This is a genomic window from Pseudomonas sp. Ost2, from assembly GCF_018326065.1.
In the GTDB taxonomy this organism is placed as follows: Bacteria; Pseudomonadota; Gammaproteobacteria; order Pseudomonadales; family Pseudomonadaceae; genus Aquipseudomonas; species Aquipseudomonas gingeri.
Map to the genome: position 1 here is coordinate 6132689 of NZ_AP021904.1, position 57461 is coordinate 6190149.

Sequence of the window (57461 nt, forward strand, 5' to 3'; positions counted from 1 at the left end):
GCGAGGAAATGGTCGGCAGTTGCAGGGTCGCGCCCATGGCGACCGGCAGGCACATCAGGACAAAGCCGGCGGCGCCGAGGAAGAACAGGGTCGGGGTCAGTTGCGGCGACAGCAGGATCAGGCCGGCGATCAGGCTGCCCATGTTCATGGCCACGCGGTTGTAGGCCGCGCCTTCCTTGGTCTGCGCCGCCTCGCTCTTGATCAGGTAACCGGCGATGGCGATCCCGTAGGCGAACAGCGCCGCGCCGAACATGACGATGCCCTGGTCCTTGGTCAGGGCCAGCAGGACCAGGCCGGTCGTGGCACACAGCAGCGTGACGCTGAGGGAGCGGCGTCCGAGGAACAGCAGCGTCAGGGGCAGCAGCAGCAGCAACGCGCGGTAGCCCAGGGCGAGAATACTGTTGGTGGCGGTGTCGAGCCAGACGTTGGCCTTGCCCAGGACCGCGAACAGCGACACGGCGGTAATGATCCGGATGACGAACAGCCGGACATTAACGGCCGGCTTGGCGATACCGGCAGTTGTTTCAACACTCATGGAGAACCTCTTCGATCAGAACGACATCTAGGACAATGAAGTCGATACTAGTGAGCGAAGTCCTTCTTGATCAGAGCAAGTTGGACTAGAATCCTCCGAACTTTATTGCTCGGATGACCAGTAAAATGCAGGCGCAAAGAGCCGTGATCGCCGCTATCGAGTTCGAGCCCGGCGCGCCACTGGTACAGCAGATCGTCGAGCGCTTCACCGCGGCCATCAGCCAGGGTGGCCTGCAGCACGGGGCCAAGCTGCCGCCGATCCGTGAACTGTCGGAGCTGATGGGGGTGGGCAAGTCGACCGTGGTCGAGGCCCTGGACCGTTTGCGGGCCAAGGGCCTGGTCGCCTCGCGCCAGGGCTCGGGGCACTATGTCACCCGCCTCAGCGCGGCGGCGCATGCCGGTGTCGGCCGCGATCTGCTGCCGCAGGACACCCTCAGCGTGGTGCGTCGCGCCCTGCTGCTGGACAACGGTGCCCTGCGGCCCGGCTGCGGTTTCCTGCCCTCTTCCTGGTTGCCCGGCGAAGAACTGCTCAAGGCCGCCCGCGGCACCCTGCGCTCCACCACCCTGCGCATGGGCGAGGCCGGTGTGCCCGCCGGCTATCTGCCGTTGCGCCAGGCCCTGCGGGTGAAACTGGCGACCTTCGGCATCGAGGTCCCGGTGGAGCAGATCGTGACCACCGCCAACACCGTGCAGGCCATCGACATGCTCATGCGCCTGCTGATCAAGCCCGGCGATACGGTGCTGCTCGACGATCCGTGCTATTTCAACCTGCGTTCGAACCTGTTGCTCCACGGCGCCAAGGTGATCAGCATCGCCCGCGATTGCGATGGCGTGGATTTCACCCGGCTCGAACAGTTGCTCGACAGCCACCGGCCGGTGCTCTACCTGACCAACACCACCTTGCATAACCCCACCGGGCATTCGTTCTCGCCGGCCCAGGTGTATCGCTTGCTGGAGTTGAGCCACCGCTACGGCTTCCATATCGTCGAAGACGACCTGTACTGCGATATCCAGCAGAAGCGCACGCCCCGGCTGGCGGCGGCCGGCGGGCTGGAGAACATCAGCTATGTCTCGGGTTTCACCAAGACCCTGAGCGCCAACAGCCGGGTCAGTTATGCCGTGCTGACGCCGGAACTGGCGGCGCGGATGATCGCCCTGAAGATGATGAGCGGCGGCGTGACTTCGGAGCTGGCCGAGCAGATGACCTACCGGATGCTCAGCGACGGCAGCTACACCAAGCATGCGCGGCGGCTGGTCGACCGTTTGTACGAGTCGAACGACCGGGTCGCGCAATGGCTGGCAGAAGCGGGCTGCGCGTTGTCATCCTGTCCGGGAGAGGGGCTGTTTCTCTGGACCCGCCTGCCCGCCGGGATGAACGCCGAGACGCTGGCGCGCAAGGGCCTGGAGAATGACATCGTGCTGGCCCCGGGAACCCTGTTGAGCACGGCCGACGACGCGGTGAGCTTCCTGCGCTTCAACGTCGCCCATAGCGATGACATGCGCGTACGGGAGCGGTTCATGCGCCTGCTGGACAGCTAGGCGAAAAAAAGCCCCGCGCTTCTTCCGAAGGCGGGGCTTTTTTCGTCATGCGGGTCACTCAGTGCGCGTAAGTCAGCAACAACTCGGTCGGCACCTTGAAGTCCAGGGACATCATCACGCTCAGGGCGGTAATGGTGAAGATCGAGAACACGAACAGCTTGCGTGCCCAGACCGTGTCATCCACCGCCTTGTAGCCGGTCCAGGCCATGTACAACCAGTACATGCCCATGGCCGCGGCCACCGCGAGGTAGCTCATGCCGGCATAACCGCTGAACGTCAGCATCAACGTCGCGCCGAGGAAGGCCAGGATGTAGAGCAGGATGTGCTTCTTGGCCACCAGGATCCCGCGCTTCACCGGCAACACCGGAATCGATGCGGCCAGGTAGTCGTTGAAGCGGAAGATCGCGATCGCGTAGGAATGCGGCATCTGCCACAGGCTGAACATCACCAGCAGCGTCAGCGCCGCCATGTCGAAGCTGTTGCTCACCGCCACGTAGCCGATCACCGGTGGCATCGCCCCCGACAGACTGCCGATCAGCGTGCCGTGAACCGACTTGCGCTTGAAGTACAGGCTGTAGAAGCCGACGTAGATGACGAAGCCGATCACCGCGAACAGCGCCGCCAACGGGTTGGCGACGCGGTACAGCAAGGCCACGCCGGCAACGCCGAGGACGGTCGCGTAGACCAGTGCCAGTTTCAGGGAGATAAGCCCCTGGACCAGCACCCGGTTCTTGGTGCGTTCCATCTTCAGGTCGATGTCGCGGTCGATGCAGTTGTTGAACACGCAACCGGACGCCACCACCAGCGAGGTGCCGATCATGGCCGCCAGGAAGATGGCCAGATCGACATGCCCCTTGGAGGCCAGGAAGAAGCCACCCGCCACAGAAAGCACGTTACCGAAAATGATCCCCGGTTTGGTGATTTGGATAAAGTGCTTGAGCGACATCGGGTCTACCTCACTTCGCCATCATGACGGCGTGGATGCTGAACATGATCCACAGTGACAGACCTACCAGCAGGACAATCACCAGCGCCGCGAAGATAAACGCAACCACGTTGTTGCGCTGCGCGGCGGAACGGTCCAGGTGCAGGAAGTACACCAGGTGCACCAGCACCTGGATCACGGCGAAGATCAACACGATCCACAGGGTCGCGGCCTTCGGCAGCGACGGGTACATCACCAGGCCGAACGGGATGGCAGTCAGGATGATCGACAGGACAAAGCCGATCATGTACGACTTCACGCTGCCGTGGTTGGCATCACTGGAATGGTGTGCATTAGCCATTTACAGAGTCCCCATCAGGTAAACAACGGTGAATACGCAGATCCACACGACGTCCAGGAAGTGCCAGAACAGGCTCAGGCAGCTCAGGCGAGTGATGTTGGTCGGCGTCAGGCCGTTTTTCCAGACCTGGTACATCATCACGGCCATCCAGATCAGGCCGCTGGTGACGTGTACACCGTGGGTCCCGACCAGGGTGAAGAACCCGGACAGGAAGCCGCTGCGGTTAGGACCGTAGCCTTCTTCGATCAGCTTGTGGAATTCGTTGATTTCCATGCCGATGAAGCCCAGGCCGAACAGGAAGGTGATCGCCAACCAGCCCAGTACCTGGCTTTTCTTGCCCTTGAACAACGCCAGCATGGCGAAGCCGTAGGTGATCGAGCTGAGCAACAGGCAGGCGGTTTCGCCCAGCACGTAAGGCAGTTCGAAGATGTCGTGGCCCGACGGGCCACCCGCTACGTTGTTAACCAGTACCGCGTACGCTGCGAAGATCGACGCAAAAAGGATGCAGTCGGTCATCAGGTAGAGCCAGAAACCGAATACGGTCATCTCGCCCGAGTCGTGGTGATGGTCATCGTGCCCATGGTCATGACCATGGGCGTGTCCAGCATGAGTCACTGCATTCGACATGGTTTAAGCCTTTTCCAACGAGGTTTCAACACGAGCATTGGCCGCAATCGCCTTGGCCTCTACCAGCACCTTGTGCTGCTCGGCTTCGATGCGTTCGATGGTCTCTACCGGCACCATGTAGCCCTGGTCGTCACGGGCGGCATGGATGATGAAATAGATCACGGTACCGGCCAGGCCGAAGATGGCCATCCACCAGATGTGCCAGATCATCGCGAAACCGAAGACGGTCAGCAGAGCACCCATGACCAGGCCGGTCGCGGTGTTGTTCGGCATGTGGATCGGCTGGTAGCGCTTTGGAACCGAGTACGCGGTACCGTTTTCCTTGGCTTCGGTGAATGCGTCGACCACATCGGCTTTCGGCAGTTCGGCGAAGTTGTAGAACGGTGGTGGCGAAGAGGTCGACCATTCCAGGGTATGGCCGTTCCATGGGTCGCCGGTCACGTCCAGGTTCTCCTTGCGATCACGCACGCTGACGTAGATCTGGATCAGTTGCGAAGCGATACCGAAGGCGATCAGGACCGCACCGAACAGAGCGACGTACAGGTACGGTACCCACTCAGGGTTGGTGCTGGCGTTCAGGCGACGGGTCATGCCCATGAAGCCCAGTGCATAGAGCGGCATGAACGCAACGAAGAAGCCCGAGATCCAGAACCAGAACGCTGCCTTGCCCCAGCCTTCGTGCAGCTTGAAGCCGAACGCTTTCGGGAACCAGAAGCTGAAGCCGGCGATGTAGCCGAATACCGCGCCGCCGATGATCACGTTGTGGAAGTGCGCGATCACGAACAGGCTGTTGTGCAGGACGAAGTCAGCACCCGGGATGGCCAGCAGTACGCCGGTCATGCCGCCGATGGCGAAGGTCACCATGAAGCCCAGGGTCCAGAGGACCTGGCTGGTGAAGCGAAGGCGACCGCGGTAGATGGTGAACAGCCAGTTGAACAGCTTCACCCCCGTCGGGATCGAGATCAGCATGGTCGCCAGGCCGAAGAAGGCGTTGACGTTGGCACCCGAGCCCATGGTGAAGAAGTGGTGCAGCCAGACCATGAAGCCCAGCACCGAGATCGCGCCACTGGCGTAGATCATCGAGTGGTGGCCGAACAGTTTCTTGCCGGAGAAGGTCGAGATGACTTCGGAGAAAACCCCGAACGCCGGCAGGATCAGGATGTACACCTCGGGGTGACCCCAGGCCCAGAACAGGTTGACGTACATCATCGGATTTCCACCCAGTTCATTGGTGAAAATGTGGAAATCCATGTAGCGGTCAAGCGTCAGCAAAGCGAGTGTGGCGGTGAGGATCGGGAACGAAGCAACGATCAGCACGTTGGCCCAGGTGCAGGTCCAGGTGAAGATCGGCATGTCCATCAGCTTCATGCCAGGGGTACGCATTTTCAGCACGGTGGCCAGGAAGTTCACCCCGGTCAGCGTCGTACCCAACCCTGATAGCTGTAGCGCCCAGATATAGTAGTCGACCCCCACGCCCGGACTGTATTGCAGTCCCGACAGCGGCGGATACGCAACCCAACCGGTCTTGGCGAATTCGCCGACACCCAGGGAAACGTTGATCAGCACCACGCCGGATACCAGCAGCCAGAAGCTCAGGGAGTTCAGGAACGGGTAGGCAACGTCACGCGCACCGATCTGCAGCGGCACGACGATGTTCATCAGGCCGGTGAAGAAAGGCATTGCCATGAAGATGATCATGATCACACCGTGTGCGGTGAAGATCTGGTCATAGTGATGGGGAGGCAGGTAGCCAGGCGAACCCTCGGTGGCCATGGCCAGCTGGGTACGCATCATGATGGCGTCGGAGAAGCCGCGCAGCAGCATGACCATGGCCACGACGATGTACATGACACCGATTTTCTTGTGGTCGACGGAAGTCAGCCACTCGGTCCACAGGTAGGTCCACTTCTTGAAGTAGGTGATCGCCGCGAACAACGCCAGACCACCGAGCGCGATCATGGCAAGGGTCACCATGACAATCGGTTCGTGGAACGGGACCGCTTCCCAACTTAATTTACCAAACATCGTTTACTCCTCTGCCCCGGCAGCTGAATGCGAACCTTCCGTTGCGGCGACTTCTTTCTTCTCGTGCTCGACCGGCTTGCCTGGTTTCATACCTTCGTACTTGTCGACGATGATCTGAAACAGGTTCGGCGTAACGCTGGAATAAAGCTCGACCGGGTTGTCCTGGCTCGGCTTGGAAAGGTCTGCGTATTCAGCTTGTTCAAGCTGTTTAGGTGCCTTCTTGACCTCAGCTACCCAGGCATCGAAATCCGCCTGGCTGGTTGCGGTCGCTTTGAATTTCATACCGGTGAAGCCGGCGCCGCTGTAGTTGGCGGAAATCCCTTCGTACTCATGATTCTCGTTGGAGATCAGGTGCAGCTTGGTCTGCATGCCGGCCATCGCGTAGATCTGACCGCCCAGGCCCGGGATGAAGAACGAGTTCATCACGCTGTCGGAGGTGATCTTGAAGTTCACCGGGGTCTTGGCCGGGAACACCAGCTTGTTGACGGTGGCGATGCCTTGTTCCGGATAGATGAACAGCCACTTCCAGTCCAGCGCGACGACTTGTACTTCAATCGGCTTGACGTCGGATTCCAGCGGACGATACGGGTCCAGGGCGTGGGTCGACTTGTAGGTCACGATGCCCAGGAACAGGATGATGATCGCCGGAACGGCCCAGACCACGATTTCGATCTTGGTCGAGTGATTCCACTTCGGCGCATAGGTGGCGTCCTTGTTCGACGCGCGGTATTTCCAGGCGAAGGCAAAGGTCATCAGGATGACCGGCACCACGACCAACAGCATCAGCAGCGTGGCAGTGATGATCAGGTTACGTTCGTCCAGTGCCACCTGACCCTTCGGGTCGAGCAAGGTCATGTTGCACCCTCCCAGCAACAACGTGCCGAGCAGCGGCAATAAGCCTAGGAATCTGGGGTACCTTGTTTTACTCATCTCACGACCTCTAAAGCAGCTTGCGCAATGCAGTTGGGTTTTGATCGCCAACACTTCACCCTGCCAAGGGTTGGCATTTTTTCTTCAATTGAATAAGGGCCTGCCCTTCGCGCTAATCGCTGATCGGCACATCTGGAGCTGGCAGTGAGTTCTTATTCGATTTTGTCGGTCAAAGGCCTTGTTACAGACCAATTCCATTTGGTGCGGATACTTGGAGGTTGCCAGCACCCGGGATCGCATGGCACCTTTCAGCCCCTCGATCGCCCTCGTGCGCTCAGGGATGAGCAGCGCCGGACATTCAGTGCGGGCGATTGTAGATATGTCGCGTTTTATAAACCATGTCTCATCCTGAAATATTTTTTATCCGTCCGCGCAACAATCATTCACCGATTTTGCAATGATCCTTAATCGTATCGCTTTTCATTCTCAACAAAAAGCTCTGATACGCGCTTCTACCGGACAACCTGATATGCCCCCCGCGCCGGCCGGACGGCCTCCCGAGGAACGTCTGCCCCCGGTAAAACGGGGTCCATAGCAGGTATTTGGTCCCTTGCAAGGTACTCCCTTCGTGGCCTCCGGCGAAAAAGCCGGCCAGGGAACTTTCCTGAGAATTGTTGTCGATTGGAGGGCTGCACCATCGTCGCAAACGCCCCCTGCGACACCTGCGACGTGACAATATGTCGCACTTTTTCCGGGCCTTTCGTTGCCCTCGATCACCGCCTCTTCACGAGCCCCACGGACACAAAAACGCCCCGGCCTCCCTCGGGAAGACCGGGGCGTCCCGGACTGGATCAGCGGTTTTGCCGACGGTTGCGATAAATGCCCAGCGGCACCAGCACGACAGTCAGGACAAAGGCTACCAGCGCCCATTGCGCCAGGGACAAGCCCAGGACCGGAGGGTACGGGGTCTCGCAGAAGCCGTCGACCTGGAACCCCAGCGGGAAGAGCTTCGCCAGTGGCAAGCCGTCGACAATCGGCTGCAACACATCGATCCCGCAACTGACCTGTGGAAAGGCCTGGATATAGACATGCCGGCCTGCCACGGCCACACCGGCGACGGCGCTCAACCACGCCAGCACTTCCAGCACAGTGAGACTGCGCGGGGTACGCATGCCGGCGCCGATGAAGGCGAAGATGGCGATGAACAGCAAGGCATAGCGCTGCAGGATACACAGCGGGCAAGGCGCCTCGCCCAGTACCACCTGCATATAGAGTGCACCGCCGATCAAGGCCAGGCAGATCACCCCGAGCAGGACGAGAAAGCGCCGCTCCCGTCCCAGCCGCATCATTTCGTCATTCATCCCGTTTTCCTTTGACTCGTTATTGGATCGGCCGGAAGGCAGCGCTGGCAGCGGCCGCATCAAGCCGAGGTTGTCTTCGACAGGCCGCTCTGGGCGCCATCCGAACGTGGTCGATCCGATCAATCTCCGTGGCCCGGAAGTCTACACGCAGGTCATGACCTTTGAATGTATTGAGCACGTGGAAAAGTGCTCCCGCAAGTGCGGGAAGCCACAGAACCTGTTGTTGGAATCAGCCCTGGGGAATTAACGACAGGCTGATTAAAGGCGGATTAACCGCTGAGGGATTTTTCGGATTGCGCAAACAATGCCGGTCGAGTGAGGGCTCCCACGCGCGGCAAAGAAATGCAGCCGTGACGCTCTGCGTTACAAGAACGGAGGCAGAGCGTCCCGAGAGGTATTCCCACGCTGGAGCGTGGGAATGATCATCATCGTTATTCCAGGGCCGCTGCCGGACCGAAGAACTCATACCGGCTCTGTGTTTCCGGTACGCCCAGCGCCTTCAGGTGGCGCTTGATCGCGCCCATGAAGCCCTTGGGCCCGAGGAAGTAGGCATCCAGGTCACGCTGCTCCGGCAGCCATTCGGCCAGCAACTCCTGGCTCAACAGGCCGACCTTGTGCGCAGCCGGGCTCACGCCGTCATCTTCGGCGTAGCAGTAGAAGCGCTTGAGCTGCGGATGCCGTTCGGCGAGGCCATCGACCCAGTCGCGGAACGCATGCACGCCACCGTTGCGCGCGCAGTGGATGAAGTGCACCGGCCGCTCGGTCGCCAGTGCCGCTTCGAGCATCGGCAAGGTCGGGGTGATGCCGACACCGCCGCTGATCAGAACCAGCGGCTTGTCGCTGGCGGTCAGGATGAACTCGCCCGAGGGCGGGAACAGGTCCAGGGTCTGGCCGACCGCCAGTTGATCGTGCAGGTAGTTCGAGGCCCGGCCGCCGGCCTCGCGCTTGACGCTGATGCGGTACTGCCCGGCCTTCGCCAGGGCCGACAGGGAGTAATTGCGGCGCAGCTCTTCGCCGTCGACGACCAGCTTCAGGCCAATGTACTGCCCCGGTTCGAAGGCGAGGATGGCCTGGCCATCCACCGGTTCGAAATAGAACGAGGTGATTTCCGCGCTCTCCTCGACCCTGGCCGCCACCTTGAAGGACCGGGCACCACGCCAGCCGCCTGGCGCCTGGGCCTTTTCGTCGTAGATCGCGGTCTCGGCACCGATGAGGATATCGGCCAACTGGTTGTAGGCTGCGCCCCAGGCACTCATCACCTCGGGGGTGGCGATCTCCTCGCCCAGCACTTCGTGGATGGCCCGCAGCAGGCAGGTGCCGACGATCGGGTAATGCTCCGGGAGAATCTGCAGCGCGACATGCTTGTTGATGATCTTCGCCACCAGGTCGCCCAACTGGTCGAGCTGGTCGATATGCCGGGCGTACATCAACACACCGTTGGCCAGTGCCCGCGGCTGGTCGCCACTGGACTGGTGGGCCTGGTTGAACAGCGGACGCACCTGCGGGTACTCGGACAGCATCATCCGGTAGAAGTGGGTGATCAGCGCTTCCCCGCCGCTTTCCAGCAGCGGGACAGTCGACTTGACGATGGCACGGTCTTGAACGCTCAGCATGGGATCAACTCCTGGAGTTTAGGCTTCGCCTGAATTGACCTTGACTATTCACACACCATGCCAGAATAAAAATCCTTTAAAATCAATTAATTAAAATAATATTAGTCACAAGGACTACAGCCACCTTATAGTCAGTCTGACACCACAGGAGTCAATATGACTGCAAAATCCCTGCTGACCACCCTGCTGCCGCTGGTATCGGATCTTTCCCGGGAACTGCCCGAAAGCGAACGTTACCGGCGCCTGCTCGAAGCCATGCGCGCCCTGCTGCCTTGTGACGCCGCGGCGCTGCTGCGCCTGGACGGCGAGTGGCTGGTGCCGCTGGCCGTCGACGGGCTGAGCACCGACACCCTCGGCCGGCGCTTCAAGGTCAGCGAGCATCCGCGCTTCCAGATCCTGCTCGGCAGCCATGGGCCAACCCGTTTCGACAGCGACAGTGAATTGCCCGACCCTTATGACGGCCTGGTGGATGGCCTGACCGAGCACCTGGAGGTCCATGACTGCCTGGGTTGCCCGCTGTTTATCGACGAACGCCCCTGGGGCCTGCTGACCCTCGATGCCCTCGACCCGGAACGCTTCGAGCGGATCGAACTGGATGCCCTGCAAGCCTTCGCCAGCCTGGCGGCGGCCACGGTCAGTGCCGCCGAACGCATCGAGCGCCTGGCCTTGCGCGCCGAGGACGAACATCAGCGCGCCGAACTCTATCGCCAGGCCAGTAACCCGCAGAATCGCGAAATGATCGGCCAGAGCAAAGCCCACAAGCGCCTGGTGGAAGAGATCAATCTGGTCGGTGGCAGCGACCTGACGGTGCTGATCACCGGTGAAACCGGGGTTGGCAAGGAACTGGTGGCCCAGGCGATCCATGCCGCCTCCCCGCGTTCGGAAAAACCCATTATCAGCCTCAACTGTGCCGCCCTGCCGGATACCCTGGTGGAGAGTGAGCTGTTCGGTCACGTACGCGGCGCCTTCACCGGGGCGGTCAACGATCGGCGCGGCAAGTTCGAGCTGGCCAATGGCGGCACCCTGTTTCTCGACGAGGTCGGCGAACTGTCGCTGAGCGTCCAGGCCAAGCTGCTGCGAGTGCTGCAAAGCGGCCAGTTGCAGCGACTGGGCTCGGACCGCGAGCATCAGGTGGACGTGCGGCTGATCGCCGCCACCAACCGCGACCTGGCCGAAGAAGTGCGCAGCGGACGCTATCGGGCCGACTTCTATCACCGCCTGAGCGTCTATCCGCTGCAAGTACCGGCCTTGCGTGAGCGCGGGCGCGACGTCCTGCTGCTGAGCGGCTTTTTCCTCGAACAGAACCGCTCGCGCATGGGCCTGGGCAGCTTGCGCCTGAGCCCCGACGCCCAGGCGGCGCTGCTGGCCTACAACTGGCCGGGCAATGTCCGCGAGCTGGAACACCTGATCGGCCGCAGTGCCCTGAAAGCCCTGGGCAATTGCCGCGAACGGCCGAAGATCCTCAGCCTGGGCGCCGCCGATCTCGATCTGCCGGCGGTGACAGCCGAAGCCCCGACGGCACCTGCCATCGCCCCGCCGGGCCTGGAAAGCGGAGTCGACCTGCGCCAGGCCACGGAGCACTACCAGCGGCAACTGATCGGCAACTGCCTGGAAAGACACCAGAACAACTGGGCCAGTGCCGCCCGGGAGCTGGGCCTGGACCGGGCGAACCTGGGACGGATGGCCAAGCGCCTGGGCTTGAAATGAACCACGGCAACCCGGCCCCCCCCGCGGGAGCCGGACTGGCCGGCGAAGAACGATAACGCGGCGGACCTGAAAAAACGCGCCGCCCTCTTCGCGAGCCAGCACCGCTCCCATGAGATATTCACCTAAAGCCCGCCCGGCTCAGGTCGATAACCCGTCATCGATACCTGTTCCGGGCTAACCTGCCCTGAAGCAGCTTTTCCCACAGAAGGTTTTTATGTCTTCCAACAAAGCCCGCGCAGACTCACTGTCACTTCTGCTCTTTACCTTGCGCAGCGGCAAGCTGATGGCGATCAACCTGCTGAAAGTCAGCGAAATCATTCCCTGCCCGCCGCTGACCAAGCTGCCGGAGTCCCACCCCCACGTCAAAGGCATCGCCACCCTGCGCGGCGCCTCGCTGTCGGTGATCGACCTGAGCCGGGCCATCGGTGAGCGTCCCCTGGTGGACCCCGACGGCGGCTGCCTGATCGTCACCGATGTCAGCCGGTCCAAGCAGGGCCTGCATGTCCAGGCCGTGAGCAAGATCGTCCATTGCCTGACCACCGACATCCGCCCACCGCCCTTCGGCTCCGGCGGGGTACGTTCCTTCATCACCGGGGTGACCCAGGTCGACGGCACGCTGGTGCAGGTGCTCGATATCGAAAAGGTCATCCATGTCATCGCCCCGGCGCAGATCGAAGTCGCCCCGACCGAATTGACCATGGAAGAAGCGGAAATCCTCGGTCACGCGCGCATCCTGGTGGTCGATGACAGCCAGGTGGCCCTGCAGCAATCGGTGCACACGCTGCGCAACCTCGGCCTGACCTGCCATACCGCGCGCAGCGCCAAGGACGCCATCGGCTGCCTGCTGGACCTGCAAGGCACCGCCGAACAGATCAACGTGGTGGTCTCGGATATCGAGATGTCGGAAATGGACGGCTACGCCTTCACCCGCACCGTTCGCGAGACCCCGGATTTCCAGGACCTCTACATTCTCCTGCACACCTCCCTGGACAGCGCCATGAACAGCGAGAAGGCGCGCCTGGCCGGGGCCAACGCGGTGCTGACCAAGTTCTCTTCGCCGGAACTGACCAAATGCCTGATCCAGGCGGCCAGGACCGTGGCCGCCCAAGGTATCTGAGATGCCCCACCGTCATTGCCTGTTGCTGCGCAAGGACCTCGACGACCTGCTGGAGGTGCCGCAATGGCCGTCCGGGATTCGCCTCGGCGTGCTGCGACCGGAACTGATGCAGGCCGTGCACGACCTGCTGGTGCTGGGCTACCGCGACGGCAGCGTGCCTGTCGCGGACTTCGCCAGCTGGCGCGAGCATTTCACCACGGATGCCGAGTACGATCCGACGCTGTGCCTGATCGCCATGGACGAGCAGGGTCTCGCCGGTGTCGCCCAATGCTGGACCAGCGCCTATATCAAGGACCTGGTCGTGCATCCACGCCGCCGTGGCCAGGGCCTGGGCCTGGCGTTGCTGCGCCATGCCTTCCAGGTCTTCGCTTCGCGGGGCGAAGCCTTCGTCGACCTCAAGGTGATGGAAAACAACCTGCCCGCCCGGCGCCTGTACGACAGCGCCGGCATGCGCTTTATCCAGCGCTATGAAGTCAGCCCGGCTCAGGCATAATCCGGTTTTTGCCGGATGCACCTTCAGGAGACCTGCCATGAAAGCCTCTACCCTGATCTTCATCAGCCTCGCCGCGTTGGCGACCCAGGCCCAGGCCTCCAGCCCCGACGCCTGGATTGCCTACAACAAGGCCGTGCTGGCCAGTTGCACCAAGGCCAGCAGCCTCAAGAACGTGAAGCCGGTGGGCAATCCGGCACAATTCGATGACAAGATCGGCTACACCGCTGTGCTGCTGCATGGCCGCTACCCGCAGGCCCACATGAAAAACCAGCCGGGCACCGAGCTGTGCCTGTACAACAAGAAGAGCAAGACCGCCGCCGTGACCGAGTGGGACTCGGTGATGCCGGCGCGCAGCAACTGAGGGACTGGCGCACAACTTGCTTCGACCCAGGTTCACGCGGTGACGGCGTGCCGGATTTGTGTCACCGCCCCAGCCTTTCCCTTGCCGTCGGTCGGTCCATGAACACCCATTTTTCCTGCGTAGGGTGCGGCAAATGCTGCACCGATCACCATGTCCCGCTGACCTTGGCCGAAGCCCGCCAGTGGGCGGCGGACGGCGGCCAGGTGATCGTCCTGGTGGAAGCCTTCCTGCCGAACGGCCTCGGCTTGCCGCAGGCCCAGCGCGAACACGCGCAACGCCGTTCCTGGGGCGTTCCCAGCGGCAGCACCGAGGCCCGCGTGGCGATCACCTTCGCCGCCTACAACGTCGGCCCCTGCCGGAATCTTGACGAAGAGCAGCGCTGCCGGATCTACGAGCGCCGACCGCTGGTGTGCCGCATCTACCCGATGGAAATCAATCCGCATATCCCGTTGCGCCCCGAGGCCAAGGACTGTCCGCCGGAATCATGGCAGGCGGCCCAGCCGCTGCTGATCAGCGGCGGGCAACTGGTGGACGCCGATCTGGCGCGGATGATCGAGGACTCGCGCCAGGCCGACCGTGAGGATATCCAGGCCAAGGAGCTGATCTGCGAACAGCTGGGCATCCGCACCACGGCGCTCAAGGGCGACGGCTTCACCGCCTACCTCCCGCACATGCCGGCATTCGCAGCCGCCATTGACCAGGTACGGCAACTGACGTCCTGGCCGGCGGCGAGCGAATGGAGCTTTCATGTCTCCGGCCCGGCCATCACCGAGCAGTTGCAGGCGGCCGGGGCGCGGGTGGTGACTGAAGCGGCAACCACCTACGCGTTCATCGCCTTGCAGGCGGCCTGAGCCGTCAGCAACGCTTGCGCCAGAACTCCTGGGCCAGCGAGCGCAAGTCGTTCGCCAGCCCCGCCACATCCCCCGAGTTGAGATGGCTCTGCTGGCCGACACTGACCAGCGCCTCGCAGGCATTGCGGATGCTGACGATATTGCGACTGATGTCCTCGCTGACGGAACTCTGTTCTTCCACCGCCGAAGCGATCTGCTGACTCATCGCGGTAATCCGGCTGACCCGCTGGCTGATCCCGGCCAGGGCATCGGCCGCCTGCTGGACCTGCTGCACACTGTCTTCGGCCTGCTGGCTGCTGTGTTGCATCACTTCCACCGCATTGCGCGCACCGTCCTGCAGATTGCTGATCATCCGCTGGATTTCGTTGGTCGACTGCTGCGTGCGCTGGGCCAGCCCGCGCACTTCGTCGGCCACCACCGCGAAGCCCCGGCCCTGTTCCCCGGCGCGAGCGGCTTCGATGGCGGCGTTGAGCGCCAGCAGGTTGGTCTGGTCGGCAATCCCGCGGATCACCTCCAGGACCGTGGAAATCTCGGTGCTATGGCTTTCCAGGTGCAGGATCACCTCGGTGGCGCGTGCCAGCTCGTTGGCCAGGCGCAGCACCGCGCTGCGGCTTTCGCCCACCAGTTGATGCCCCTCGCGGGTTTCGCTGCCGACCTGGTCGGCCGCCTCGGAGGCCTGCTGGGCATTGCTGGCGACCTGGGCGACGCTGGCGCTCATCTGCTGAATGGCGGCCGCCACCTGGTCGGTCTCGGCCTGCTGATCCAGGGTGCTGCCATGACTGCTCTGGATATGCCGGGCCAGCGCCTGGGCATGCCCGGACAGGCGCAGCGAGGCATCGTCGATGCGCCCCACCACGGCCCCGACCTGCGCCTCCAGCATGCTCAGGGCAAAACCGATCTGGCCGATCTCATCGCTGCGGCCGGTGTAGATCGCCTGGCTCAAGGGGTTGTCGGCGATCTCCCGGCCGCGTGCCGCCAGCCGGGAAAACGGGCGCAAGGACAGGTGGGTCAGCACCCCGACCAGCGCGCTCCCCAACACCCAGAGTCCCAGTTCAACCTCCAGCGACTGCCCACCGGCCCCGTGCCCCAGCGCCAGGACCAGCGCAAACGCGGCGCTGGCCTGCGCCCAGAGCCGGGTCTGCAGGCGCAGGCCGGGCAGGCGCTGGCGCCAGGGCAGACGCCCGCTACGCAACCAGCCGTACCAGCGCTCGGCGGCCTCGACCTGCGCGGCGTCGGGCCGGGTTCTCACCGACTGGTATTCGACGGTCTGACCATCGCGGGTCACCGGCGTGGCATAGGCACTGACCCAGTAGTGATCGCCATTCTTGCAGCGGTTCTTCACCAGGCCCATCCATGAGCGCCCACCCTTGAGGGTTTGCCACATGTGCGCGAAGGCCTCGCCAGGCATGTCCGGATGACGCAGCAGGTTATGCGGCGAGCCCAGCAGTTCCTCGCGGCTGTAGCCGCTGATCCTGATGAAATCGGCATTGGCGTAGGTAATCGTGCTGTCCAGATCGGTGGTCGAAAGAATGTTGGCATCAAAGGCGACGTCGACATTTCGCCCGGTAATCGGGAGATTGATCTTCATGGAAGCGCGCTCGGAGGGTTGAGAGGAGTCGGCAGCGCGTCGACTCTAAGCGCACGGAAAAGCAAAACACTGATCCAGCTCAGGTTCTTGGCATTTAGCCATGAACCTGATGAGGGGCCCTGTCAGCCGATGGACACGCTGACAGGGAGGACAGGCGGGGAACTCAGCGCTTGCCCATGGAGCGACGCGTGCCGTTGGGTGCGCGACCCGGTCTCTCGTGGTGGCCGTCCTTGCCGTTTTTCTGGTGCCAGGCCTGGCCGGTCTTTTTCGCCGCGGCGAACTCGGCGGGCTTGAACGGAAAACTGAAGGCCGGGATCACCGGCTTGTCGCTGACCGCCAGCTCAGCCTCGACCACAGGCTCTTCATCCGGGTGGGTGGAAACGGACGGTTGTTCAGGGGAAGTCATGGAAGCTCCGAAAAGGCGGGACGGATCAGGTCGAACCGAAAGACCGCAGTATACCTGCGAGCGCCCTGCCCGCGCCGCCGCCAGCGGTCATTTATAGAACAAATCGACCACCACCCCGGCCGAGAACGGCCCGGCCTTGGGCTGGGCGCTGTGCCACAACAGTTCGGCGTCGAACTGGGTCATGGCGGCCTGGGTGTCGCCCAACAGCTCGGCCAGGTGGAAGGAGCGGTTGTAAGGAATCACCCCGCCGCCCGCCCTGACGATGCGGATGCCGACACCGTCGTTGCCGCTGGGGATCAGCAACTCGCCGGCCAGGGTGCCCGACACCGGCTTCAGCCGTGCGTCCAGGCTGAAGGCGCTGTCGCAGGTGCGACTGGTATGCAGGGCGAACGGTCGCCGTTCGGCCACCTGCCCCACGACCACGTTCTGGATGGCGATCCGCCCGAAATCGACGGTGTCCGGGATCACCTGCAATTGCGCGTCACAGGCCACGAAGCGCAGGCCGCCGAGGTTGTTGATCACATAGTTGAGCGAGTCGCCAAGGGGACCCGGCCCGCTGCCGCCGTCGAGCTGGAACAGGCGGTAATCCTGCAAGCGGCTGGCCACTCCCGACGGCGGCGTCGGCCCGAACTTCTCGATAAACACCGAAAAGCCCAGGTTGAAACTCAAGGCGCCACAGGCCTGCGCGTCGACACAGGCCGGCACGCTGCGGCCGGTGGCGATACGCCCGTTGCTCTGGCGATGATCGACCCCTTCGTGGCTCAGGCCGACACGAATCCCCTGGCCGACCACCTGATGGGCCGGGTTCAGATGGATATAGATCTCCTCCTGGGGCCCCGGCTGGCCGCCCCTGGCACAGTCCACCGCCAGGTTGACCGGCTCGGAACGCCAGACCACCGTGCCGTTGGGCGCCGACGCGGGAATCGCCACAGTGCTGCCGAGATCGGCACTGGCCACCAGCGAACCGCTGCCTTGCAAGGTACAACTGAGGGCAAAACAGCTGGCCGGGCTCAGCAGCCCGAGCAGCAACAAGGCACGCGGCCAGGTGAGATGAAGCGTCTTGGTCATGGGGAGGTCCGTTCTGCAAGGGAGGAAGCGTCGCCCAGCAGCGACGCACTGAAAGGGATGCCGACATCGAAGCGGGCGCTGTAGGCGCGCTGGCCGCCGTAGTCGGTCAGGGCGTTGAACCGCAGCAGGCGCTGCTGGCTGGCCATGGCACGGGTTGCCAGCAGTACTTCCCGGTGTTCTCCCGGCGGCACCAGCAGGTCGTCGCCCAGCGGATGAGTGCCTTGCTCGCCGGCCAGTTCAAGGCTCAACAGCGCGGCATGAAAGGCCGTCGGGTTCTCCACTTTCAACCGAGGCACGCCGCTGGCATCCGGTTCCAGGACCCAGCGCAGCCGCTCCGGCGTGAGCGCCGGATCGCCGGCCAGCCCCGGCGGCCGGAACAGCACATTGATCCGCTGGCGGATGGCAATGCTCAACTGGCTGTCGCCGGGACGCACCCGGGGGATTTCCATCACATAGAGGTGCAGCAGCGACTCATGCTCCGTCGGCATCCCGCGCCCTTCATACATCAGTCGCAAGGCTTGCCGACCATCGGGCGCCAACCGCGAAATCGGCGGGGTCAGCACAAAGGGCAGGTCTTTCGCCCCACCGGCGTCTTCCCGCGACTCCAGCCAGGCTTGCAGCAGCACCTCCTGGCGCCCGCGGTTGCGGGCCTCGATGCTCACGTCGGTAAAGCGCCCGTCGAACACCAGCCGCGTACCGCTCAGGGACACCGTCGCCTGGGCCGGCGCCGCCGAAACCAGGCTCAACGCCAGGAGCAACGCCTGTACAGGTTTCATTGGCAGACCCCCTTGACCCGGTCATAGGCCAGTTGCGGATCCCGTGGCGGCAGGCGGAAATGGAACTGGCAGCCTTGCCCCGACCATTTCACCTGCAATGTCCCCTCCTCCCGGTCGCTGAGCACCAATGCGCGGCTGGTCGGGTCGACCACCGCCAGCGACTTGCCCTCGGCATCCTGGACGCTGGCCCCCAGCGGCAACGCGCTGCCATCGGCCAGGCTCAGCTCGAACTGCACCCGGCGACCGGCACTGGCGTTGAAACGCACCAGGGTCGACGAACCCCGACGCGGCACCACCTGGGCGATGGCGTTCTCGACCTCGACGTCCGCGCCCAGGTCACGGGTATCCAGGCTGATCCAGTTGGCGCGGTAAGGCTGGGCATACGGCAGCACCGCATAACCATTGCCTGCGGTCTCGACGCCGCTGAAGTTGTTGAACCGCGCGCCGCGCACACCCGGCACCTCGACCAGCGCGAAGGTGTCGCCCAGCGATTGCCCGAGGTTCACGCCACCGCCATGGGCGACCAGCGAGCCACGGGCGCCGATGTTCCAGCTGTTGAAATCCTGGCCGTGGCTGTAGCCGGCCTCGAAGCGCCCAACCGAGGTCGTCGCGTTGACACTGGCGGAGCCGGCGCGGGCCCCGGAACCGTCATTGCCGGCCAGCACCGAGTAGAATGCATTCTGCTCCAGCACGCGCCCGGTCAGGCCGGCCATGACGCTGGAATCGCCCTGGTTGTCGCGTACCGCCGTCAGCGAGGCACGGGTCGAGCTTTCATGACGTCCCAGCGGCAGCGACAGCGTCAGGGTGAACTGATGATCGGTGTCGACCTTGCCATTGATATCCATCGCCTGGGTCCGATCCACGGAGAGGCTGTAGCTGAGGTCGCGCCAGTAGCCGCCATAGGTCGCGTTGAACTGGCGGGACTTGCCCGGCAGGTTCCAGAAGCGCTGTTCAAGGGCGGTGAAGCTGAAGGTACCGTTCGCCACGGGCTGGCTGAGGGTGATATCGAAACGGTCGCGGGCCCGGCCGATCTGGTTCTGCGCCAGATGGCTGCGCTCGTCCACATGCTGGTCGAAACTGCGGTAGTGCTCGCTGGAGTAGCGATAGCCGGCCAGGGCAAAGGTCGTCCGCGTGGCATTCAGGGTATTGGCATAACGCAGGCGCACGCTCTGCCCGCCGATATCGGTAGTGGCCTGGCGGCTGACCGAGTGGGTCAGGTCCGCCGACACCGCGCCCAGTCCCGTGTTGACCCCCAGGCCCAGGTTGCTGGCCTGGAAATCCTCGGCCAGTTGCACGCCGCCGAAGCCGGTGATCAGCTCGCTCAGCCCGTAGATCAGCGTGGTGCTGGCAAACCCCGGGTTCTCGTCCCGATCGTCGTTGCTGTCATATTGCCCGGCCTCGACGCTGTAGCTGAAGGTGCCCTTGGGCAGCATCAGGGGCAGCGACGCGAACGCCTGGATAAAGGTGCGACGGCGACCGTCCGCCTCGATCACCGTCACCAGCAGGTCGCCATTGGAACCGCTGGGGTAGAAGTCACTGATCTCGAACGGTCCGGGTGGCACGTTCGAGCTGTACAGCAGGTAGCCGTTCTGGCGAATCTCCACCGTCGCATTGCTTTCCGCCACGCCACGGATGGTCGGCGCATAGACCCGCTCGCTGTCGGGCAGCATGCCGTCGTCCGAGGCCACCTGGGCACCGCGAAACCGTATGCTGTCGAAGACCCGCGAGTCGCTGTAGGTCTCGCCGAGGGTCAGTTGGCCTTTCCAGGCGGTCAGGTCGCGCTGGGCATAGGTCTGGTTGCTGGTGAAATGCGAGGATTGCCGGTCCGAGTGCACCAGCGAGGACTCGTTGCGCAAACGCCAGGCGCCGAGGTTCAGGCCATTGCGCAGGCCCAGGTAATAGCTGTCGCTTTTCTGTCGATCGAGTTCGCGGCGATTGCCGCTGAAGCTGTAGCTGATGAAACCGCTGTTGACCCCCTCGTCCCACAGCTCCGGCGACAGGTAACCACGGGCGCTGCGACGCAGTGCGATCTGCGGGACGCTGAGGTTGAGCGCCAGGGTATTGGGTTGGTAGTCGACACTGGCCTGGTCCAGTTTGCCGAGGTCGAAACAGTGCTCGGGGCAGCCTGGGAGGGCAGTTCGACCAAGGCCTTGAGGCGCTCGGCGTCGAGCCCCAGATCCTCCAGCAGGGCCAGGGTCAGGCAGGGTTCCACGCGCCCGCTGAGCGTATCGCGGCTGAAGCGCACATCCCGGCGGTTCAGGTAGATGTCCACCCGGTAGAGGCCGGGCAAGACGCTGTTGCCCTCCAGGAACGCCTTGATATCCGCCGACTGCTCGCCGCCATGGATAAAGGCGGTATTGAACCTGACAGATTCGCCGGCCGACTCCACAACGGCCGGATCCGCAAAAGCCAGGTCCGGCACCAGCAGGCACAAGCCCAGAGGTATGACGGCCTGGCGATTCACGCTCTGCAACAGGGGGCGTGTCGCGGCCTCCCTTTTCCCACGACACGATGACACCAGAACTTCCTTTGTTCTTCGATAAAGCCAGTCCATTTGCAACCTTCACTCAATGTCTCGAGATGTTTGTTAAAGGCGAACGCCTGCGCGCACGGGCTCTTGCGAGGGTGCGACGCACTTGAAATTGAAAGAGATGCCCGGTGCGAGTGCGCTAATTCTCGACCCACAGGGCCTGGCCGCTTTTCCAGTCGCGACTGGAAAGCTGATAAGGCACGACGGCCCCATGGTCATTGATGCTCTTGAAGCTCAGTCGCGCCTGCTGCTCCGTCACGGGAGCGGGTAGTTCGAACACCTGCGCCTGTCCGGGAGCCAGCATCGCGTTCTTGCGGTGCAGCAGGCGGGCCGTGGCGCCGAACAGTTCGATATCCACCAGGCTGACATGGAACGGTCCGGGATTGCTCACCGCCAGCGTGCCGTCGGGCTTCAGGCGCCAGCGCAATTGCCGGGGCGCCTGCTCCGGATCGGCCATCAGCTGGCGGGGGCGATAGAGCACCTTGATCCGCTGGCGAATGCCGATCTGCAGCACATTCTCCTGCTCGCTTGCCTGCGGTATTTCCTGGACATTCAACCAGAACAGCGATTCACGGTCGGTGGGCATCTCGACGCCCGAATGGATGACCCGCACCGTTTGCCGCCCGCCTCCGGACAGCGGCACCAGGGGGGGGACAACGGCAAAGGGCAACTCTCCCGCCGCGGGATCCTCGGCCTCCAGCCAGGACTGCAACAGGATCGTCGAGCGGTTCTTGTTCAAGACACTGAGCACGGCTTCCTTGTGCTGCGCCGGGTACACCAGCCGCGTGGCATTAAGCACGATCCCGGCCTGCGCATGGACTCCTGTCCACACGACCAGGGCCATGCCGATCATCGACGTCATCAACTTGCACATGTTGCGACCCATCTATAGCCAATAAAAAAACGGAGCTTTGCAGCTCCGTTCGAGACAACCACTCAGTTGTAGGTCAGTACGAAGGGCACTGTACCGGTGGCCGCACCTGGCACCGTCGCCACGCCGTTCTTCACGAACACCGCCCGCAGGGACAGGGTGCCGCTGGAACCGCTGCCGCTGGGCTGGAGAATGCCGTCGATGGTGTCGGTGGGGTCCTGGATATTCAGGAAGTTATCGTTGTCCCGGCGTATCAGGCCGATGCCCACGCCCTTGGCCGCACCGGCCGTGGTCAGCAGGTAAGGATCGTTCTGATCGACCTGGGCCGGACGGAATGACATGTGCACGCTGTTTTCCGCCGCCGGTTGCAGGCAGGTCACCAACAGATCGATGTCCTTGGCCGTGCCCAGGCGGGATTCGGTACGGTTGCCGATATCGGCGAAGGAAACACGCCCGAGGTCGACCGGAATGTTGTCAGCGGACCCGCCGCCGGACGACACATCGCAACTGGTATTGGTCAGTGCACCGGTAAAGTTCAGCGTGCCACCGTTGGCGGCGAGGGCGGAGCCAGTCACGCCCAGGGCGGCACCCAATAAAGCCAACGTCAGGGAAATCTTTTTCATGCGAACACAATCCTTCGAGTTAATCGTTTGTACCCATCACTTGGGTGGCGGCCAATATAGTCGTCGATCGTGAATCGAACTATCAGACCCAGCCTGATTCAGGGTGCCGATTTAACGCGAAAACAGGACATCTGCCTCTGTCAGAGAAACATGTCATTCGACGGACACAGAAAAATGACCCGGAGAGTGTTTAAGATTAAAAACAGAAAGATGAAAATCGTCGAGTTTAAACACTCGCAAGCCAAATCCCTGAAACTTTCCAGGGAAATTTTAATTATATCGATCAAACAGTTGCTTGTACTGATCGCCAGCACCGGGGCGCAGAGTCAACTTGACGCCGGATATTTCAGGGGACGCCGCCCGACTCTATACAGTCCAGGCAGCGCTTATGCTTCGCCACACGTACAGTTCTACAGGTACGTGATCACCACAATTCCCTTGGGCGAGACTGTGGTGATGCTGGAAGCCCCGTTCGACAAGGGTTGGTAACTTGCATTGAAGGGCCGGGCGCCACCGCTGCAGGCATTGTCAGCGGTGTCGACCGACACCACGACACCCGGCGCTACCTGGATATGTTGTGAAGCACCACGGGCATTTGCCGAACCCGCGGACGACACTTCGCATGCGGCCTCGACGATCTGCCCGGTAAAACGAATCTGCCCGCTGTTGGGCGTGGCCGCCTGTACAGTGGAACAAACTCCCATCAACAACAAGACACCCAACACCGATAGTGTGTATTTCATATCAAGTACTCCCAAACCAGGGGAACCCCTTATCAAGTAAAGCCCACTTACAAGCATTCCACTGAAAAACGGGGAATATCCGTAGGAATTTTTATATTCGATTAAACACGCCACTACCCTGATAGCACTTCTGCGCAAAGCACATATCTTTGAAAAACAAGCCATTGAACAAACAGTGGTACTTAACCGGGTTATCGTCCCTTATGGCGGTTCCTTTAATGGCCGCCCCGCCCTTTCGTTTCTGGCCTCGCCCCGGCCCTGGCTGACAGCCCTGTCAGTTAGCTGTCACCGTGCTGACCGGGTCGCGGGGTTATAAAGAGGCTACTGTTCTGCCAGCATTCACCTTCCCATTCCTTGTCCCGGCGTTTTGACAGCATGCACATCCAGAAAAAAACCGTGTTGGGCCTTGTCGTGATCCTGGTGGTGGCCGCCGGGGCGACCTGGGCGCTGACCCGTCCCGCCCATACCAAGCAGGCCGGCAACGTGGCGATACCGGTCAAGGTGGTCAACGTCGCGCAACGGGATGTGCCGCGCTACGCCAGCGGTATCGGTACGGTGCTGTCGCTGCACAGCGTGGTGATCCGGCCACAGATCGACGGCATCCTGACCCGGCTGCTGGTCAAGGAAGGCCAACTGGTCAAGGAAGGTGACCTGCTGGCGACCCTCGACGATCGTTCGATCCAGGCCAGCCTGTCCCAGGCCAGGGCCCAACTGGCGCAGAGCCAGGCGCAGTTGCAGGTGGCGGAAATCGACCTCAAGCGCTATAAGCTGCTGACCGTCGACAACGGTATTTCAAAACAGACCTACGATCAGCAACAGGCGCTGGTCAATCAGCTCAGGGCCACCGCCCAGGGCAACCAGGCGGCGATTGCCGCCGCCCAGGTGCAACTCTCGTACACCCAGATCCATTCGCCGGTCACCGGCCGGGTCGGTATCCGTGCCGTGGACGAAGGCAACTTCCTGCGCATGAGCGATGCCCAGGGCCTGTTCTCCGTGACCCAGATCGACCCGATCGCCGTGGAGTTCTCCCTCCCCCAGCAGATGCTGCCGACCCTGCAAGGGCTGCTCGGTGCCGCCAAACCGGCCACGGTGGATGCCTACCTGGGTGACGACGGACATACCGGCACCCTGCTCGGCGCCGGTCACCTGACGCTGATCGACAACCAGGTCGCGGCCACCACCGGCACGATCAAGGCCAAGGCCGAATTCAGCAACCCGACCCAGAAGCTCTGGCCGGGCCAACTGGTGAATATCAAGATCCAGACCGCCCTCGACCAGGACGCCCTGGTCGTGCCGCCGTCGGTGGTGCAACGCGGGCTGGACGGTTACTTCGTCTATCGGGTCAAGGACAAGGGCGTGGAAATCGTCCCGGTGCAAATGCCCTACCAGGACAGCGACCTGAACATCATCACGGGCGTGCGGGCCGGCGATGTATTGGTCAGCGATGGCCAGTCGCGACTCAAGCCCAGCTCGCAGGTCGAAATACTCGGCGAACCCAAGCTGGCTGAACAGGCCGTGGCGGTGGAGCCCAAGCCATGATCAAGGAAAGTCGTGGTGTCTCCGCCTGGTGCATCGATCACCCGGTGGCGACCATCCTGCTCACCTTCGCCCTGGTCCTGCTCGGGCTGATCGCCTTCCCGCGCCTGCCCCTGGCGCCCTTGCCGGAAGCTGAATTCCCGACCATCCAGGTCTCCGCCCAACTGCCCGGTGCCAGCCCGCAAACCATGGCGTCCTCGGTGGCGACACCGCTGGAAGTGCAGTTCAGTGCCATCCCCGGCATGACCCAGATGACCTCCAGCAGTGCCCTGGGCTCGACCACGCTGACGCTGCAGTTCACCCTCAGCAAGAGCATCGATACCGCCGCCCAGGAAGTCCAGGCGGCGATCAACACCGCCTCGGGCAAGCTGCCCAAGGACATGCCGACGCTGCCGACCTGGCGCAAGGTCAACCCGGCCGACAGCCCGGTGCTGATCCTCAGCATCAGCTCGAGCCGGATGCCCGGCACCGAACTGAGCGACTACGCCGAAACCCTGCTGGCACGCCAGCTCAGCCAGATCGACGGCGTCGGCCAGATCAACATCACCGGCCAGCAGCGCCCGGCGATTCGCGTCCAGGCCTCGGCCGACAAGCTGGCGGCCATCGGCCTGACCCTGGCGGACATCCGCCTGGCGATCCAGCAGACCAGCCTCAACCTGGCCAAGGGCGCGCTCTACGGCAAATCGAGCATTTCCACCCTGTCGACCAACGACCAGCTGTTCCAGCCGGAGGAGTACGGCCAGCTGATCGTCTCCTACAAGAACGGCGCGCCCGTCCAGCTCAAGGACGTCGCCCGGGTGATCCGAGGTTCCGAGGACGCCTATGTGCAAGCCTGGTCCGGCGACGAGCCGGGCGTGAACCTGGTGATTTCCCGTCAGCCGGGGGCCAACATCGTCGAGACCGTAGACCGCATCCAGGCCGCCCTGCCGGGCCTGGAAGCCATGCTCCCGGCCTCGGTGCAGGTCAAGGTGCTGATCGACCGCACCCAGACCATCCGCGCCTCGCTGCATGAAGTGGAAATGACCCTTCTGATCGCCATCCTGCTGGTGGTGGCGGTGATGGCGCTGTTCCTGCGCCAGCTGTCGGCGACCCTGATCGTCTCCGCCGTGCTCGGCGTCTCGCTGGTGGCCAGCTTCGCCCTGATGTACGTGATGGGCTTCAGCCTGAACAACCTGACCCTGGTGGCGATCGTCATCGCCGTGGGCTTCGTGGTGGACGACGCCATCGTCGTCGTGGAAAACATCCACCGGCACCTCGAGGCCGGCGACGGCATGCGCGAGGCGGCGATCAAGGGCGCCGGCGAGATCGGCTTTACCGTGGTGTCCATCAGCTTCTCGCTGATCGCCGCGTTCATTCCGCTGCTGTTCATGGGCGGCGTGGTCGGCCGGCTGTTCAAGGAATTCGCCCTGACCGCCACCTCGACCATCCTGATTTCGGTGGTGGTTTCGCTGACCCTGGCCCCCACCCTAGCCGCGCTGTTCATGCGTGCCCCGGTGCATCACGAACATTCGAAAGCGACCTTCGGCGAACGCCTGCTGGCCGTCTACGAGCGCAACCTGCGCCGCGCCCTGGCACGCCAGAAAACCATGTTCGGGCTGTTCTGCGTGACCCTGTGCCTGGCCATCGCCGGTTATGTGTTCATTCCCAAGGGCTTCTTCCCGGTCCAGGACACCGGCTTCGTCCTCGGCACCACCGAGGCCGCCGCCGATGTGTCCTTCACCGATATGGTCGCCAAGCACAAGGCGCTCGCCGAGATCGTCGCGGCCGACCCGGCGGTGCAGGCGTTCTCCCATTCGGTGGGCGTCTCGGGCAGCAACCAGACCATCGCCAACGGCCGTTTCTGGATCGCCCTCAAGCCACAGGACCAGCGGGACGTGTCCGCCAGTGCCTTTATCGATCGCATCCGTCCGCAACTGATGAAGATCCCCGGCATCGTCCTCTACCTGCGGGCGGGCCAGGACATCAACCTCAGTTCCGGGCCGAGCCGGGCCCAGTACCAGTACGTGCTCAAGAGCAACGACGGTGACACGCTCAACACCTGGACCCAGCGCCTGACCGAGAAACTGCGGGCCAATCCGGCGTTTCGCGACCTGTCCAACGACCTGCAGCTGGGCGGCAGCATCACCCACATCAACATCGACCGCAGCGCCGCCGCGCGTTTCGGCCTGACCGCCAGCGATGTCGACGAAGCCCTCTACGACGCCTTCGGCCAGCGCCAGATCAACGAGTACCAGACCGAGACCAACCAGTACAACGTGATCCTCGAACTGGACGCCGCCCAGCGCGGCAAGGCCGAAAGCCTGAACTACTTCTACCTGCGCTCGCCCCTGACCGGCGAAATGGTCCCGCTGTCGGCCCTGGCGCGCTTCGACGTCCCCACCAGCGGCCCGCTGTCCATCGCCCATGACGGTATGTTCCCGGCCGCCAACCTGTCGTTCAACCTGTCACCCGGCGTGGCCCTGGGCGACGCGGTGCTGATGCTCAACCAGGCGAAGAACGAAATCGGCATGCCGGCGTCCATCAGCGGCAGTTTCCAGGGCGCGGCCCAGGCCTTCCAGAGTTCCCTGGCCAGCCAGCCGTGGCTGATCCTCGCCGCGCTGGTGGCGGTCTACATCATCCTCGGGGTGCTCTACGAGAGCTTCGTGCACCCGCTGACGATCATCTCCACCCTGCCGTCCGCCGGCCTCGGTGCACTGATCATGCTGTGGCTGCTGGGCCAGGACTTCTCGATCATGGCGCTGATCGGCCTGGTGCTGCTGATCGGTATCGTGAAGAAGAACGGCATCCTGATGATCGACTTCGCCCTGGAAGCCCAGCGTGGCGGGCTCACACCGGAGGAAGCGATCTACAAGGCCTGTATCACCCGGTTCCGCCCGATCATCATGACCACCCTGGCCGCCCTGCTCGGCGCCCTGCCGCTGATGCTCGGCCACGGCACCGGCGCCGAGTTGCGCCAGCCCCTGGGTATCGCCGTGGTCGGCGGCCTGCTGGTGAGCCAGGCGCTGACGCTGTTCACCACACCCGTCATATACTTGTGGCTCGAGCGGCTATTCCATCGGCCCCAACCGGCAAGCGTGCCGGCGATCACTCATTGAGGCTGGTTCATGCGTGTCCTGATTATCGAAGATGAAGAGAAGACCGCCGACTACCTGCATCGTGGCCTGACGGAACAGGGTTACACCGTCGACCTCGCGCGCGACGGTGTCGGTGGGCTGCACCTGGCGCTGGAAAGCGACTACGCGGTGATTATCCTCGACGTGATGTTGCCGGAGCTGGACGGCTTCGGTGTGCTCAAGGCGCTGCGGGCGCGCAAGCAGACGCCGGTGATCATGCTCACCGCCCGCGAGCGCGTCGAGGATCGCATCCGCGGCCTGCGCGACGGCGCCGACGACTACCTGGGCAAGCCCTTTTCCTTTCTCGAACTGGTAGCGCGCCTGCAGGCGCTGACCCGACGCAGCGGCGGCGGCCACGAGCCGGTACAGATCAGCGTCGCCGACCTGTGGGTCGACCTGATCAGCCGCAAGGCCAGCCGTGCCGGCACCCGCCTGGACCTGACCGCCAAGGAGTTCTCGCTGCTCAGCGTGCTGGCCCGGCGCCAGGGCGAAATCCTGTCGAAGACGGCGATTGCCGAGATGGTCTGGGACATCAACTTCGACAGCGACGCGAATGTCGTCGAGGTGGCGATCAAGCGCCTGCGCGCCAAGCTCGATGGGCCGTTCGAACAGAAACTGCTGCACACCATCCGCGGCATGGGCTATGTGCTGGAGAGCCGTGGTGTCGAGTAACTCCATCGCCCTGCGCCTGAGCGGGATGTTCAGCCTGGTGGCGATGCTGGTGTTCCTGCTGATCGGCGGGGCCCTGTACCAGCAGGTCGACAAGGGCCTCGGCCTGCTGCCCGAGGCCGAACTGGATGCGCGCTACAGCGTGCTCGAGTCCTCGCTCAATCGCTTCGGCACCCCGGACCACTGGGTGAAGATCAACGCCAAGCTCAAGCAACTGGGCGAGGAAGACAAGCGCATCCGCTTCTGGGTGGTCAGCAGCGATCCCAACTATGAGTACGGCAACCCCGACGCGCAGATCCGCGCCTTCGCCGCCGGCCCCAAGGGCATGCGCGACCTGCGCCTGCCGGGACACGCCTATCCGTTCAAGGTCCTGCTCAACACCATGCCGGCCAAGGACCAGCGGCCGCCGCTGCAGTTCCTGATCGCCATCGATACCGAGACGTTCTGGCAGACCCAGCATCAGTTGCTGATCGCCCTGATCAGCCTGGCCATCGTCGGCGTGCTGCTGGCTTCGGCCCTGGGCTACTGGGTCGCACGAATCGGCCTCAAGCCGCTGATCAAGCTGTCCCAGGAAGCCCGCAAACTGGCGCCGCCGCGGCTGACCGGACGCCTGCAACTGTCGCCGCTGCCGCCGGAACTGAGCCAGTTCGTCAACTCCTTCAACTCGACCCTGGAACGGGTGGAGCAGGCCTATTCGCGGCTGGAGTCGTTCAATGCCGATGTGGCCCACGAACTGCGCTCGCCACTGACCAACCTGATCGGCCAGACCCAGGTGGCCCTGACCCGCGGGCGTTCCGCCGAGCATTATTTCGAGGTGCTGCAATCGAACCTCGAAGAGCTGGAGCGCCTGCGTTCGATCATCAACGACATGCTCTTCCTCGCCAGCGCCGACCAGGGCAGCAAGGCCACCAAGCTGATCAGCACCTCGCTGGCGGCGGAGGTCGCAACGACCCTGGACTACCTGGATTTCATTCTCGAGGACGCTCAGGTACGGGTCGAAGTCAGCGGCGATGCCCAGGTGCGGATCGAGATCGCCCACCTGCGCCGGGCCCTGATCAACCTGCTGAGCAACGCAGTGCAACACACCGCGCCCGGCCAGGCGATCACCGTGCGCATCGAGCAGGAGGGCGGACGGGTGGCGATCGCCGTATCCAACCCCGGGGAAACCATCGCCAGCGAACACCTCTCGCGCCTCTTCGAACGCTTCTATCGCGTCGACGCCTCGCGCAGCAACAGCGGCGCCAACCACGGCCTGGGCCTGGCCATCGTCAAGGCAATCGCACTGATGCATGGCGGCGACGTGTTCGTGCGCAGCGGCGACGGCAGCAATACCTTCGGTATCTACCTGCCGGCCTGAGCGATGCTCCCCGAAAATCCCGAGGGCCGGCCCCCAGCCCCCTGAAACTGGCCTTTTTCTTGCCTGGGATCTGTATATGCGTCAATAAACCTCGCAATCGAGAACGCCACCATCAATCACCGCCCGGCAAAACCCTCCAACCCGCAGATGTTGCTGATACTGGGTAGCACGCTGACGGTCATTGCCATGACGGCTATCGTCACCTACCTGCTGGTACGGGAACGCGCCGATGCCGCTCAGGCCGCCGCCCGGGCGGCGAGCAATATCGTGCAACTGATCGATGCCGATGTGCTGCGCAACGTGGAACTCTACGACCAGGCGGTCCAGGGCCTGATCGCGGCTTCGCAACGCCCGGACCTGGTGGGGATCCCCCCCGAGGTCCGCCATCTCGCGCTTTTCGACCGGGCCTCGAGCGCCTCCCACAGAGGAGATGTCCTGCTGCTCGATCGCCAGGGCGATGTCATTGCCGACTCGCTATCGGTCACGCCGAGGGTCGCCAATTTCTCCGACCGTGAGTACTTCCAGATTCACAAGGACAATCCGGACCCGAAACTGACGATCACCGGCCCCTTCAAGGCCCGTCGAGCACCGCATTTCTGGCTCCTGGGTTTCAGCCGCCGGCTCTCCACGCCAGACGGGGAATTTCTCGGCGTTGCCACTGCCGCGTTGCGCCTCAGTTATTTCGACGAGTTGTTCAAGTCGCTGGACATCGACAAGGGTAGTTCAGTCAACCTGATCAGCGCGCAAGGTATTCTCCTCGCCCAGCAGCCACACATGGGCGAAGATCTGATCGGCAAGGACTTCAGCAAACGCCCCAACTTTCTCCGTATCATGAAAGAGGGCGAAGGCAGTTTTACCGGCATATCCAGCCTTGATGGTACCGAGCGGCTCTATACCTTTGCCAAAGTGGGCAAGTTGCCGCTGATCGTGGTCGTCGCGCTTTCCACCGATGGTGTCTACGCTGCCTGGAGACACACCGCCTCCCTGACCGGCCTCGCCACAGGCACTCTCTGTTTCATCCTGCTCTGGCTGACATGGCTGCTGTCACGGGAGTTGCGCCTGCGCCGACGCGCCGAAAAGGCACTCGCCAAACTGGCGACGACCGACCCGTTGACCGGCCTGGCCAATCGTCGGGCGCTGGATGATGCGCTGCTACGTGAATGGGCCAGGGCGCGACGCTCGGGTAAACCGTTGTCGCTGCTGATGATCGATGCCGACCATTTCAAGGCCTTCAACGATCGCCACGGTCATCCGGTCGGTGATGAAGCGCTGAAACGCCTGGCGAGGGTGATCAGCGACAGCATTCGCCGTCCTGGCGACATCGCGGCACGTTATGGCGGCGAAGAGTTTTCCGTGATCCTGCCTGAAACCGACGCGCAAGGTGCCTTGAGCCAGGCGCAAAAGATCAGGACAGCCATGGCCGCGCTCCCCCCCTTCGGGGACGACAGCCAGACAATCACCGTCAGCATTGGCGTCAGCACCACTTCCCAGCCTTGCGAAGGCAGCGTGGAACAGCTGCTGCACACAGCCGATCGGGCGTTGTACCAGGCCAAGCACGATGGGCGCGACCGGGCGTTGCATATCCCTGTCGGCGGCTAAAAAAAAACCGCCCGAAGGCGGCTTTTAAAAACAACAAAAGGAGAGAGTCGTTACACGGCCGCAACAGGACGCATGTAAGAGATCGGCGCGGTGCTGGCGTCTTCGAAGGTCACGACTTCCCAGGCATCGGTCTGCTCAATCAACTTGCGCAGGAGCTGGTTGTTCAGTGCATGGCCCGACTTGAAGCCCTTGAACTCACCAATCAGGCTATTGCCCAGCAGGTAGAGGTCACCAATGGCGTCCAGGATCTTGTGCTTCACGAATTCGTCTTCATAACGAAGGCCGTCTTCGTTCAGAACACCGTCTGCATCGACCACGATGGCGTTTTCCACGCTACCGCCGAGTGCGAGGTTGTGCTTGCGCAGGTACTCGATATCACTCATGAAACCAAAGGTCCGGGCGCGGCTGACTTCTTTTACGAACGAAGTGCTGGAAAAATCCACGCTGGCACTCTGGGTGCGGTCACGGAACACCGGGTGATCGAAATCGATCTCGAAGCTCACCTTGAAACCTTCGAAAGGCACGAAAGTGGCGCGCTTGTCGCCGTCTTCCACTGTGACTTCACGCAGGATGCGGATGAACTTCTTGGCTGCGTCCTGTTCTTCCAGGCCGGCAGATTGAATCAGGAATACGAAGGGTCCGGCGCTACCATCCATGATCGGGACTTCGGACGCGGAGAGCTCGACGTAGGCGTTATCGATGCCCAGGCCGGCCATGGCCGAGAGCAGGTGCTCCACCGTGTCCACCTTGACGTCACCATTGACCAACGTGGTCGACATGGTGGTTTCGCCAACGTTTTCCGCGCGCGCAGGAATCTGTACCACAGGGTCGAGGTCGGCGCGGCAAAACACGATGCCGGTGTCCACAGGCGCTGGCTTGAGGGTCAGGTAGACCTTCTCGCCGGAGTGCAGGCCGACACCTGTAGCACGGATAATATTTTTCAGGGTGCGTTGTTTAATCATGGCATGGGCCGCTTCAGCGCAAATTGCGAACAGGTATCAACAAAGGCTGGCGATGATAGCAGACCAGGCCTTTGCTGAACACCAATCACCCTAATACTCCTGATACATTCCATCAATCGGCCTGGCGACGCAGGAAAGCCGGGATATCCAGATAGTCCAGGTCGTCTTGCGGGTTCATCTTCGCGGCAGTCGCAGCACCGGCCTGGGCCTGGTTGCGCATGACGGTCGGACGGTCCAGGTCACGGTAGTTCACCGACGGCAGTTCCTGACGGGCAGGTGCTGGTGCGGCGGCGGACTGGGTGGTCTGCAGGGTATTGTCGATCACCTTGACCGGCTTCTCGATTTTCGCGCCCAGGCCGGTGGCGACCACGGTCACGTGCAGCTCGTCGCGCATGTCCGGATCGATAACGGTACCGACCTTGACCATCGCATGCTCGGAAGCGAAGGCTTCGATGATGCTACCCACGTCGGAGTACTCACCCAGGGACAGGTCAGGACCGGCGGTGATATTCACCAGGATGCCACGTGCGCCTTGCAGGTTCACGTCTTCGAGCAACGGGTTGCGGATCGCCGCCTCGGTGGCTTCGCGAGCACGGTTCGGACCGCTGGCGCAGCCGGTGCCCATCATCGCCATGCCCATTTCGCTCATCACGGTACGGACGTCGGCGAAGTCGACGTTGATCATGCCCGGACGCTTGATGATGTCGGAGATACCGCGAACGGCACCGGCCAGTACATCGTCGGCCTTGGCGAATGCCGACAGCAGGCTCGCGTCCTTGCCCAGGATGGTCAGCAGCTTCTCGTTGGGAATGGTGATCAACGAGTCGACGCTTTCACTCAGCGCGCGGATGCCTTCATCGGCGATCTGCATGCGCTTGCGGCCTTCGAACGGGAACGGACGGGTCACCACCGCAACGGTGAGGATGCCCATTTCCTTGGCCACTTCGGCGATGATCGGGGCTGCACCGGTACCGGTACCGCCACCCATGCCGGTGGTGATGAAGACCATGTTGGTGCCTTGCAGCACTTCAGCGATACGCTCGCGGTCTTCCAGGGCGGCCTGACGACCGACTTCCGGGTTGGCGCCAGCGCCAAGGCCCTTGGTCACGCCGGTGCCCAGTTGCAGGATGGTCCGCGCGCCGATGTTCTTCAGCGCCTGGGCATCGGTGTTGGCGCAGATGAACTCGACGCCTTCAATGTTGCTCTTGACCATATGGTTGACAGCGTTGCCGCCGCCACCGCCGACGCCGATAACCTTGATTACCGGACTTTGTGGGACGTTGTCTACGAGTTCGAACATGTTCCCTCTCCTTTCATTCTCTAGTTTTTTCGCCTACTTCTACTGCTTTGAAACTTTAAAAGTTGCCCTGGACCCAGCGCTTCAAACGCTCCAGCACAGGTGCTTTCTGTTCTTCATCGCGATAGTCGTTTCTGTTGCCGCCGTTGTAGCCGGACAGGGAAATGCCGTCCGACTGCTTTTGCAGCCCGTACAGCAACAGCCCCACCCCAGTTGAATAGATCGGGTTGCGGACCACGTCCGACAGCCCCTTGACCGTGTGCGGCACGCCCAGGCGCACCGGCATGTGGAAGATTTCCTCGGCCAGCTCGACCGCGCCTTCCATCTTCGAGGTGCCACCGGTCAGCACGATGCCGGCCGGGATCAGGTCTTCGTAGCCGCTGCGGCGCAGCTCGGCCTGGATCAGCGTGAACAGTTCGTCGTAGCGCGGCTCGACCACCTCGGCCAAGGCCTGGCGGGACAACTCGCGCGGTGGACGATCGCCGACGCTCGGGACCTTGATGGTTTCACCGGCACCGGCCAGCTTGGCCAGGGCGCAGGCGTAGCGGATCTTGATCTCTTCGGCGTACTGGGTCGGGGTACGCAGCGCCATGGCGATGTCGTTGGTCACCTGGTCGCCGGCAATCGGGATCACCGCGGTGTGGCGGATCGCGCCTTCGGTGAAGATCGCGATGTCGGTGGTACCGCCGCCGATGTCCACCAGGCAGACGCCCAGCTCTTTCTCGTCGTCGGTCAGCACCGAGTAGGCGGAGGCCAGTTGCTCGAGGATGATGTCGTCGATTTCGAGGCCGCAGCGGCGCACGCACTTCTCGATGTTCTGGGCCGCGTTCACCGCGCAGGTGACCACGTGGACCTTGGCTTCGAGGCGCACGCCGGACATGCCCAGGGGCTCGCGCACGCCTTCCTGGTTGTCGATCACGTAGTCCTGCGGCAGGGTGTGCAGGACCCGCTGGTCAGCCGGGATCGCCACGGCCTGGGCCGCGTCGAGGACGCGCTCGAGATCCGCCGAACTGACTTCGCGATCACGGATCGCGACGATGCCGTGGGAATTCAGGCTGCGGATGTGATTGCCCGCCACGCCGACGAATGCCGAGTGGATCCGGCAACCGGCCATCAGTTGCGCTTCTTCTACCGCGCGCTGGATCGACTGCACGGTGGACTCGATATTCACCACCACGCCCTTCTTCAGGCCACGCGAAGGATGAGTACCGATACCGACGATTTCCAGCGTGCCATCGGCCGCGACCTCGCCCACCAGCGCCACCACCTTGGAGGTGCCGATATCCAGTCCGACGATCATTTTGCCGCTTTGCACGTTTGCCATGGTCCTGCCTCTTCTTAATTCTTCGCAACGGCGGGTTTGGCCGTCACGGGCGCCACAGGTTCCCGCCATCCGACGGCCAGGCCGTTGGAGTAACGCAGATCGATGCTGGCAATGTTCGTAATCTGTTCTTTCAACGTTTTTTCATAAATGGCAATGAAACGGCGCATCTTCTCGACCAGATGGTCGCGGCCCAACAACAACTGGATACCCGGCCCCGCGCTTCCTGCACCGGTGGTCAGGAACCAGCTGCCCCGCTCACGCAGTTCCAGCCGGGCGATGGAGAAGCCCAGCGGGCGCAACATCTGACTCAGGACCTGGTACTGCTGCATCACCTGCTGCTGAGCCCGCTGCGGGCCGAACAGCTGCGGCAGATGTTCGTAGTTCGCCAGTTCTCGTGGCGCGAACGCCTGGCCCTGGTTGTTCAACAACGCCTCGTCGCCCCAGCGGGCGACCGGCAATTGCTCTTCCAGGCGGATCACCACCTGGTCCGGCCACACACGCCGGACCTCGGCGTGGGCGATCCACGGCATGGTTTCCAGCTCGGCGCGCATGCTCGCCAGGTCGATGGTGAAGAAGCTCGCCGCGACGTACGGAGCGATCCGCTGCTGTACCGCCTGCTGGCTGATGTAGCTGAGGTCGCCCTGGACGTTGATCTTGCTGATCGGCCGATCCGCATAGGGCAACAGGCGCTGGGCGCCTTCGTAGGTGCCGAAGCCCAGGGCCACCAGCAACACCGGCCACATCAGGCGCTTCAGGAAGCCGAAATTGGCTTTTGGCAGGCGCACTGACATCGGCTCTTTAGCCACCATTCGGCTGGCACCCCGCGGCACCGGCTTGTTACGGCCGGAAGCGGGTGGCTGATGACGAATCTGCGCGCCGTGCATGGTTTAACCTCGCGGCTCTGATTGGCTGGCGGCATGAGCGGCAACGCTCTCGGCCAGGATCGCCAGCACCAGTTGCTGGAAATCCAGACCGGCCGCCCGTGCCGCCATCGGCACCAGACTGTGGTCAGTCATGCCCGGGGCGGTGTTGACTTCCAGGAACCAGAACTGCCCGTCGGCGTCCTGCATCACATCGGCACGCGCCCAACCGGCGATACCGAGCGCCTCACAGGCTTTCGCCGTGAGGTCCATCAGTTCTTTTTCCTTGTGACTGTCGAGGCCGCACGGGATCCGGTACTGGGTATCGGAAGCCAGGTACTTGGCGTCGTAGTCGTAGAACGAATGCGGGGTGCCGAGGGCGATCGGTGGCAGGATCTGCCCACGCAGGGTGGCGATGGTGAACTCCGGACCCTGGATCCATTGTTCGACCAACACTTGCGAATCGTAGGCGGCGGCGGCTTTCCAGGCGACGATCAACTCATCGACGCCGGTCACCTTGGCCATCCCAATACTGGAGCCTTCATGGGCAGGTTTGACGATCAAAGGGAAACCCAGTTCCGCGCCGGCGCGAATACAGTCGGCCTCCGAGCTCAACACGGCATGACGGGGCGTCGGAATCCCCAGGCTGTGCCAGACCTGCTTGGTACGCAATTTGTCCATGGCCAGGGCCGAAGCGAGAATGCCACTGCCGGTGTAGGGAATGCCCAGGCACTCCAGCAGCCCCTGCATGCTGCCGTCTTCACCGCCGCGGCCGTGAAGAATGATGAAGGCACGGTCGATCTTCTCGTGCAGCAGGCGCTGCAGGAAGTCGTCACCCACGTCGATGCCGAACGCATCGACACCAGCGCTCTGCAGGGCCTCGAGCACCGCATTGCCGGACTTCAGCGAGACTTCGCGCTCGGCGCTCTTGCCACCGAACAGCACGGCGACACGGCCGAAGGTCTTCGGCTCGAGGGTCGAGAACAGGTTGGCGTAGGCAGCGGTCATTTCGATTTCCCCGGGCTGACTGCGGCAACGGCGCCGGCGAACAACGAACTCTTGAGCAACTGCGGGGCGAGACCGCCGATATCACCGGCGCCCTGGCACAGCAGGATGTCGCCCGGCAGCAGCAACGGCTTGACCAGCGGGGCCAGTTCCACGCCACGCTCGATATAGATCGGGTCGAGCTGGCCGCGCTGACGGATGCTGCGGCACAGCTGGCGGCTGTCCGCCCCCGGGATCGGCTCTTCACCGGCCGGGTAGACTTCCATCAGCAACAGCACATTGGCGTCGGCCAGCACCTGGACGAAATCGTCGTACAGGTCGCGGGTACGGGTATAGCGGTGTGGCTGGTAGACCATCACCAGGCGGCGTTCCGGCCAGCCACCGCGTACAGCCTTGATCACCGCCGCGACTTCGGTCGGGTGGTGGCCGTAGTCGTCGACCAGCATCACGCTGCCGCCGTCCACCGGCAATTCGCCGTAGACCTGGAAGCGCCGACCCACGCCCTGGAAGCCCGACAGACCCTGGACGATGGCCTCGTCGCTGATGCCCTCGTCGGTGGCGATGGCGATGGTCGCCAGGGAGTTCAGGACGTTGTGGTTGCCCGGCATGTTCACCGAGACGTTCAGCGGTTCGCGGTCACGGCGCAGCACGGTGAAGTGGGTCTGCATGCCGGCCTGGCGGATATTGATAGCGCGCACGTCGGCGTCTTCGTGAACCCCGTAGGTCACGGTCGGACGGGCGATCTGCGGCAGAATCTCGCGCACCACCGGGTCGTCCAGGCAGACCACGGCCAGACCGTAGAACGGCAGGTTGTGGAGGAACTCGACGAAGGTCTTCTTCAGTTTGTTGAAGTCACCTTCGTAGGTGTCCATGTGGTCGGCGTCGATGTTGGTGACCACCGCGACCAGCGGCTGCAGGTGCAGGAAGCTGGCATCGCTCTCATCGGCTTCGGCGATCAGGTAGCGGCTGGTGCCGAGCTGGGCATTGGTGCCCGCGGCATTCAGGCGGCCACCGATGACGAAGGTCGGGTCCAGGCCGCCGGCGGCGAACACCGAGGCGATCAGGCTGGTGGTGGTGGTCTTGCCGTGGGTACCGGCAACGGCAATCCCGTGGCGATAGCGCATCAGTTCGGCGAGCATCTCGGCCCGTGGCACCACCGGGATACGCCGCTCCAGGGCGGTCGCGACTTCCGGGTTGGATTTGTTCACGGCACTGGAAACCACCAGCACATCGGCGCTGGCGGCGTTCTCGGAACGGTGACCGATAAAGATCTGCGCGCCGAACGACTCGAGCCGGTCAGTGACCGGCGAGGTTTTCAGGTCGGAACCGGAGACTTCATAGCCCAGGTTCAACAGCACTTCGGCGATCCCGCACATCCCCACGCCGCCGATACCGACGAAGTGGATACGGCGGATACGGCGCATTTCCGGTTGCGGCATGGCTTTCTGATTCTCAACCATGGGCCACCTCCAGGCAGATCTCGACGACGGTGCGGGTAGCATCGGGCTTGGCCAGGCGGCGTGCGGTGCTCGCCATGGTGTTCAGTCGTTCCGGTTGCATCAAAACCTCTGTCAGGCGTGCCGCCAGGTCGGCGGCGCCAGTCGTTCTTTGCGGCAGCAGGAAGGCAGCGCCCTCCCCGGCCAAATATTCGGCATTGCGGGTCTGGTGGTCGTCGATCGCATGGGGCAAGGGCACCAGCAACGAGGGCAGACCGGCCGCAGCCAGTTCACTGACGGTCAAGGCGCCTGCGCGACAGACCACCAGGTCGGCCCAGCCATAGGCTTGGGCCATGTCTTTGATAAACGGCGCCACCTGCGCCTCGACGCCGACCGCCTTGTAGCGTTCGGCGGTGACTTCGTCATGATTGCGGCCGGCCTGGTGGAAAACTTCCGGGCGGTATTCGGCCGGCACCTGGGCCAGGGCCTCCGGCAGCAACTTGTTCAACGGCTCGGCACCGAGGCTGCCGCCGAGGATCAGCAGGCGCGCGCGACGACCGGCGAGGGTCTGGCGCGGGGTTTCCAGGAACAGTTCGGTGCGTACCGGATTACCGGTGGTCCGACGTTTTCCAGAGGCGCCGAAGGTGTTCGGGAAAGCTTCGCAGACCCGGGCCGCCAAGGGCACCAGCAGCCGATTGGCGGTACCCGCCACGGCATTCTGCTCATGCACGATCACCGGTACGCCGGCCATGCGCGCGGCAACTCCACCCGGGCCGGTGACATAACCACCGAAGCCCAGCACGCAGACCGGCTGCAACTGGCGGATCACCTTGCGCGCCTGCCAGACGGCTTTGAGCAGGACGAACGGCGCCTTGAGCAGCGACAGCTTGCCTTTGCCCCGCAGCCCCGTGACGTTGATCAGGTGCAGCGGCAATCCGGCAGCCGGTACCAACTCGTTTTCGATGCCCCGTGGCGTGCCCAGCCAATGCACGGTGTAGCCCCGCGCCTGGAATTCGCGGGCACAGGCCAGCGCCGGGAACACGTGGCCACCGGTACCGCCGGCCATGATCAATACGTTAGCGCCCATGGGGAGTGTCCTCCGCAAAGTCGCTTTCATCGAATTCCATCTCTTCGCTGCCCAGGTGGGTTCGACTCTCCCACTCGATACGCAGCAACAGGCCGAGACAGGCACAGCAGATCACCAGCGAGCTGCCGCCATAACTGAGGAACGGCAAGGTCAGGCCCTTGGTCGGCAGCAGACCGACGTTCACGCCGATATTGATCAGGAACTGACCAATCCACAGGAACGCCAGGCCGTAAGCCATATAGGCGGCGAAGAACTGCTTGGCCTTCTCGGCCCACAGACCGATGTACATCGCCCGCACGCTGACGAACACGAACAGCGCGACGGTGCACAGGGAGCCGACGGCACCCAGCTCTTCCGCCAGCACGGAGAACACGAAGTCGGTGTGGGCTTCCGGCAGGTAGAACTGCTTCTGCACGCTGTTGCCCAGGCCGACCCCCAGCCACTCGCCGCGACCGAAGGCGATCAGCGCCTGGGTCAACTGATAGCCGGAACCGAACTGGTCGGCCCAGGGATCGGTAAAGGTGGTCAGGCGCGCCATCCGGTAGGGTTGCGCCTTGATCAGCACCACCACCGCGACCACTGCCAGCAAGACCATCAGGCCGAAGCGCAACAAGCCGACGCCGCCGAGGAACAGCATTGCCGCCGCCGCGCCCATCATGACCACGGTGGCGCCGAAGTCCGGCTCCATCAACAACAGGCCGGCCATCGGCAGCAGCACGATGAACGGCTTGAAGAAGCCCATCCAGCTTTCCCGTACTTCCTTCTGCCGGCGTACCAGGTAGCCGGCGAGATAGATCACCACGAAGACCTTGGCGATTTCCGAAGGCTGCACGTTGAAGAAACTGAAGCCGATCCAGCGCATCGAGCCGTTCACCTCACGACCGATGCCCGGCAGCAGCACCATCACCAACAGGCCGAAGGCGCCCACCAGCATCATGAAGCCCATGCGCTGCCAGGTGGCGATCGGCACCATCATCGTGGCGATACAGGCGCCCAGGCCGATGACCAGGTAGATGAGGTGGCGAATCATGTGATACAGCGCGTTGCCCGACTGCACGGCGGCCACTTCGGACGAAGCCGAGGTGATCATCACCAGCCCGAGGCCGAGCAACGCCAGGCAACCGGCGAGCATCGGGAAATCGACGTCGACGCCACGCCCGGTAATGATCGGCGATGGATAAGGCTTGATGATATTGAAGTTCATACCAACCCCTCCACGGCCTGGGCGAACAGGCGTCCGCGTTCTTCATAGTTCTTGAACATGTCGAAGCTCGCGCAGGCCGGCGACAGCAATACCGCGTCACCCGGCTCGGCCAGTTCGGCACAGCGTTGCACGGCATCGTCCAGGCTCTGCACACGGACCAGCGGCACGTCATCGCCAAGGGCCTTGGCCAGCAGCTCGCTATCCCGGCCAAGCAGGACCACCGCCCGGCAGTTGGCCGCGACCGGGCCGCGCAGGCCGCTGAAATCGGCGCCCTTGCCATCGCCACCGGCGATCAGTACCAGCTTGCCGGCAATGTCGCCGCCCAGGCCTTCGATCGCGGCCAGGGCCGCACCGACGTTGGTGGCCTTGGAGTCGTTGTAGTAATTCACGCCCTTCAGTTCGCGCACCCATTGGCAGCGGTGCTCAAGACCGGCGAATGTCCGCAGGCTCGACAGCATGGCGTCGAACGGCAATCCCACGGCATGCCCGAGTGCCAGCGCCGCGAGGGCATTGGACTGGTTGTGGGCGCCACGGATCTTCAGTTCGCTCACCGGCATCAGATTCTGGAATTCGAAAGCCAGGTATTTCTCGCCATTTTCCTCACGCAGGCCGAAGGCCTTGAAGTCCGGCTTGCCGAGGCCGAAGGTCCAGCACGGCAGGCCTTCGCTCATCAGCGGACGGGACAGCGCATCCTGGCGGTTGACCACCACCTGTTTCGCCCCTCGGAAAATCCGGTGCTTGGCCAGGTGATAAGCCGGCAGGCCGCTGTAGCGGTCCATGTGGTCTTCGCTGACATTGAGCACGGTCGCCACTTCGGCGCCCAACTGATCGGTGGTTTCCAGCTGGAAGCTCGACAGTTCCAGCACGTACAGCTCGACATCGTCGCTGAGCAGGTCCAGCGCCGGGGTCCCGAGATTGCCGCCGACCGCCACGCGCTTGCCGGCCGCCGCGGCCATTTCGCCGACCAGGGTGGTCACGGTGCTCTTGGCGTTGGAACCGCTGATGGCGACGATCGGCGCCTTCGCGTTACGCGCGAACAGCTCGATATCGCCGGACAGCTTCACGCCACGGGCCGCGGCCGCCTGCAGGGCCGGGGTCGCCAGGGCCAGGCCGGGGCTCACGTAGAGCTCGTCGGCGCGGCAGAGGAATTCCACGTCCAGCTCGCCACAACGCACTTCCACCTGCGGATAGTCACGACGCAGCGTGGCCAGTTCCGGTGGATTGTCCCGCGTGTCGGCCACCGCAAAGGCAACGCCCCGGTTCGCCAGGAAGCGAACCAGGGACATGCCGCTCTTGCCGAGGCCGACAATGATGCGGAAGTGGTCAGAAGCGATCAGCGACACGTGTTCTACCTCAGCTTCAGGGTGGCAAGGCCGATCAACACGAGAATCACGGTGATGATCCAGAAACGGACAATCACGCGCGGCTCGGGCCAGCCCTTGAGTTCAAAGTGGTGGTGAATCGGCGCCATACGGAAAACCCGGCGGCCGGTCAGTTTGAAAGAGGCGACCTGGATCACCACCGACAGGGTTTCCATCACGAACACGCCGCCCATGATGAACAGGACGATTTCCTGGCGGACGATCACCGCGATGGTACCCAGCGCGGCACCCAGCGCCAGGGCGCCGACGTCGCCCATGAAAACCTGGGCCGGATAGGTGTTGAACCAGAGGAAACCGAGGCCGGCACCGATCAGCGCGCCACAGAACACGATCAGTTCGCCCGCGCCCGGTACATAGGGAATCAGCAGGTATTCGGCGAACTTCACGTTACCCGACAGGTAGCAGAAGATCCCCAGCGCGCCGCCGACCATCACCGTCGGCATGATCGCTAGGCCATCGAGGCCATCGGTGAGGTTGACCGCGTTGCTCGAACCGACGATCACGAAGTAGGTCAGGATCACGAAGCCCACGCCCAGCGGGATGCTGACGTCCTTGAGCATGGGCACGATCAGGGTGGTTTCCACCGGAGTCTGTGCGGTCATGAACAGGAAAATCGCCGCGCCCAGGCCGAACACCGACTGCCAGAAATACTTCCAGCGGCTGGGCAGGCCACGGGAGTTCTTTTCGATCACCTTGCGATAGTCGTCGACCCAGCCGACAGCCCCGAACAGCAGGGTGACCAGCAGCACCACCCAGACATAGCGGTTGTGCAGGTCGGCCCACAGCAGGGTGCTGATACCGATGGACGACAGGATCAGCGCGCCCCCCATGGTCGGCGTGCCGGACTTGGAGAGGTGCGATTGCGGGCCGTCATTGCGAACCGATTGGCCGATCTGCAGGCTCTGGAGGGTACGAATCATCCACGGGCCGAGAAACAGCGACAGAGACAACGCGGTCAGCACCCCGAGAATCCCGCGCAGGGTCAGGTACTGAAAGACCGCGAAGCCTTTGTAGAACTGTTGCAGATACTCCGCTAGCAGCAGCAGCATTAATGCGTCTCTCCCTTATGCACATGAGGCGCAGGCCCGCACAAAGCCGCGACGATGTTTTCCATCGCAGCGCTGCGCGAACCCTTGATCAAAATGGTGGTATTGGTGTCTTGTTCGGCGCCCAGCGCCTCGATCAGATCGGCCTGGGTGGCGAAATGACGAGCCTGCTGGCCGAATGCGTTGACGGCGTGGACCATCATCGGCCCCACCGCATACAGCGCTGAAACCTTGCCGGCGGCATAGGCCCCTACTTCACGATGTCCCTGCTCCGCCCACTCGCCCAACTCGCCGATATCCCCGAGCACCAGAACGGTGCGGCCGGAAAAGCCGGCGAGTATATCAACGGCCGCGCACATCGAGGTGGGGTTCGCGTTGTAAGTGTCATCGATGACCCGCACGCCGTTGCTGGCCAGTTGCGCGACTGCCCGGCCCTTGACCGGCTGGACAGCTTCCAGCCCGGCAACGATGCCCGGCAGGGAAATACCCAGCGCATGGGCCGCCGCCGCCGCCGCCAGGGCGTTGGCGACGTTGTGGCTGCCCAACAGATTCAGTTGCACGGGCGCGCTGCCGTCGGGGCCGTGCAGTACGAACTGCGGGCAACCGCGCGGATCGCGGGAAATATCGCTGCCATGGAAGTCGGCGGCGCTGTTGCCCAGGGCAAAGCTCAGCACCTTGCGCGCACCGGCACGGGCTTTCCAGATGGCGAAGGCCTTGTCGTCCAGATTGAGTACGGCAACACCATCGGCCTGCAGGCCCTCGATGATCTCGCCCTTGGCCTCGACGATCTTGTCGGGGCCGCCGAACTCGCCGACATGGGCGGTTCCGGCATTGTTCAAGATGGCCACATGAGGCTTGGTCATGGCGACGGTGTAGGCGATTTCGCCGATGCGCGAAGCGCCCAGTTCAATCACTGCAGCGCTGTGTTCCGGCGCCAGTTCGAGCAGGGTCAACGGCACACCCAGTTCGTTGTTCAGGTTGCCGCGGGTCGCCAGCACCAGCCCTCGGGTACGCAGGATGCTCGCGAGCATCTCCTTGACCGTGGTCTTGCCGCTGGAGCCGGTGATCGCCGCCACCGGCCGGGTAAACCGGGCACGGTTCAGGGCACCCAGTTGGCCGAGCGCCAGGCGGGTATCGCGCACCAGCAACTGGGGCAGTTCGGTTCCCGGGACTTCACGTTCGACCAACGCCGCGACGGCGCCCTTGGCCGCCACATCGTTCAGGTAATCGTGCCCGTCGAAACGCGGACCGGTCAGGGCGACAAACAACTGGCCCGGCTGGATGGCCCGGCTGTCGATGCTCACTCCGGAGAAACTCGCGTCCGCCGAGACAAGACGCCCCGACAGGTCATTGGCGACGGCACTCAACTGCATGGCTTCAAGCATGTGCGGCCTCCCAGGCTTGCAGTGCCTTCGATGCCTCGACCAGATCGGAGAAGGCATGGCGTTCGCCATTGATTTCCTGGTAATCCTCATGGCCCTTGCCAGCCAGGACGATCACATCGTCGGCCTTGGCCGCGGCGATCAGTTCGGCAATGGCCAGGCCACGACCGGCCACGAAGCGGACGGCATCGGCGGCGACAAAACCCGCGCGGATATCGTCGAAAATCCGCAGGGGATCTTCGGTCCGGGGGTTGTCGTCGGTGACCAGCACGCTGTCGGCCAGGCGCTCGACCACTTCCGCCATCAACGGACGCTTGCCGCGATCACGGTCGCCGCCACAGCCGAACAGGCAGCGCAACTGCCCCTTGGCATGTGGGCGCAGGGCCAGCAGGACTTTTTCCAGGGCGTCCGGGGTGTGGGCGTAATCCACCACCACCAGGGGACAGGCGCCGCCGCCCAGGCGCTGCATGCGACCGGCCGGGCCTTCGAGCTGTGGCAGCACCCGGAGAATCTCATCCAGCGCGTAATCCAGCCCCAGCAATGCGCCCACTGCGGCCAGGACGTTGCTCAGGTTGAAACGCCCCAGCAGCGTGCTGCGCAGGTGGTGTTCACCTTGCGGGGTCACCAGGGTGGCGCGCACACCTTCGTCGCCGAACTGCGCATCGCGGCAATACAGATAGGCGCCGCTGTCTTCCAGGCTGTAGGTGATCAGCCGGGATTCGTGTTCCTGCGCTGCCAGCTGACGACCGAAATCGTCATCGATATTGATCACCCGGCAGCTCAGGTCGGTCCAGCCGAACAACTTGGCCTTCTCGGCCCCATAGGCTTCCATGGTGCCGTGGTAATCGAGGTGATCGCGGGAGAGGTTGGTCAGCACCGCCACGTCGAACGCCAGCGCGCTGACGCGGCCCTGGTGCAGGCCGTGGGAAGACACTTCCATGGCAATCGCCTTGGCACCGGCTTTCTTCAGGTCAGCCAGGGTCGCCTGGACGGCAATCGGGTCCGGCGTCGTATGCAGGCCGCTGTGCAGGGCACCATAAAAACCGGTACCCAGGGTGCCGACGATCCCACAGTGCTGGCCGAGCAGGTCCAGGGCCTGGGCAACCAGTTGGGTGACGCTGGTCTTGCCGTTGGTCCCGGTGACACCCAACAGGTTCAATTGACGACTCGGGTCGCCATAGAAGCGCCCGGCGATATCCGACAACTGTGCCGCCAGGCCCTTGACCGGGATCAGCGGGATATCAGTGATCGGCAGGACAGTGGCGCCTTCCACTTCATAGGCAACCGCCGCCGCGCCGCGCTGCAGGGCGTCGGCAATATGGCTGCGGCCATCGACCTTGCCGCCCGGCACCGCCAGGAACAGGTCGCCGGCACGCACTTTGCGGCTGTCGAGCGCCAACTCGCGAATCAGCAGATCGCGGCCGGCGTGAGGAAAGATCTTGTTCAGGCTCAGGGACATTAACCACGCCCTCCTTTTACAGGTACGGGTGCGGCAATGGCTTGCTGCTGCGGAATGCTCGACAGGTCATCCGGGCTGACGTTCATCAGCCGCAGGGTGCCGGACATCACCTTGCTGAAGACCGGAGCCGAGACCAGGCCGCCGAAGTAACCGGCCTTGCTCGGTTCGTCGATCACTACCACGATGGCGTAGCGCGGATCGCTCATCGGACCGAAACCGGCGAACAGCGAGCGGTAGGAGTTCTCGGCATAGCCCTTGGTGCCGACCGATGTCTTGCGCGCGGTACCGGACTTGCCGGCGACATGGTAGGCCGGGACTTTGGCACGCCAGACACCCCGCGGAGCCTCGATCACCTGCTGCAGCATGCCTTGCATGGTCTTGGCGACATTTTCCGGGATGACCTGGGTGCCCTCGGGCATCTTGTCGGTCTTGATCAGGGTCAGCGGGACGATCTTGCCGTTGTTGGCCAGCGCCGAGAACGCGTGCACCAGCTGGATGGCGGTCACCGACAGGCCGTAGCCATAGGACAGGGTCGCCGTCTCGGCCTTGCGCCACTCACGGTAGTTCGGCAGGTTGCCGACACGCTCGCCGGGGAAACCGAGGCCGGTGTCCTGGCCCAGGCCGACTTTCTGCATCACGCGGAAAATCGCCTCGCCACCGATATCGAAGGCGACCTTGCTCATCCCCACGTTACTGGAGTTGATCAGGATGCCGGTCAGGTCGAGCACCGGGCCTTCGGTCTTGGATACGTCACGAATGGTGTACTTGCCCAACTGCAGGGTGCCCGGATAGACCTCGACCGTGTCGGAAGGCTTCCAGCGCCCGGTTTCCAGGGCGGCACTCATGGAGATCGGCTTCATGGTCGAACCCGGCTCGAACACGTCGATCATCGCGCGGTTGCGCATCATCGCCGGCTGCAGGTTGCGACGGTTGTTGGGGTTGTAGGTCGGCTGGTTGACCATGGCGAGGATCTCGCCGGTCTTCACGTCCATGATCACCAGGCTGCCGGCCTTGGCGCCGTTTTCCACCAGGGCGTTGCGCAGTTCGCGGTTGGCCAGGTATTGCAGGCGCAGGTCAATGGACAACGCCAAGGGCTTGCCGGCCTTGGCGTTCTTGGTGACCTGGACATCCTTGATCAGCCGGCCGCGCCGGTCCTTGATCACCTGTCGCTTGCCCGGCACCCCGGCCAGCCACTCGTCGTAGGCCAGCTCCACCCCTTCGCGACCATGGTCGTCGATATCGGTAAAGCCGACCATGTGGGCCGCCACTTCGCCGGCCGGATAAAAACGCCGGAATTCCTCGATGCCATAGACACCGGGAACCTTAAGATCGAGCACGGCCTGGCCCTGCTCCGGGGTCAGGCCGCGAACCAGGTAGATGAATTCCTTGTTGGCCTGTTGTTCCAGGCGTTCGGTCAGCAGCTTCGGGTCCTGCCCGAGCGCCATGGCCAGTGCCGGCCAGCGGTCCTTGGCCAGTTGCATTTCCTTGGCGTTGGCCCACAGCGTGGTCACCGGCGTACTGACCGCCAGGGGCTCGCCGTTACGGTCGGTGATCAGACCACGGTGCGCGGGAATCGGGATATGCCGCATGCTGCGCGCATCGCCCTGGCCGATCAGGAACGCGCGGTCGATGACCTGCAGGTCGACGATCTTCCAGCCGATATAGCCGACCATGATCGCCAGCGCGCCGAGGACCACGCGGAAGCGCCACGGATAGAGTGCGCCCTCGAGTTTCATCATGGCGCCACCATCCTGACTTCGGATGGGCTGGGGATGCGCATCTTCAGTTGTTCGGTGGCCAGGGTCTCGATCCGGCTATGGGCCGTCCAGGTGCTCTGCTCGAGGATCAGGCGGCCCCATTCGGCCTGGGCCTTGTCACGCACACTCAGTTCGCCATACAACGAATTGAGCAATTGACGATTCCAGTGCGCGCTGTAGGCCACGCCGATGGCGGAGACCAGCACGGCGATAAACAGCAGGAACATGAAAAAGCTTCCGCCGGGAAGTGGCTTGGCGTAGAGCTTGCTCACCGCAACTTCTCCGCGACCCGCATCACGGCGCTGCGCGCGCGTGGATTGGCCTTGAGTTCGGCTTCGGAGGCGAACTGCGCCTTGCCGTGTACCTTGATACGCGGCTCGAACGCCTGATGACGTACCGGCAGGTTACGCGGCAGATTGTCACCCTCGCCCTTGACCAGGCGTCGCATGAACAGCTTGACGATACGGTCTTCCAGCGAGTGGAAACTGATCACCACCAGGCGGCCACCGACTTCCAGGGCATCGAGCGCCGCTTCGAGGCCGGTTTCAAGATCGCCCAGTTCATTGTTGACGTGGATGCGCAGCCCCTGGAAAGCCCGGGTAGCCGGGTTCTTGCCCTTTTCCCAGGCAGGATTGGCGACCTTGAGCACTTCGGCCAGGTCGGCGGTACGTTCGAAAGGCTTGATTGCACGGCGCTCGACCACGGCCCGGGCCATGCGGCCGGAGAATCGCTCTTCGCCATATTCCTTGAAGACACGGGCGATTTCTTCTGCCGGTGCCGTGGCGATGAACTCGGCGGCACTGATCCCGCGCGACGGATCCATGCGCATGTCCAGCGGGCCGTCGTTCATGAAACTGAAGCCGCGCTCCGGGTCGTCCAGTTGCGGCGAGGACACCCCGAGGTCGAGCAGGATGCCGTTGACCTTGCCCGCCATATTGCGTTCGACGATCTCCGAACCCAGCTCGGCAAAGCTGCGCTGCACAACGACAAAGCGGCCGTCTTCGGCCGCTAGCGCTTGCCCGGTGGCAATCGCCTGTGGATCCTTGTCGAAACCGAGAAGTCGGCCATCCGGCCCGAGCTTGCTGAGAATCAGCCGGCTATGCCCGCCACGACCGAAAGTGCCGTCCAGATAGCAGCCATCAGGACGTACGGCGAGAGCCTCGACGGCTTCGTCAAGCAGTACGGTGATGTGGTTGAAGCCGCTATCAATAGTCACAGGATCAGATCACGCAGTTCATCAGGCATCGCGCCCGGTTGTTGAATGGCCGCCAGGTCAGCTGCAGATACAGCATTCCAGGCGTCCTCGTCCCACAGTTGAAACTTGTTCAGTTGGCCCACCAGCATCGCGCGCTTGTCCAGCTTCGCGTACTCGCGCAGGCGCGGCGGCACCAGGAAACGGCCGCTGCCGTCGAGTTCGAGATCGACGGCATTACCAATCAGCAGACGTTGCAGACGGCGGTTCTCTTCCCGCAGCGACGGCAACGCACGCAACTTGGTTTCAATCAGTTCCCACTCATCGAGCGGGTACACACACAAGCAGGGATCCACCGCATCAATGGTGACGATCAATTGTCCGGAACTACGCGAATCGAGCTCGTCACGGTACCGGCTCGGCATGGCGAGACGGCCCTTTGCATCGAGACTGATAGCGTTAGCTCCGCGAAACACAGATGCGTTTCTCCAAATATTAGCGTTTTACGTTCAAAAAACCCACTTCATGCCACTTTCCGCCACTTGTGCACACTATAGGAATGCGCCCACCACACCGTCAAGGCGCGGTCCTAAGGAAAAGCCTTACAGAACGGAGATTTAGGAGCATAAAAGGAGACTTTGGGACAATTCGGAGAGGGTTTTGCCAGACAAACTTCATGCAGCTCAAAAATTTGAGGTCTGAAGTTAAAGTGATTTGTTAAGAGTAAGATTTTTTCGGTATTACAAATGCGCTTCTGCCAGCGATTGCGAGCAGGGAGGGAAAGAGGTGGAGAGTCGATCTGTAAGCCGGGTTCTGTCGAGGACAGTCATTCCTCTACGATGGCCATCACTGGACATCTTTAGCAACCTACCCGGTTCCAGCGCGGGCCACGCCTAGGAACCCTATTTGGTCTTGCTCCGAGTGGGGTTTACCTAGCCACGAACTGTTGCCAGACGTGCGGTGCGCTCTTACCGCACCTTTTCACCCTTACCGGCACCGAAATGCTTAGGCGGTTATTTTCTGTGGCACTTTCCGTAGGCTCGCGCCTCCCAGGCATTACCTGGCACTCCGCCCTATGGAGCCCGGACTTTCCTCCCCCCTCTAATTTTCATAGAGGGCAGCGACTGTCCAATCGACTCTCCGCCGCGAAGGTTACCGGCACATGACACGAAGGACAAGCTTTAAAGCCGCCACTGTCCCGATAAGCCCGGCCACAGGGATTCCGGTCACTTTACCCAGGAAAAACCCGACACCAACCATGGATCAATCCCACCTCCAAATAAGTCAGTCGTTTTTCTGTTTCTCGAGCGCGACCTGATACAGCACATTCTTGCGCACACCGGTGATTTCCGCCGCCAGGGCCGCGGCACGCTTGAGTGGCATTTCCTTGAGCAGCAGATCGAGGATACGCATGGCTTCGGCACCGACCGCATCGTCGGTTTCCGGCGCAGTCCAACCGGCAACCAGGACCACGCACTCGCCCCGTTGCTGATTGCTGTCGGCCTCGACAAAGCCGCGCAACTCGCCCAACGGCAAGCCCTTGAGCGTCTCGAAGGTCTTGGTCAGCTCGCGCCCCAGCAACGCCGGGCGTTCCGGGCCGAACACCAGCTCCATGTCCTGCAGGCATTCGAGGATCCGGTGCGGCGCCTCGTAGAAGATCAGGGTCCGTGGCTCTTCCTTCAACAGTTCCAGGCGCGAGCGACGTCCGACCGCCTTGGCTGGCAGGAAGCCTTCGAAGATAAAGCGATCGGACGGCAACCCGGCCGCCGACAGCGCCGCAATAAGCGCACAGGCACCGGGCACCGGCACCACCTTGATCCCCGCGGCCCGGGCCTGGCGCACCAGGTGATAACCCGGATCGGAAATCAGCGGCGTGCCGGCGTCGGAGATCAGCGCAACGTCCTCGCCCGCCAACAGCTTGGCGATAAAACGGCTACCCTCATCACGTTCGTTGTGCTCGTGACAGGCCGCCAGCGGCGTGGCGATACCGAAGTGCTGCAAGAGTCGCAACGAGTGCCGGGTGTCTTCCGCCGCGATCAGCGACACATCGCGCAGTACTTTCATGGCACGCGCACTGATGTCATCCAGGTTACCGATGGGTGTCGCCACCACATAAAGCGAGCCCATCGCGGAATTCAAAGCACCTGGAGCAGTCAAAGCGCACACCTCAAGAAGAACGAAAAACCCATTGTAGCGCGTAGAGGCCCTGCCGATACGCTCCACAACCGCAAGCCCGACTGGTCCGACCGGGGAATTTGCCGTCACGGACATGCTTTGTACGACCTAATTTGATGGTTTCACGCCAGCAACATCGCGCCCCGGCCAGTGCTTGGGTACAATTCCACGCTAATTTGATCGAGTATCAGGAACACTTACATGATCGCTTGCCTGCGGCTGTTCTCTGCCCTCTGCCTTGCTGCCTTGTTGGCGGCATGCGCCAGCTCGCCCTCCTCCAGCCTTGGCGAACTTCCACGGACCCCGGATGCCACCATCGAGCAACTGCTCGAACAGGCCTCCACCAGCAAAACGCCGGACAAGGCCGCGTTGCTGCGACTGACCGCCGCTGATCTGGCCTACCGCCAGAAAGACACCGGTCGTGCATCGCAGATACTCGCCCAGGTGCCGCTGGACCAGCTCAAGCCGGCCCAGCAGGTGTTTGCCAGCACCCTGGCCGCCGAACTGGCGATGACCCGCAACCAGCCCAAGGCAGCCCTGGCGGCATTGAACCACCCGAGCCTGGAACGCCTTGGCGAACTGCCGGTGGACCAGCAGATCCGCACCCAGACCGTCCGTGCCCGCGCCCTCGAAGCGGATGGCCAGGCCCTGGCCGCGGCTCGCGAGCGCATCTTCATCGCGCCACTGCTCAGCGGCGACGCCGCCCGGGTCAACCACGAGGCGATCTGGGCATTGATCGCGGCACTGCCGACCGATCAACTGCAACCGACCGGCAGCGACGACCTCAGCGGCTGGCTCGGCCTGGCCCTGGCGGTCAAGACTTCCGGCACCCTGGAACAGCAGCAGGCCGCCATCGACACCTGGCGCGCGCAGAACCCCAAGCACCCGGCGGCCCTGCAATTGCCGCAACCGCTGGTCAAGCTCAAGGAACTGGCCAGCCAGCCACTGAACAAGATCGCCCTGCTGCTGCCGAACGACGGCCCGCTGGCTTCCGTCGGCAAGGCGCTGCGTGAAGGCTTCATGGCCGCTCATTACCAGGCCCAGCAGGCCGGACAAAAACCACCGGTCATCGAGTTCTATGACAGCTCGCGCCTGGGCTCCCTGGATGATTTCTATCGCAAGGCCCAGGCCGCCGGCGTGCAACTGGTGATCGGCCCGCTGGAAAAACCCCTGGTCAAGCAACTCAGCGCTCGCCCACAACTGCCGATCACCACCCTGGCGCTGAACTACAGCGAAAGCACGCAAAACCCGCCGCAACTGTTCCAGTTCGGCCTGGCTGCCGAAGACGAAGCCCGTGAAGTGTCGCGTCGGGCCCGTGCCGACGGCCTGCACCGCGCCGCGGCCATGGTGCCGAAAGGCGAATGGGGCGATCGCGTACTGAAAGCCTTCCGCCAGGACTGGGAAGCCAACGGCGGCACCGTGGTCGGTGTCGAACACGTCGATCAACCGGTGGCCCTGGCCCAGCAGATTGCCGACCTGTTCCAGTTGCGTCAGAGCGAAGGGCGCGCCAAGAGCCTGCAAAGCACCGTGGGCGGCCAGGTCGCCGCCCAACCTTCGCGCCGCCAGGACATCGAGTTCATTTTCCTCGCCGCGACACCGCAACAGGCCCAGCAGATCAAGCCGACCCTGAACTTCCAGTACGCCGGTGACGTGCCCGTGTACGCCACCTCGCACCTGTTCAGCGCCACGGGCGATATCAACCAGTACAACGACATGAACGGCATTCGCTTCTGCGAAACCCCATGGCTGCTGGATGCCAACGACCCACTGCGCAAACAGGTCACCGCCCAATGGCCACAAGCCGGCGGCAGCCTGGGGCGCCTGTATGCCATGGGCGTCGATGCCTACCGACTGGCCCCGCGCCTGGGTCAGCTCAAGGCCCTGCCGGACAGCCGCATCGAAGGCCTCTCCGGCAGCCTGAGCATGGATCAGGGACAACGGGTCGAACGCCAGCTGCCCTGGGCCCAGTTCGTCAGCGGCCAGGTCCAGCGCCTGCCGGACACACCGCGCTGATGCCCGATGGCCTGCACCTGAAAAGCGGCAAGGATGCCGAGAGCCTCGCGCTCCGGCATCTCGAACAACAAGGGCTGCGCCTGCTGGCGCAGAACTGGTTATGTAAACGCGGCGAGCTTGATCTGGTCATGCTCGACGGCGATACAGTAGTATTCGTCGAAGTTCGTTATAGAAAAAACACCCAGTGGGGTGGCGCCGCGGGCAGCATCGATGCCCGAAAGCGCAAGAAGTTAATATTCGCGGCGCAGTATTTCCTGCAACGCGAGTCACGCTGGGCCAGTCGCCCCTGCCGTTTCGATGTGATCGCCATAGAGGGCGACCTGGAAGCAGCACCCCAGCTGAACTGGCTACGGAATGCCTTCGACAACTGACCCCTGGTTGTCGAGCCGGTTACTTTTCATTCACCGATTTTGCTCTTTGCTTTGCGGGCTGCACATTCTTGTGCCGGGCAGCCTCCGGGAAACCCCGGACAGCGCCCGCCCAGGCAGCTTGAAAACGCAGCATTGCGCGCGTAACGCTAAAGGCGCCGAGCCTGCAGTAGTTTTCAAGCTGCCTGGCAGCCGCCCTACTTAAGGTCACAATTAGATGGACATGCAATCCCGAATTCGCCAGCTTTTCCAGGCCAGTATCGACACCAAGCAACAGGCGATGGACGTTCTTGCACCTCACATCGAGCAAGCCAGCCAGATCATGGTCAACGCCCTGCTCAACGAAGGCAAAATGCTTTCCTGTGGCAACGGCGGCTCGGCGGGTGATGCCCAGCACTTTTCCTCGGAACTGCTCAACCGCTTCGAACGCGAGCGACCGAGCCTGCCGGCCATCGCCCTGACCACCGACAGCTCGACCATCACCTCGATCGCCAACGACTACAGCTACAACGAAGTCTTCTCCAAGCAGATCCGCGCGCTCGGCCAACCCGGCGATGTCCTGCTGGCGATTTCCACCAGCGGCAACTCCGCCAACATTATTCAGGCAATCCAGGCCGCACATGATCGCGAAATGGTTGTCGTAGCCTTGACGGGACGTGACGGCGGCGGCATGGCTTCGCTGCTGCTGCCCGAGGACGTGGAAATCCGCGTCCCCGCCAACGTCACCGCACGTATCCAGGAAGTCCACCTGCTGGCGATCCACTGCCTGTGCGATCTGATCGACAGCCAACTGTTCGGGAGTGAAGAATGACCGTTAATCGCCTTAGCCTGCTGGCTTTGACCCTGTGCCTGGGCATCAGTGGTTGCAGCTCGGTACTGACCGCAACCCGCGACGAGCCGATCAATGACGATCGGGGCACCCGCACCTTCGGCAGCAAGATCGACGACTCACTGATCCAGACCAAGGTCGAGGTAAACGTAGCCAAGGCCGACCCGGCCCTGGAAGTGTCTTCCCATATCGTCGTGACCAGCTTCAACGGCATCGTCCTGCTGGCCGGCCAGACGCCCAGCGAAGAGCTCAAGGCCAAGGCCGAGCAAGCCGCCGCCGCGGTTCAACGGGTGAAGAAAGTGAACAACGAGCTGCAGGTCCTCCAGCCCTCCTCGTTCGCCGCCCGCAGCAACGACACCTGGTTGACCAGCAAGATCAAGGCACAGATGCTGACCGACAACACCATCCCCGGCTCGCGCATCAAGGTGGTGACCGAGAATGGCATCGTCTACCTGCTGGGCCTGGTCACACAACAGGAAGCGACCCGCGCAACCAACCTGGTGCAGGGTGTTGGCGGGGTACAGAAGATCGTCAAGCTCTTCGAGTACATCGACTGATCCGGCTCATCACTGTGGGAGCCGGCTTGCCGGCCTCATCGCTGGCAAGCCAGCTCCTACGGGGATCGCGACAGGTCGGAAATACGATGTAAAAAAGGCGCCTCGGATGAGGCGCCTTTTTTATTACTTCACTACCTTCAGGCTAGGCCGGCCGCTGGGACGCGGTGGCTCCGACCCCGACGGCGGACCGTCATCATCCGGCTCGACTTCTTCGTCCTCCTCCAGGGGCGACTCGAGATCGAACACCATGCCCTGGCCATTCTCCCGGGCATAGATCCCCAGGATGGCCCCGATGGGCACGTACAGCGTATGCGGCACACCGCCGAAACGCCCTTCGAAACTGACCGCTTCGTTATCCATGTGCAAGTGGCGCACGGCACTCGGCGAAACATTCAACACGATCTGCCCGTCACTGGCGAAACCCTGCGGCACCTGGACCGAGGGGTACTCGGAATTGACCAGTATGTGCGGGGTGCAATCGTTATCCACTATCCATTCGTACAGGGCACGAACCAAATAAGGACGACTGGAGTTCATCAAACGGCTCCTTAGCGCATATCGCGTTCGACACCAGACAGACTTGCCTGGAAAGCCTCACGCGCAAACTGGCGCTCCATATAATCGAGCAGCGGCTTGGCCGGCCGCGGCAATTCAATACCCAGAATCGGTAGACGCCAGAGTATCGGTAATAGACAGCAATCCACCAGACTTTGCTCCTCACTGAGGAAGAATGGCTTGTCGGCGAACAGCGGAGAAACCCCGGTGAGGCTCTCGCGCAATTCCTTGCGAGCCTGCACGCGTGCCGGCTCCTTGGTCCGCGAATCCAGGATCAGGTCCACCAATCCGCACCAGTCGCGCTGGATGCGGTGCATCAGCAGCCGGCTGTTGGCCCGCGCCACAGGATAAACCGGCAGCAGCGGTGGATGCGGGTAGCGCTCATCCAGATATTCCATCACCACCGTCGACTCCCACAACGCCAGGTCACGATCGACCAGGGTTGGCAGGCTGCCGTAAGGGTTCACTTCGATCAGCTTCGGCGGCTGACGACCCGCCTCGACACTGATGATCTCGGCGCTGACACCCTTCTCCGCCAGCACAATGCGCACTCGATGGGAATAGTGGTCGGCGGGGTCGGAGTAACAGGCCAACCGGTTGGTCACGCCCATGGCGGTCCTCCTCGCTTGTTGAAATTATCGGAAACGGAAAACGCGCGCGCCCAAGGGAAGCCTCCCGTAGCGGCAGGACCTGCGGTGGATGACACCGTTGCCGGCTTCATCCTGCCTGTCCCACTTGCTACATCTTCAGAGGCACCCTTGGGCGCGCACGATTGACAGCTATATTACAACGTTATCAGTGCACATCCTTCCAGTATTCGCGCTTGAGCAGATAAGCGAACACGAAGAAGAAGGCCAGGTACAGCAAGACGTAGGTACCGATGCGCTGATGCTCCAGCTTCACTGGGTTGGCCGAGTAGGCCAGGAAGGTCACCAGGTTCTTGACCTTCTCATCGAACTGCTCTTCGGTCAGGCTGCCGCTTTTCGGCACGATGGTCAGCTGATCGCACGCCTCATGGGTCAATGGCGTACCGGTCAGCGGATCATACTGCTTCTTGCCGTCCTCGACGATCTGGACCTGCTTGCAACCGACGACCTGGCGACCTTGCAGGCCCACCAGCACGTTCGGCATGCCGACATTCGGGAAGACCTTGTTGTTCACACCCCATGGACGCGCAGGATCTTCATAGAAGGACCGCAGGTAGCCATACAGCCAGTCGGTCCCACGCACCCGTGCCACCAGGGTCAGGTCGGGCGGAGCCGCACCGAACCAGGCCTTGGCATCCGCCGGCTGCATGCCGATGTTCATGTGGTCGCCGATCTTGGCGCCGGTGAACACCAGGTTCTTGAGCATCAGGTCATGGGGAATCCCCAGGTCGTCGGCAACACGCTCATAACGCTGGAACTTGGCGCTGTGGCAACCCATGCAATAGTTGGCGAAGGTCCGCGCACCGTCCTGCATGGCAGCCTTGTCGGAAACGTCGATATCGACTTTTTCCAGTTCCGGACCACCATGTTCGGCGGCAAAAGACAGTACCGGCAGCGCCGCAAGCAACAAAACAGCAAATAGTTTTTTCATCAGCCAGTCACCCTTTCCGGAACCGGTTTGGTCTTCTCGAGCCGGGTATAGAACGGCATCAGAATGAAGTAGGCGAAGTACAGGAAGGTACAGACCTGCGACAGCAACGTACGCTCGGGGGTCGGCGCCAGAACGCCCAGCACGCCCAGGATCACGAACGAAATACAGAACACCACCAGCCAGATCTTGCTCATCCAGCCCTTGTAGCGCATGGACTTGACCGGACTGCGATCGAGCCATGGCAGGACGAACAGCACGGCAATCGCGGCACCCATGGCGATCACGCCCATGAGCTTGTCGGGAATCGCCCGCAGGATCGCGTAGAACGGCGTGAAGTACCAGACAGGGGCGATATGCTCCGGCGTCTTGAAGGCGTTGGCCTGTTCGAAGTTCGGTTTTTCGAGGAAATACCCCCCATTTCCGGGAAGAAGAACACGATGGAACAGAAGATGAACAGGAACACCACCACGCCGACGATATCCTTCACGGTGTAGTACGGATGGAAGGCGATGCCGTCCAGCGGTACGCCGTTCTCGTCCTTGTGCTTCTTGATGTCGACGCCGTCGGGGTTGTTCGAACCGACTTCGTGCAGCGCCAGTACGTGCAACACCACCAGGCCGAGAATCACGATCGGCAGGGCCACCACGTGCAGGGCGAAGAAGCGGTTCAGGGTGATCCCGGAAATCAGGTAGTCACCACGGATCCACTGGGTCAGGTCGTTGCCGATGAC

At 62.7% G+C, this 57461-nt stretch carries 50 protein-coding genes, 1 other RNA gene and 2 pseudogenes (2 of these 53 running past the window's edge); 15 read left to right on the top strand and 38 right to left on the bottom strand.

Annotated elements, in window-relative coordinates; all coding sequences use genetic code 11:
* A protein-coding gene (locus tag KI243_RS27095) for a hypothetical protein (protein WP_177084171.1) crosses the window boundary here: on the bottom strand, positions 1-535 show its beginning. It extends 566 nt beyond the left edge of the window; 535 of the gene's 1101 nt are visible here — the first part of the coding sequence; it begins with the start codon at positions 533-535; the stop codon falls past the left edge of the window.
* 125 nt (positions 536-660) lie between these two features.
* Here KI243_RS27095 and KI243_RS27100 point away from each other — a divergent pair, with 125 nt between their 5' ends.
* A complete protein-coding gene (locus KI243_RS27100; protein WP_017123637.1) occupies positions 661-2073 on the top strand; it encodes a PLP-dependent aminotransferase family protein in 1413 nt (470 codons plus the stop codon).
* A 58-nt stretch (positions 2074-2131) separates the two neighbouring features.
* Here the strand turns inward: KI243_RS27100 and cyoE are convergent, their stop codons facing one another.
* From cyoE to hmpA, 7 genes are all read right to left on the bottom strand, one after another.
* The gene (gene cyoE / locus KI243_RS27105; protein ID WP_017123636.1) at positions 2132-3019 is read right to left on the bottom strand and encodes a heme o synthase; all 888 of its coding nucleotides are present in this window, start codon (positions 3017-3019) and stop codon (positions 2132-2134) included.
* 10 nt (positions 3020-3029) lie between these two features.
* The gene (gene cyoD / locus KI243_RS27110; RefSeq protein ID WP_017123635.1) at positions 3030-3359 is read right to left on the bottom strand and encodes a cytochrome o ubiquinol oxidase subunit IV; all 330 of its coding nucleotides are present in this window, start codon (positions 3357-3359) and stop codon (positions 3030-3032) included.
* Positions 3360-3986 carry a cytochrome o ubiquinol oxidase subunit III gene (locus KI243_RS27115; RefSeq protein WP_042934322.1) on the bottom strand — a complete coding sequence of 209 codons (627 nt, stop codon included), beginning with the start codon at positions 3984-3986 and terminating at the stop codon, positions 3360-3362.
* 3 nt (positions 3987-3989) lie between these two features.
* Positions 3990-6011 (bottom strand): cytochrome o ubiquinol oxidase subunit I, encoded by a 2022-nt coding sequence (gene cyoB / locus KI243_RS27120; protein ID WP_042934320.1) that lies wholly within the window; start codon positions 6009-6011, stop codon positions 3990-3992.
* A 3-nt stretch (positions 6012-6014) separates the two neighbouring features.
* The gene (gene cyoA, locus KI243_RS27125) at positions 6015-6941 is read right to left on the bottom strand and encodes a ubiquinol oxidase subunit II (RefSeq protein ID WP_042934318.1); all 927 of its coding nucleotides are present in this window, start codon (positions 6939-6941) and stop codon (positions 6015-6017) included.
* A gap of 791 nt (positions 6942-7732) precedes the next feature.
* Positions 7733-8242 (bottom strand): disulfide bond formation protein B, encoded by a 510-nt coding sequence (locus tag KI243_RS27130; RefSeq protein ID WP_017123631.1) that lies wholly within the window; start codon positions 8240-8242, stop codon positions 7733-7735.
* Between the two features lie 431 nt (positions 8243-8673).
* Complete coding sequence (gene hmpA / locus KI243_RS27135) at positions 8674-9855, bottom strand: NO-inducible flavohemoprotein (RefSeq protein WP_177084167.1); 1182 nt, start codon at positions 9853-9855, stop codon at positions 8674-8676.
* A gap of 156 nt (positions 9856-10011) precedes the next feature.
* On the opposite strand from hmpA, the gene norR reads away from it, so the two are divergent.
* From norR to KI243_RS27160, 5 genes are all read left to right on the top strand, one after another.
* Positions 10012-11562: a nitric oxide reductase transcriptional regulator NorR gene (norR, locus tag KI243_RS27140; RefSeq protein ID WP_177108608.1), complete on the top strand. Its 1551-nt coding sequence runs from the start codon at positions 10012-10014 to the stop codon at positions 11560-11562.
* Positions 11563-11776: 214 nt separating this feature from the next.
* Positions 11777-12679 (top strand): chemotaxis protein, encoded by a 903-nt coding sequence (locus KI243_RS27145; protein WP_017123628.1) that lies wholly within the window; start codon positions 11777-11779, stop codon positions 12677-12679.
* A gap of 1 nt (position 12680) precedes the next feature.
* On the top strand, positions 12681-13172 hold the full coding sequence (locus KI243_RS27150; RefSeq protein WP_177084164.1) for a GNAT family N-acetyltransferase: 492 nt from the start codon (positions 12681-12683) through the stop codon (positions 13170-13172).
* A gap of 37 nt (positions 13173-13209) precedes the next feature.
* A complete protein-coding gene (locus KI243_RS27155) occupies positions 13210-13533 on the top strand; it encodes a hypothetical protein (protein ID WP_103032745.1) in 324 nt (107 codons plus the stop codon).
* A 98-nt stretch (positions 13534-13631) separates the two neighbouring features.
* Positions 13632-14384 (top strand): YkgJ family cysteine cluster protein, encoded by a 753-nt coding sequence (locus KI243_RS27160; RefSeq protein ID WP_042934315.1) that lies wholly within the window; start codon positions 13632-13634, stop codon positions 14382-14384.
* A gap of 4 nt (positions 14385-14388) precedes the next feature.
* Here the strand turns inward: KI243_RS27160 and KI243_RS27165 are convergent, their stop codons facing one another.
* The 8 genes and pseudogenes from KI243_RS27165 to KI243_RS27200 form a co-directional block, all read right to left on the bottom strand.
* Positions 14389-15972: a PAS domain-containing methyl-accepting chemotaxis protein gene (locus KI243_RS27165; RefSeq protein WP_177084163.1), complete on the bottom strand. Its 1584-nt coding sequence runs from the start codon at positions 15970-15972 to the stop codon at positions 14389-14391.
* Positions 15973-16135: 163 nt separating this feature from the next.
* Complete coding sequence (locus KI243_RS27170) at positions 16136-16378, bottom strand: hypothetical protein (protein ID WP_042934308.1); 243 nt, start codon at positions 16376-16378, stop codon at positions 16136-16138.
* Between the two features lie 87 nt (positions 16379-16465).
* The gene (locus KI243_RS27175) at positions 16466-17446 is read right to left on the bottom strand and encodes a fimbrial protein (RefSeq protein ID WP_177084161.1); all 981 of its coding nucleotides are present in this window, start codon (positions 17444-17446) and stop codon (positions 16466-16468) included.
* Complete coding sequence (locus KI243_RS27180) at positions 17443-18222, bottom strand: molecular chaperone (protein ID WP_212810101.1); 780 nt, start codon at positions 18220-18222, stop codon at positions 17443-17445. The genes KI243_RS27175 and KI243_RS27180 overlap by 4 nt, the downstream gene beginning before the upstream one ends.
* A pseudogene (locus KI243_RS27185) lies at positions 18219-20650 on the bottom strand (fimbria/pilus outer membrane usher protein). The gene KI243_RS27180 and the pseudogene KI243_RS27185 overlap by 4 nt, the downstream one beginning before the upstream one ends.
* Before the next feature lie 241 nt (positions 20651-20891).
* Positions 20892-21626, bottom strand: a complete 735-nt coding sequence (locus KI243_RS27190) for a molecular chaperone (RefSeq protein ID WP_063824039.1) — start codon at positions 21624-21626, stop codon at positions 20892-20894.
* A 62-nt stretch (positions 21627-21688) separates the two neighbouring features.
* On the bottom strand, positions 21689-22246 hold the full coding sequence (locus tag KI243_RS27195) for a fimbrial protein (RefSeq protein WP_017123620.1): 558 nt from the start codon (positions 22244-22246) through the stop codon (positions 21689-21691).
* Between the two features lie 410 nt (positions 22247-22656).
* Positions 22657-22989 (bottom strand): type 1 fimbrial protein, encoded by a 333-nt coding sequence (locus tag KI243_RS27200; protein ID WP_212810102.1) that lies wholly within the window; start codon positions 22987-22989, stop codon positions 22657-22659.
* A gap of 375 nt (positions 22990-23364) precedes the next feature.
* On the opposite strand from KI243_RS27200, the gene KI243_RS27205 reads away from it, so the two are divergent.
* The 5 genes from KI243_RS27205 (at position 23365) to KI243_RS27225 (ending at position 31263) form a co-directional block, all read left to right on the top strand.
* Complete coding sequence (locus KI243_RS27205; protein ID WP_212810103.1) at positions 23365-24528, top strand: efflux RND transporter periplasmic adaptor subunit; 1164 nt, start codon at positions 23365-23367, stop codon at positions 24526-24528.
* Entirely contained in the window at positions 24525-27620 is a 3096-nt protein-coding gene (locus tag KI243_RS27210) for a multidrug efflux RND transporter permease subunit (RefSeq protein ID WP_177117750.1), read from the top strand. Before KI243_RS27205 ends, KI243_RS27210 begins: the two co-directional genes overlap by 4 nt.
* Positions 27621-27629: 9 nt before the next feature.
* Positions 27630-28310 (top strand): heavy metal response regulator transcription factor, encoded by a 681-nt coding sequence (locus KI243_RS27215; protein ID WP_017123616.1) that lies wholly within the window; start codon positions 27630-27632, stop codon positions 28308-28310.
* Positions 28300-29664, top strand: a complete 1365-nt coding sequence (locus tag KI243_RS27220) for a heavy metal sensor histidine kinase (protein WP_212810104.1) — start codon at positions 28300-28302, stop codon at positions 29662-29664. Before KI243_RS27215 ends, KI243_RS27220 begins: the two co-directional genes overlap by 11 nt.
* A gap of 186 nt (positions 29665-29850) precedes the next feature.
* Positions 29851-31263: a diguanylate cyclase gene (locus tag KI243_RS27225; protein WP_244861780.1), complete on the top strand. Its 1413-nt coding sequence runs from the start codon at positions 29851-29853 to the stop codon at positions 31261-31263.
* Between the two features lie 50 nt (positions 31264-31313).
* Here the strand turns inward: KI243_RS27225 and lpxC are convergent, their stop codons facing one another.
* The 18 genes from lpxC to rsmI all read right to left on the bottom strand — a co-directional run bounded on the left by lpxC (position 31314) and on the right by rsmI (position 50783).
* Positions 31314-32225, bottom strand: a complete 912-nt coding sequence (gene lpxC, locus KI243_RS27230; RefSeq protein ID WP_007939852.1) for a UDP-3-O-acyl-N-acetylglucosamine deacetylase — start codon at positions 32223-32225, stop codon at positions 31314-31316.
* A gap of 112 nt (positions 32226-32337) precedes the next feature.
* A complete protein-coding gene (ftsZ, locus tag KI243_RS27235) occupies positions 32338-33525 on the bottom strand; it encodes a cell division protein FtsZ (RefSeq protein ID WP_017123613.1) in 1188 nt (395 codons plus the stop codon).
* A 55-nt stretch (positions 33526-33580) separates the two neighbouring features.
* Entirely contained in the window at positions 33581-34846 is a 1266-nt protein-coding gene (ftsA, locus tag KI243_RS27240) for a cell division protein FtsA (RefSeq protein ID WP_017123612.1), read from the bottom strand.
* A 14-nt stretch (positions 34847-34860) separates the two neighbouring features.
* Positions 34861-35730, bottom strand: coding sequence for a cell division protein FtsQ/DivIB (locus KI243_RS27245; RefSeq protein ID WP_042934305.1), 870 nt, complete (start codon positions 35728-35730; stop codon positions 34861-34863).
* Positions 35731-35733: 3 nt separating this feature from the next.
* On the bottom strand, positions 35734-36714 hold the full coding sequence (locus KI243_RS27250; protein ID WP_177106552.1) for a D-alanine--D-alanine ligase: 981 nt from the start codon (positions 36712-36714) through the stop codon (positions 35734-35736).
* A complete protein-coding gene (gene murC, locus KI243_RS27255; protein WP_017123609.1) occupies positions 36711-38171 on the bottom strand; it encodes a UDP-N-acetylmuramate--L-alanine ligase in 1461 nt (486 codons plus the stop codon). The genes KI243_RS27250 and murC overlap by 4 nt, the downstream gene beginning before the upstream one ends.
* Positions 38164-39234: an undecaprenyldiphospho-muramoylpentapeptide beta-N-acetylglucosaminyltransferase gene (gene murG, locus KI243_RS27260; RefSeq protein ID WP_103032747.1), complete on the bottom strand. Its 1071-nt coding sequence runs from the start codon at positions 39232-39234 to the stop codon at positions 38164-38166. Before murG ends, murC begins: the two co-directional genes overlap by 8 nt.
* A complete protein-coding gene (ftsW, locus tag KI243_RS27265; protein ID WP_017123608.1) occupies positions 39224-40438 on the bottom strand; it encodes a putative lipid II flippase FtsW in 1215 nt (404 codons plus the stop codon). Before ftsW ends, murG begins: the two co-directional genes overlap by 11 nt.
* Positions 40435-41781, bottom strand: a complete 1347-nt coding sequence (gene murD, locus KI243_RS27270) for a UDP-N-acetylmuramoyl-L-alanine--D-glutamate ligase (RefSeq protein ID WP_017123607.1) — start codon at positions 41779-41781, stop codon at positions 40435-40437. The genes ftsW and murD overlap by 4 nt, the downstream gene beginning before the upstream one ends.
* Before the next feature lie 5 nt (positions 41782-41786).
* The gene (gene mraY, locus KI243_RS27275) at positions 41787-42869 is read right to left on the bottom strand and encodes a phospho-N-acetylmuramoyl-pentapeptide-transferase (RefSeq protein WP_017123606.1); all 1083 of its coding nucleotides are present in this window, start codon (positions 42867-42869) and stop codon (positions 41787-41789) included.
* The gene (gene murF, locus KI243_RS27280) at positions 42869-44251 is read right to left on the bottom strand and encodes a UDP-N-acetylmuramoyl-tripeptide--D-alanyl-D-alanine ligase (protein ID WP_017123605.1); all 1383 of its coding nucleotides are present in this window, start codon (positions 44249-44251) and stop codon (positions 42869-42871) included. Before murF ends, mraY begins: the two co-directional genes overlap by 1 nt.
* Positions 44244-45707 carry a UDP-N-acetylmuramoyl-L-alanyl-D-glutamate--2,6-diaminopimelate ligase gene (locus KI243_RS27285; RefSeq protein ID WP_103032748.1) on the bottom strand — a complete coding sequence of 488 codons (1464 nt, stop codon included), beginning with the start codon at positions 45705-45707 and terminating at the stop codon, positions 44244-44246. Before KI243_RS27285 ends, murF begins: the two co-directional genes overlap by 8 nt.
* Positions 45707-47443, bottom strand: coding sequence for a penicillin-binding protein 2 (locus tag KI243_RS27290; RefSeq protein WP_167331612.1), 1737 nt, complete (start codon positions 47441-47443; stop codon positions 45707-45709). Before KI243_RS27290 ends, KI243_RS27285 begins: the two co-directional genes overlap by 1 nt.
* The gene (gene ftsL / locus KI243_RS27295; RefSeq protein WP_017123603.1) at positions 47443-47736 is read right to left on the bottom strand and encodes a cell division protein FtsL; all 294 of its coding nucleotides are present in this window, start codon (positions 47734-47736) and stop codon (positions 47443-47445) included. Before ftsL ends, KI243_RS27290 begins: the two co-directional genes overlap by 1 nt.
* Complete coding sequence (gene rsmH / locus KI243_RS27300; protein ID WP_103032752.1) at positions 47733-48674, bottom strand: 16S rRNA (cytosine(1402)-N(4))-methyltransferase RsmH; 942 nt, start codon at positions 48672-48674, stop codon at positions 47733-47735. The genes ftsL and rsmH overlap by 4 nt, the downstream gene beginning before the upstream one ends.
* A gap of 2 nt (positions 48675-48676) precedes the next feature.
* Complete coding sequence (gene mraZ / locus KI243_RS27305; protein WP_026013246.1) at positions 48677-49132, bottom strand: division/cell wall cluster transcriptional repressor MraZ; 456 nt, start codon at positions 49130-49132, stop codon at positions 48677-48679.
* A 310-nt stretch (positions 49133-49442) separates the two neighbouring features.
* Positions 49443-49796: RNase P RNA component class A (gene rnpB / locus KI243_RS27310), an RNA gene on the bottom strand.
* A 144-nt stretch (positions 49797-49940) separates the two neighbouring features.
* On the bottom strand, positions 49941-50783 hold the full coding sequence (rsmI, locus tag KI243_RS27315; protein ID WP_017123599.1) for a 16S rRNA (cytidine(1402)-2'-O)-methyltransferase: 843 nt from the start codon (positions 50781-50783) through the stop codon (positions 49941-49943).
* A gap of 249 nt (positions 50784-51032) precedes the next feature.
* Between rsmI and KI243_RS27320 the strand changes: the two genes are divergently transcribed.
* The 4 genes from KI243_RS27320 to KI243_RS27335 all read left to right on the top strand — a co-directional run bounded on the left by KI243_RS27320 (position 51033) and on the right by KI243_RS27335 (position 54598).
* Positions 51033-52844, top strand: a complete 1812-nt coding sequence (locus tag KI243_RS27320; protein ID WP_212810106.1) for a penicillin-binding protein activator — start codon at positions 51033-51035, stop codon at positions 52842-52844.
* Entirely contained in the window at positions 52844-53215 is a 372-nt protein-coding gene (locus KI243_RS27325; RefSeq protein ID WP_177084149.1) for a YraN family protein, read from the top strand. Before KI243_RS27320 ends, KI243_RS27325 begins: the two co-directional genes overlap by 1 nt.
* A gap of 214 nt (positions 53216-53429) precedes the next feature.
* A complete protein-coding gene (locus tag KI243_RS27330; protein WP_017123596.1) occupies positions 53430-54023 on the top strand; it encodes a phosphoheptose isomerase in 594 nt (197 codons plus the stop codon).
* The gene (locus tag KI243_RS27335; RefSeq protein WP_177084147.1) at positions 54020-54598 is read left to right on the top strand and encodes a BON domain-containing protein; all 579 of its coding nucleotides are present in this window, start codon (positions 54020-54022) and stop codon (positions 54596-54598) included. The genes KI243_RS27330 and KI243_RS27335 overlap by 4 nt, the downstream gene beginning before the upstream one ends.
* 123 nt (positions 54599-54721) lie before the next feature.
* On the opposite strand, the gene KI243_RS27340 is transcribed toward KI243_RS27335, so the two are convergent.
* From KI243_RS27340 to KI243_RS27355, 4 genes and pseudogenes are all read right to left on the bottom strand, one after another.
* Positions 54722-55135: a ClpXP protease specificity-enhancing factor gene (locus KI243_RS27340; protein ID WP_212810107.1), complete on the bottom strand. Its 414-nt coding sequence runs from the start codon at positions 55133-55135 to the stop codon at positions 54722-54724.
* Between the two features lie 11 nt (positions 55136-55146).
* Positions 55147-55764, bottom strand: coding sequence for a glutathione S-transferase N-terminal domain-containing protein (locus KI243_RS27345; RefSeq protein ID WP_017123593.1), 618 nt, complete (start codon positions 55762-55764; stop codon positions 55147-55149).
* Between the two features lie 184 nt (positions 55765-55948).
* Positions 55949-56731 (bottom strand): cytochrome c1, encoded by a 783-nt coding sequence (locus tag KI243_RS27350; RefSeq protein ID WP_017123592.1) that lies wholly within the window; start codon positions 56729-56731, stop codon positions 55949-55951.
* Positions 56731-57461, bottom strand: a pseudogene (locus KI243_RS27355) (cytochrome bc complex cytochrome b subunit) (it continues 480 nt past the right edge of the window). The gene KI243_RS27350 and the pseudogene KI243_RS27355 overlap by 1 nt, the downstream one beginning before the upstream one ends.

What these genes read in the sequence shown, in the direction of transcription:
- KI243_RS27100 (WP_017123637.1), top strand. Translation starts at nt 661, where the DNA reads ATGCAGGCGCAAAGAGCCGTGATCGCCGCTATCGAGTTCGAGCCCGGC.
- cyoE (WP_017123636.1), bottom strand. Translation starts at nt 3,019, where the DNA reads ATGTCGCTCAAGCACTTTATCCAAATCACCAAACCGGGGATCATTTTC.
- cyoD (WP_017123635.1), bottom strand. Translation starts at nt 3,359, where the DNA reads ATGGCTAATGCACACCATTCCAGTGATGCCAACCACGGCAGCGTGAAG.
- KI243_RS27115 (WP_042934322.1), bottom strand. Translation starts at nt 3,986, where the DNA reads ATGTCGAATGCAGTGACTCATGCTGGACACGCCCATGGTCATGACCAT.
- cyoB (WP_042934320.1), bottom strand. Translation starts at nt 6,011, where the DNA reads ATGTTTGGTAAATTAAGTTGGGAAGCGGTCCCGTTCCACGAACCGATT.
- cyoA (WP_042934318.1), bottom strand. Translation starts at nt 6,941, where the DNA reads ATGAGTAAAACAAGGTACCCCAGATTCCTAGGCTTATTGCCGCTGCTC.
- KI243_RS27130 (WP_017123631.1), bottom strand. Translation starts at nt 8,242, where the DNA reads ATGAATGACGAAATGATGCGGCTGGGACGGGAGCGGCGCTTTCTCGTC.
- hmpA (WP_177084167.1), bottom strand. Translation starts at nt 9,855, where the DNA reads ATGCTGAGCGTTCAAGACCGTGCCATCGTCAAGTCGACTGTCCCGCTG.
- norR (WP_177108608.1), top strand. Translation starts at nt 10,012, where the DNA reads ATGACTGCAAAATCCCTGCTGACCACCCTGCTGCCGCTGGTATCGGAT.
- KI243_RS27145 (WP_017123628.1), top strand. Translation starts at nt 11,777, where the DNA reads ATGTCTTCCAACAAAGCCCGCGCAGACTCACTGTCACTTCTGCTCTTT.
- KI243_RS27150 (WP_177084164.1), top strand. Translation starts at nt 12,681, where the DNA reads ATGCCCCACCGTCATTGCCTGTTGCTGCGCAAGGACCTCGACGACCTG.
- KI243_RS27155 (WP_103032745.1), top strand. Translation starts at nt 13,210, where the DNA reads ATGAAAGCCTCTACCCTGATCTTCATCAGCCTCGCCGCGTTGGCGACC.
- KI243_RS27160 (WP_042934315.1), top strand. Translation starts at nt 13,632, where the DNA reads ATGAACACCCATTTTTCCTGCGTAGGGTGCGGCAAATGCTGCACCGAT.
- KI243_RS27165 (WP_177084163.1), bottom strand. Translation starts at nt 15,972, where the DNA reads ATGAAGATCAATCTCCCGATTACCGGGCGAAATGTCGACGTCGCCTTT.
- KI243_RS27170 (WP_042934308.1), bottom strand. Translation starts at nt 16,378, where the DNA reads ATGACTTCCCCTGAACAACCGTCCGTTTCCACCCACCCGGATGAAGAG.
- KI243_RS27175 (WP_177084161.1), bottom strand. Translation starts at nt 17,446, where the DNA reads ATGACCAAGACGCTTCATCTCACCTGGCCGCGTGCCTTGTTGCTGCTC.
- KI243_RS27180 (WP_212810101.1), bottom strand. Translation starts at nt 18,222, where the DNA reads ATGAAACCTGTACAGGCGTTGCTCCTGGCGTTGAGCCTGGTTTCGGCG.
- KI243_RS27190 (WP_063824039.1), bottom strand. Translation starts at nt 21,626, where the DNA reads ATGTGCAAGTTGATGACGTCGATGATCGGCATGGCCCTGGTCGTGTGG.
- KI243_RS27195 (WP_017123620.1), bottom strand. Translation starts at nt 22,246, where the DNA reads ATGAAAAAGATTTCCCTGACGTTGGCTTTATTGGGTGCCGCCCTGGGC.
- KI243_RS27200 (WP_212810102.1), bottom strand. Translation starts at nt 22,989, where the DNA reads ATGAAATACACACTATCGGTGTTGGGTGTCTTGTTGTTGATGGGAGTT.
- KI243_RS27205 (WP_212810103.1), top strand. Translation starts at nt 23,365, where the DNA reads ATGCACATCCAGAAAAAAACCGTGTTGGGCCTTGTCGTGATCCTGGTG.
- KI243_RS27210 (WP_177117750.1), top strand. Translation starts at nt 24,525, where the DNA reads ATGATCAAGGAAAGTCGTGGTGTCTCCGCCTGGTGCATCGATCACCCG.
- KI243_RS27215 (WP_017123616.1), top strand. Translation starts at nt 27,630, where the DNA reads ATGCGTGTCCTGATTATCGAAGATGAAGAGAAGACCGCCGACTACCTG.
- KI243_RS27225 (WP_244861780.1), top strand. Translation starts at nt 29,851, where the DNA reads ATGACGGCTATCGTCACCTACCTGCTGGTACGGGAACGCGCCGATGCC.
- lpxC (WP_007939852.1), bottom strand. Translation starts at nt 32,225, where the DNA reads ATGATTAAACAACGCACCCTGAAAAATATTATCCGTGCTACAGGTGTC.
- ftsZ (WP_017123613.1), bottom strand. Translation starts at nt 33,525, where the DNA reads ATGTTCGAACTCGTAGACAACGTCCCACAAAGTCCGGTAATCAAGGTT.
- ftsA (WP_017123612.1), bottom strand. Translation starts at nt 34,846, where the DNA reads ATGGCAAACGTGCAAAGCGGCAAAATGATCGTCGGACTGGATATCGGC.
- KI243_RS27245 (WP_042934305.1), bottom strand. Translation starts at nt 35,730, where the DNA reads ATGCACGGCGCGCAGATTCGTCATCAGCCACCCGCTTCCGGCCGTAAC.
- KI243_RS27250 (WP_177106552.1), bottom strand. Translation starts at nt 36,714, where the DNA reads ATGACCGCTGCCTACGCCAACCTGTTCTCGACCCTCGAGCCGAAGACC.
- murC (WP_017123609.1), bottom strand. Translation starts at nt 38,171, where the DNA reads ATGGTTGAGAATCAGAAAGCCATGCCGCAACCGGAAATGCGCCGTATC.
- murG (WP_103032747.1), bottom strand. Translation starts at nt 39,234, where the DNA reads ATGGGCGCTAACGTATTGATCATGGCCGGCGGTACCGGTGGCCACGTG.
- ftsW (WP_017123608.1), bottom strand. Translation starts at nt 40,438, where the DNA reads ATGAACTTCAATATCATCAAGCCTTATCCATCGCCGATCATTACCGGG.
- mraY (WP_017123606.1), bottom strand. Translation starts at nt 42,869, where the DNA reads ATGCTGCTGCTGCTAGCGGAGTATCTGCAACAGTTCTACAAAGGCTTC.
- murF (WP_017123605.1), bottom strand. Translation starts at nt 44,251, where the DNA reads ATGCTTGAAGCCATGCAGTTGAGTGCCGTCGCCAATGACCTGTCGGGG.
- KI243_RS27285 (WP_103032748.1), bottom strand. Translation starts at nt 45,707, where the DNA reads ATGTCCCTGAGCCTGAACAAGATCTTTCCTCACGCCGGCCGCGATCTG.
- KI243_RS27290 (WP_167331612.1), bottom strand. Translation starts at nt 47,443, where the DNA reads ATGAAACTCGAGGGCGCACTCTATCCGTGGCGCTTCCGCGTGGTCCTC.
- rsmI (WP_017123599.1), bottom strand. Translation starts at nt 50,783, where the DNA reads ATGGGCTCGCTTTATGTGGTGGCGACACCCATCGGTAACCTGGATGAC.
- KI243_RS27320 (WP_212810106.1), top strand. Translation starts at nt 51,033, where the DNA reads ATGATCGCTTGCCTGCGGCTGTTCTCTGCCCTCTGCCTTGCTGCCTTG.
- KI243_RS27325 (WP_177084149.1), top strand. Translation starts at nt 52,844, where the DNA reads ATGCCCGATGGCCTGCACCTGAAAAGCGGCAAGGATGCCGAGAGCCTC.
- KI243_RS27330 (WP_017123596.1), top strand. Translation starts at nt 53,430, where the DNA reads ATGGACATGCAATCCCGAATTCGCCAGCTTTTCCAGGCCAGTATCGAC.
- KI243_RS27335 (WP_177084147.1), top strand. Translation starts at nt 54,020, where the DNA reads ATGACCGTTAATCGCCTTAGCCTGCTGGCTTTGACCCTGTGCCTGGGC.
- KI243_RS27340 (WP_212810107.1), bottom strand. Translation starts at nt 55,135, where the DNA reads ATGAACTCCAGTCGTCCTTATTTGGTTCGTGCCCTGTACGAATGGATA.
- KI243_RS27345 (WP_017123593.1), bottom strand. Translation starts at nt 55,764, where the DNA reads ATGGGCGTGACCAACCGGTTGGCCTGTTACTCCGACCCCGCCGACCAC.
- KI243_RS27350 (WP_017123592.1), bottom strand. Translation starts at nt 56,731, where the DNA reads ATGAAAAAACTATTTGCTGTTTTGTTGCTTGCGGCGCTGCCGGTACTG.